We start from the raw sequence: 56,145 nt of genomic DNA, 5'->3' as shown, positions 1-56,145 counted from the left end.
TCTGCAGGCCCACGAAGGTGGAGGGGCCGAAGCCCTTCCATTCGAACAGGGAGAACTGCGCGGCCCGACCCAGCGGGTAGAGCGCGAAGGCGCCGTAGACCAGCAGCGCCGGGAGCAGGAACAGGTACGGGGTGGACTGCGAACGGGCCACCGCGGAGGGCCTGGCCCGGCGCCTGCGCGGCGGACCGTCGGCCCGCGCGCGGTCCGGACCTGCTCGGCGCCCGCCCGTCGGCCCACCGGGTGCTGCGGCGGACGCTGCGCCGGGCGGGGTCGCGGAGCGGGCGGGGGTCATCGGGTCAGGATCCCTCGGAGAACGCGGCGTAGTCCTCCTGCAGGGCTCCGGCAGCACCGGCCGCGTCGGTCTGGCCTCCGATCAGCTCCTGCAGGGTCGCGCCGGCGGTATCCGCGAAGGAGGGGGTCGCGTAGTCGAGATAGGGCAGCAGGGTGCCCTCGGTGGAGACCGCGTCGAACGCCTCGTAGATGTCCTTGTTCACGCCAGATTCCGGGGCCAGCTCCGCGGTGCGGTTCACGGGCATGCCGCCGTTCTCGGCGATCATCGCCATCGCCTCATCGCTCGTGATGTAGTCGATGAAGGCGGCGGCCGCAGCGGCGTTCTTCGCAGCGGCGGGGATCGAGAAGGGGATGCCGGTGCCGCCGGTGGTGGCGACCTTCCCATCGACCCCGGCGGGCGGGGCCATGAAGCGCAGGTCCTCGCCCATCACGGCCTCCATGTCGGGGCCCAGCCAGGAGCCGCCGATCAGCAGCACGCCGGTGCCCTCGGTGAACAGCGGCCAGGCATCGTCGTAGGCGAGCCCGTTCGGGGAGTCGCCGAGCGCGCCGCTGGCGCCCCATTCGGCGAGCTGGGTGAGGGCGGCGAGGTTGTCGTCGGTGGTCCAGTCCGCGCCGGAGTTGCCCATGCCGAGGGTCACGATGGTCTCGGCGGGCACGAAGTTCGCCTGCAGCGGGCCGAAGAGGTGCAGTGACGGCCACTGATCGAGGTTGCCCAGCATGATCGGCTGCTCATCGGCCGCCGCCGCCGCCTCGACCAGGGAGAAGACCTCATCCCAGCTGGTCGGGGCCTGCAGGCCCAGCGCGTCGAGCTTCTTCTGGGAGTAGTAGATCCCGCAGACCTCGCCGGTCTGGGCGAGCCCGTAGAGGGAGCCCTCGCCGAAGGTGACACCGTCGGCCGAGTACTTCATCTTGTCCAGCACGCTGGGGGTGAAGCGGTCTTCCCAGCCGTAGGCCTCCGCGTAGCCGGTCAGGTCCGTGAGCAGGCCGTCCGCCACGAAGGTGCCCATGTCGCCGCGGGCGTTGTTGACCTGCAGAACGTCCGGCACGTCGTTGCCGGACAGCGCCAGACCCGTCTGCTGCTGGAGGTCGTCGAAGGACTGGGACTGCCGCTTGACGGTGACGTTCGGGTACTGCTCCTCGAAGCTTCCGATCAGCGCCTCGATCGCGTCGTTCTGCGCACCGCGCACCTCCTGGTCCCACACCACCAGGGTGATGTCCCCGAGGGCGGCGATGTCCGTCTCGACCTCGTCAGCCTTCGGGGCGGGCGCCGCACCCTCACCCTCCGGGGAGTCCGAGCCGGGAGCGCAGGCGGCCAGCAGGCCGAGGCCGCTCAGTGATGCTCCTGCAGAAAGGAAGTGTCGACGTCGCATGGTCTCCTCCAGAGATGCTCGCGCGGCCCGACACCCGTGCGGGCTGCGATCGAACCAGCGATTTCGCCGGTCACGACCTCCATGATCGCACCACGGCGGTGCTAGCGTGCGATGACATGAAGCTCGCCATCCTGGGCGGCGGAGGATTCCGCGTCCCCCTCGTGTACGAGGCGGTCGCCACCGCCGCCACCGGCCTGACCGTCGACGAGGTCGCGCTGTACGACGTGGACTCCGCACGCCTGCGGACCATCACCGCCGTAATCGAGGGCGTGGGCGCGCAGCTGACCGCCGACGGGCGCGCGACGACCCTGCCCCGCCTCACCGCCACCACCGACCTGCGCGAGGCCGTGACCGGCGCGGACTTCGTGTTCAGCGCGATCCGGGTGGGCGGCGCGGAGGCCCGCACCGTCGACGAGCGGGTCGCCCTGGGGCTCGGCCTGCTGGGCCAGGAGACCATCGGCCCCGGCGGCCTCGCCTACGCCCTGCGCACGATCCCCGTCGCCCTCGAGGCAGCCCGCGTGATCGCCGACGTCGCACCGGGCGCCTGGGTCATCAACTTCACCAACCCTGCGGGGATCGTCACCGAGGCGATGCGCACTGTGCTCGGGGACAAGGTGGTGGGCATCTGCGATACCCCCATCGGTCTGGTGCGCCGCGTGGGCCGCCTGCTCGGTGTGGACCTGGTGGCCGGCGAGCGCGGCGCGGACGGGCGCGGGGCCGACGGCACCGTGGCGAGCTTCGAGTATGTGGGCCTGAACCACCTGGGCTGGCTGCGCTCGGTGACCATCGACGGCGAGGACCGCCTGCCCGGCCTGCTCGCCGACGACGCCGCCCTCGAGGAGATCGAGGAGGCGCGCCTGATCGGCAAGGACTGGGTGCGGGCCGACGGCGCTCTGCCCAACGAGTACCTCTTCTACTACCTGCACACCGCCGCCGCGATCGACCGCATCACCGGCGCCGCGACCACCCGCGGGGAGTTCCTCGCGAAGCAGCAGGGCGACTTCTACCTCGCCGCGGCCGAGAGCTCCGAGCCGGCCTCCTGCTGCACCTCGCCCCTGGACCTCTGGCGCGAGACCCTCCGTGAGCGCGAAGCGACGTATATGGCGGAGTCCCGGGACGAGGAGCGCCGCGAGGAGGACATCGCCGGCGGTGGCTACCAGGAGGTGGCGCTGCGGCTGATGACCGCGCTCGCCACCGGACGCAGCGAGCGGATGATCCTGGACGTCGGCAATGCCCCCACCGGCAGCGAAGCTCCCCCGGAGCAGCGGATCGTTCCGGAGCTGCCGGCCGATGCCGTGCTCGAGGTGCTGTGCGTGGTCGACGGCGAGGGCGTGCACCCGCAGCCCGTCGCCCCGGTGGGGCTGGGACGGCTCGGCATGATGAGCACCCTGCGCGCCGCCGAGCGGAAGATCCTCGAGGCCGCGATGACCGGCTCCCGCGAGGCGGCCTGGCAGGGCTTCTCGATGCATCCCCTGGTCAGCTCACCGGAGCTGGGCCGGAGGCTGCTCGAGGGCTACGTGGCCGGGCACCCGGAGATCGCGGCGCTGCTCGGAGAGAGCTGAGCGCAGCTGCTGCGCGCGGGTGCCCCGGTGCCCGGATGCCCTGGCGCCCCTGAGCCCTGGTGACCCGGGCACAGGGGCTCAGGGACTCCGGGACTCAGGAGCGCTCATTGGCTCAGGGGCTCAGTGGCTCAAAAGGGCTCAGAGGCTCAGAACCCCGGGTTCGCGGGGTCCGCGCCGATCCGGCCGTCGGCCCGATCCAGGGCGTTGATCCGCTCGATCTCCTCGGCCGTCAGCTCGATCCCCGCTGCGGCGAGGTTCGAGATGATGCGCTCAGGGGTCACGGTCTTGGGGATCACCACGTTGCCGATGGCGAGGTGCCAGGCGATGATCACCTGGCCAGCGTCGACGTGGTGAGCGGCGGCGATCTCGGTGATCACCGGGTTCTGCAGGATGTCGCCGCCCTGGCCCAGCGGGGACCAGGCTTCGGTGAGGATCCCCTTCTCGGCATGGTGGGCGCGCAGCTCGGCCTGCTGGAACTCGGGATGCAGCTCGATCTGATGCATCACGGGCACCACGCCGGTCTCGGCGATGATCTCCTCGAGCTGCTCGATCGGGAAGTTGGAGACGCCGATGGACTTCGCCTTCCCCTCCTTCTGCAGCTCGATCAGCGCCTTCCAGGACTCCACGTACTTCCCGCGCTGCGGGCTCGCCCAGTGGATGAGGTAGAGATCCACGTAGTCCATCTCGAGCGCATCGAGGGAGGTCTGCAGCGCCTGCTTCGCGGAGTCGAAGCCCTGATCGCCGTTGGCGAGCTTGGTGGTGATGAACAGCTCCTCGCGCGGCACACCCGAGGCCTTCACGGCACGGCCCACACCGCCCTCGTTCCGGTACCCGGCGGCGGTGTCGATGTGGCGGTATCCCGCCTCGATCGCCTGACGGACCACGTCCGCCGCGACCTCGTCCTCGACCTGCCAGACGCCATAGCCGAGCTGGGGGACGGATGAGCCGTCATGGAAGGGCAGAGCGGGAATCGTGGTCATGCGAAGCCTCCTGGGGATGCGGTTGCCGGATGATCCTATAGCTTCGCTTCCCGGCGCCGCGGCGTCTTCGCTTGCTGCCGCCTCAGCCTCGCTTCCGGCGCCGCGGCGCTTTCCCGTGCCGTCGCTGCCGTGCTTTCCCGCGCGGTCCCGCGCGGTCCGGAGCGGCCGGCAGCGCACCCGCTACCGTGGCCTCCGTGCCCCTCACCCTGGCGTTGACCCTGATCAGCCTGGTGCTCCTCTGCGCGATGATCCAGCGCGTGGCCGGGATGGGGCTGGGCATCGTGTTCGCCCCGTACGCCGTGGTGCTGATCGGTGCGCACGAGGGCATCATGCTGGCGAACTTCCTGGGCGGGCTCATGCCGATCGTGATGCTGCCGCGGATCTGGTCCCAGATCAAGTGGCGCAAGGTGCTCTGGCTGGGACTGCCCGCGATCGCGGTGATGCCGGGCGCGGCGTGGCTCTCCTCGATCTCCCCGCCCGCTCCGCTGTACCTGGTGGTGGCGCTGCTGGTGCTGCTGAGCCTGGTGATCTCGGTGCTGCTGGCCCGCGTGGACACCACGGTGGACGGACACACCGCCCAGGTCGTCACCGGGGTGGGGATCGGGCTGGGCACCGTGCTCGGCGGCGTCGGCGGACCGGCCGCGACCGTCTACGCGGTGCTGTCACGGTGGCCTGCCCTGCCCATGGTGGCGACGCTGCAGCCGCTGTGGATCCTCGTCTCCTCGGTATCGTTCGGGACGAAGTGGGCCTGGGACGACGGCCAGCTGCCCGACCTGCCCGGATGGGTGTGGATCGCGATGCTCGCCGCCGTGGTGGTCGCCGTGGGACTCGGCGAGCTGGTCCAGAAGCAGCTGCGCGAGAGCGGCATCCAGCAGCTGGTGGTGGTGCTCGGCTTCGTCGGCGCGCTGCTGTCGCTGTGGACCGGGCTGCGACTGCTGCTGGGGTGAGCTCCCGCACCTGAGCTCCCGCACCGGCGGCGCCTGAGTGGCAGCTGCCCCGAGGCGAGCCCTCCCTCGCCCCCTCGCACCGAGGCGTAGCAAACATGCACCACCCCAGGGTTTCAGGACCGTTTCCTACGACTCGGTGAGGGCCAGGGGCAGCAGCTCGCCACACCGGCCACCCCGGCTCCCAGGGAACTCCGGGCTCGGGCCCGGCGCGCACGGAGGTGGGGCCCTCACCCTCGTACGGTGCCCGGGCCACCGGGTGCGACCCCCACCGGAAGGACCGACGTGAGCACTTTCCGCCGCCTCCTCGGCACTGCACAGAAGGCCCTGGACTCCCGGAGCACAAGCTCCACCGGCTCGGGGCAGGGCTCCGACTGGCGCTCGCTCGTGCGCAGCGCCGCCGACTCGCTGACCGGCGACAGCTCCTCGTCCGCCGAGGCGCACGGCCACGGCCGCTCCGCCACCCGGCAGGACACGGCCACCCCGCGCCGGCCCGCCCCCGCCCGTGGCGCGGCACCCTCCGGTAGTCCCGCCCGCACGGAAGCTTCCTCCCCCGGCGCTGACCTCTCGGCGGAGGACCGTCGCGCGATCGCGCGCTACGACTACCTGGTGCGCACCGCGGAGCCTGACCAGCTCGAACAGGTCCACCGCGAGGCCTTCGAGAAGCTCACCCCGCACCAGCGCGCGCAGCTGACCGCGACCCTGCGCTCGGAGCTGCCGGAGGGTGAGCGGCCCCGCACCGATGCCCCGCAGGACATGGCCCGCTCCGCGACCCGGCTCGCGATGCTCGATCCACGGCGGTTGACCCGCCTGCTGGGCAGCTCCGGCGGCGGAGGACGCCGAGGTGCCGGCGCTGCAGCAATGGGCGCGGGGGCCGTCGGAGCCGGCGCGCTCGGAGCTGGTGCGCTCGGCGTCGGGGGCCTGCTGGCCGTGGTCGCCGGCGGCGCCGTCGTCACTTCCGTCGGCGGCTCGCTGCTGCAGGACGCGGTCGGCGCAGGCATCGACGTCGACTCCCTGGCCCCCGATCTCGCGGGCGATCTCAGCGGGATGTTCGAGGGTGTCGAAGGATTCTCAGGCATCGAGGACCTGCAGGGCATCACGGACTTCCAGGGCTTCGAGGGGATGCAGGGCGTCGACGGCATGGCCGACGGTGTCGGCGGGGCGGTGTCGGGCGCCGGCGAGCAGGTTTCCGGTATCGGAGACCGGATCTCGGACCTCGGGCTCGGCGACCTCTTCGGTCGCTGAGCCTGGTGTCGCGGGTTCCCCACGGCCCGTGTGCGCCAGAGCGGGCCGGGCTGACTACGCGCCCGGCGAATCCTCGGGCGTTGTCCAGTGGCTCGCGATAACCTTTCGGCACGCCCAGGACGAGGCGCTCGCACAGGACCGGGAGCGATCACAGGATCGGTTCCCCGATCGTGCAGCGACGCCTCGTCCCCGCCTCGGGGAGGACAGCCGGAACCAGTGAGCGAAGAACGCGATCCGTCGGCCGACCGGCCGAGCAGTGGGACGAGCAGTGGGAACAACGGTGGGAACAGCCGCTTCCCTGATCCTTTCGCGCCCACTTCCGGCGACCCGGACTGGAACCTCGCCGCCGACGAGTCGCTCTCTTTCGCCCCCGGGGACCAGGACCTGCCCTGGAAGGCCACGGCGGAGCGTCGTGACCTGTGGGGTCCGCTCGAGAAGCCGCTCGAGGGGAAGGTCCACTCCCCCGCCTCGAAGGCCGTCGGCGGGCCGCGCCGCTCCCCGCTGGTGCGATTCGGCGCGCCGCTGCTGCTGGGCGGTCTGGCCGCGATCGCGACGGTGGTGCTGGGGCTCGGCACTGCGGTGGCCGGTCCGCTGCTGGTGCTCGCCGCGGCCGCCGGGATCGGCGTGGTCACCCTCGGCGGCAGCGCCCTGGCGTTGAACGCGCCGCGCCGCAGCGAGGACGAGCGCCCGGTGCTGGACGCCTCGGTCACCGGCAGCACGCGCACCGTTCTCGAGCAGATCCTCCAGGCTGACGCCGAAACCCGTGAGCGCAGCGCCCGGCTGCGACCGCGCGCCACCGTCCCCGGCGCGACCCGGGTGCTGGATGACGTCGACTCCCTGGTCACCCGGATCGATGCGCTGGTCGGCTCCGAGCAGCTGCAGTCGCTGCGCCCGTCGGCCGCGGAGGTGACCATGCTCGAGGGGATCGCCTGCCGCTATGTGCCGGAGCTGGTCGGGGCGGCGGAGGACACCCTCGGCTTCCTGCAGTCCTTCGCAGGGTCCGCCCGACAGGAGGCGCTCGATAACCTCGAGAGCATCGACCAGCAGCTCGGCGTGCTGGCCGAGGGGGTCGAGCAGATCGAGAGCGACATCGTCGGCGGGGTCTCCCGTTCCCTCGAGGTGCACTCCGAGTTCCTGCGCACCCGCTTCGCCGACCAGCACCTGAATCCGATCATCGATGTCTGACCCACCCGTCAGGCCTTCCCCACCCGCTCTGACCCACTCAGGCCGCCCCGCCCCGGCCCGGCCCTACCCGGCCTCAGAACTTCCCGTCCCCGCACCGACTTCCACCCACCGCACCGCCCAGGAGGCACCGATGGACAAGCTGCAGCCGCCCACCCCCGCCGAAGAGATCACGCCCGCCGCGCCGATCGAGCAGATCAGCGATGACGACGCCGTCTCGGTGCTGCCCGATCTTCCCCAGGAGAAGGCGCAGGAGCTCGAACAGCGGGCCGACGACTGGGTGGAGCAGGTCGCGGGGATGAACCCGCACTCGCAGGAGTTCACCGCACAGGTCAACGCGCTCGGCGCGGTGGCTCGTCGGACCTTCGAGCGCACCAGCCAGACCTCCTCCCGCTTCATGCAGCAGTCGCTGCGGGAGTCGAAGGAGAAGGGCAATGCGCAGGAGTCGGTCGCGAAGTCGCTCTCCGAGCTGCGCACCACGATGGAGGACCTGGCCCCGAAGGACGAGACCTTCGCGGAGAAGGCCCTGAGCTTTCTGCCCGGCCGCAACGTCGCCAAGCGCTACTTCCGCAACTTCGAGTCGAACCAGGACCAGCTGGACCAGGTGCTCGGCGCCCTCTCTCGCGGCCAGGAGATGCTGCAGAAGGACAATGCCGAGCTGTCCGTGGAGCGCCGCGCGCTCTGGGAGGACCTCGCTGCGCTGCAGAAGGCCGCCTACCTGCTGAGCCTGCTGGATGACCGGGCGGTGCGCCGGGCCGAGCAGACCCGCACCGAGGGCAAGGCCGCCGAAGCCGCCGCCCTCGAGAAGGACGTGCTGTTCGCCGTGCGCCAGCGCCGCCAGGACGTGGCCACCCAGATCGCCGTCACCGTGCAGGCCTACCTGTCGATGGGCCTGATCGAGGACAACAACACCAAGCTCCAGCAGGGTGTGGAGCGGGCGCGCACCACCACCGTCACGGCGCTGCGCACCGCGGTGATCACAGCCCAGGCGCTCGAGAACCAGAAGATCGTGCTGGACCAGATCGACGCGGTCAACCGCACCACCGACAACCTCATCTCCCGCACCTCGCAGATGCTCGCGGACAACTCCGTGAAGATCCAGGAGCAGGCCGCGACCTCCGGCGTCTCCCCCGAGACTCTGCAGAAGGCCTTCGACAACCTGTTCACCACCATGGATGGGATCGACGCCTTCCGCACCAAGGCCAACGAGAACTTCCTGGCCACGGTGAACAGCCTCGAGCAGCAGGTGCAGCGCTCCCAGCCGTACCTGGAGCGGATGCAGAAGGAGCAGCCCGAGCACGCCGAGATCGAGAGCGCTTCGGCGATGGACCTGCTGGAGATCGAAGACCGGAACTGAGCCGGACGCCCACACGGCCTCCAGACAGGAGAGACAACTATGCTGGCATGCGTGAAGAAGGCTTCCGGTGAGCTCGTCGTCGAGCAGCGCCCGCAGCCGGAGCCCGCCGAGGACGAAGTCGCCATCGACATCGCCTACGGCGGCATCTGCGGATCGGACCTGCACTACTTCCACGATGGGGCGGCCGGTGAGTTCACGATCACCGAACCGCTGGTGCTCGGACACGAAGTCGTCGGCCGGATCGCCGCGCTGGGTACGGGGGTGAGCGGGCTGGAGATCGGGCAGCCCGTCGCGGTGCATCCGGCAGAGGTCTGCGGCGAATGCCCTGTGTGTCTGGAGGGTCAGCCGCACCTCTGCCGTGCCAGCCGATACCTCGGCTCGGCCGCGCACACCCCGCACATCCAGGGCGGCTTCACCGAGCAGCTCGTGGTGGCCGCCGAACGGGCCTTTCCGCTGCCGCCCGGCATGACGCTGCGCCGTGCCGCGTTGGCCGAGCCGTTCAGCGTCGCGTACCACGCTGTTCGCCGCGCGGGCGACCTCGCCGGCACGACGCTGCTGGTCACAGGGGCCGGTCCGATCGGCAGCCTTGCCGTCGCCGCGGCCAAGCACGCCGGCGCCGGCACGGTCATCGCCTCCGACCTCACCGACCACGCCCTGGGCCTGGCCGAGCAGATGGGCGCGGACATCCTGGTCCGCGCCGACCGGTCCGAGCCGCACGAACTGGCCGGGCAGATCGACGTCGCCATCGAAGCCTCCGGAACCGCCGCGGGGCTGAACAGCTGCATCCGCGCCGTCCGTCCCGGCGGGCGGATCGTCCAGGTCGGCATCCTTCCCCCGGGCACCACCGCGATCCTCGGGAACGCACTGGTGAACAAGGAGATCCAGCTCCATGGCTCGTGGCGGTTCCACACCGAGTTCGCCGAAGCCATCGCGCTCCTGGCGAGCGACATCGATCCTGAACCCCTGATCTCCCACGAGTTCGACCTCGTCGACGCGGAGCTCGCCTTCCGCACGGCCAGTGATCGGAGCACCGCGAGCAAGGTCCTGCTGCGGATGAACCCGGAGGTCGCCGACTCATCGGACCTCTGAGCTAGGCTCGGCCGATCACTGCACATCCTCATCCCGGAGGTTCTTGATGTCGGCTCCGTCCATCCCACCTGCCCCGGAGCACCTGAGCTCCGCTGCCCGGGCACAGCGCTGATGGCCTCCACCGTCACCGACCGTGCGATCAGCGCGATCAAACAGATGGTGGTCGACGGGACGCTGAAGCCTGGCGACCGCCTGCCCACCGAGGCCGAGCTGTCCGAGACGATCGGTGTCTCCCGCAACTCGCTGCGCGAGGCGGTCAAGGCGCTGTCCGTGATCCGGGTGCTCGACGTGCGCCAGGGCGACGGCACCTATGTGACCGCACTCGAGCCCGAGCAGCTGCTGGAATCCCTCGCCTTCGTGCTCGACCTCCACCAGGATTCCAGCTACGTCGAGATCCTGGAGATCCGACGTCTGCTCGAACCGGCTGCGGTCGAGCAGGCCTGCCCGCACCTGACCGACGAGGACTTCGTGCAGCTCGAGCAGACGATGGAGGATCTCGACGACAGCTCGAGCATCCAGGAGCTGGTCGCAGCGGATATCACCTTCCACCAGCTGATCAACCAGCGCTGCCCCAACGACTACCTCAGCTCGCTGCTGGACAGCCTGGCCGGTTCCACCGCCCGCGCCCGGGTGTGGCGCGGACTGACCGACGACTCGTCCGTGGAGCGCACCCTCGCCGAGCACCGACGGATCCTGGACGCACTCCGGGCCCGGAGGCCCGACCTCGCCCGCACCTATGCGGCGGCGCATGTGGCCGGGGTCGAGTCCTGGCTGCTCGCGCAGGGGGAACCGCCGACGGAGTGAGCTCTACGAGACGTCCGGCCAGTCCGACGTCAGGTACGCCTCGACGGCGCGGTGGCGGAACGTGTAGGGCTTGCCCCGGCGGCCGTCGGCGCCTCATCGAGCCGCCGGTAGACCCGCTCCGCAGTCTCGTGCGCGACGGCACGGACGTCGGCCTCTGACCAGCTGCGCACGTGCTCGAGCACGCGCGCGAAGCCGCTGCCGAGGTCCAGTGGCCGGGACGCGATCGGCCAGTCCGAGCCGACCATCAGCCGCTCGGCACCGAACAGCTCCAGCGCGAGATCTACCGCGGCCGCGAAGTCACCGTTCCCGCTGGTCGCGAGTCCGGAGACCTTCGCGACGACGTTAGGGCAGGCGGCGATCGCCTCGAGCTGTGCCTGCCAGCGCTCCATCGCCGGGGTGTCCCCGAGCGGGGGCTTGCCCAGGTGGTCGAGCACCACGGTGAGCCCGGGGTGACGCCGAGCGACGCGGACCACCTGCTCCATGTGACGCTCGAAGGCGTCGGGCACATCGAGGGGGAGGCCGGCCGTGGCCAGCAGCTCGAGGGATCGGGTGACCTCGGGAAGATCCAGGAATCCCGGATCGGGCTCGTCGTGCACGAGGTGCCGGATGCCGACGAGATGGTCGGTGCGGCTCGGATCGGCGAGCGCGTCCCGCACCGTCGCGGGATCCTGCAGCGGCAGCCAGCCCACAACGTCCGCACGGGCGATGCCCTGCCCGGTCTGTGCCGCGTGCGCCTCGATCGCGCGGGCGGTCCGTTGGAGGTGGGCGGTGTCCTCGACGGTGTCGTCGGCCTGGACAAGGACGACCCGGGTGACGCCGAGGTCCCGCAGCCCGGGGCGCACCTGGTCGATCTCGACCGTGCGGCGCAGCTCGAGGGCGGCGCCGGCGAGCCAGGCGTAGGGGCTCTCGGCAAGGTCCCACAGGTGCAGGTGGGTGTCGGTGACCGGCTCAACGGGTGCCATCGACGGGCCCTCCGGCAGCGGTACCGGGCTGCGCGGCAGTGCGTGCGACTGTCCCGGCGGCCGCATCGGGATCGGTCCGTTCCACGTCCGCCCAGGCCGCGGTCGGGATCTCGGTGCTCATCCGCTGGGCGTTCGAGCGCACCTGGGCGGCGGTGCGCATCCCCAGCACCACCGAGCGCACGGCAGGGTGGCGCAGCGGGTACTGCACGGCGAGGTCCGGGAGGGTGACGCTGTACTGCTCGGCGATCCTCGCGAGCTGACGGGCGCGGGCGAGCATCGCGGCAGGAGCCTGGGCGTACTCATAGGTGGCGTTCTCGGGGACCTGATGCTGGGCGAGCAGGCCGGAGTTGAACACGGAGACCGCCACGATCCCCACGTCGTGCTGCACGCACGCGGCGAGCAGCTCCTCGGCGCCGGCCTGCTCGAGTAGGGTGTACCGGCCCGAGAGCATCACCAGGTCAATCAGCCCCGTGCGGACGGCGCGGAGCAGCACCGCCACGTCCTTGGAGCCGACGCCGACGGCGCGGACCAGCCCCTCCTCGCGCATCCTCGCCAGCGCCGGCAGGCCCTCGGTGAAGGCCTGCTCCGTCGGCCCCTCCTCCGGGTCGTGCGCGAAGAGGATGTCCACCCGGTGCAGGCCGAGCCGCTGAAGGGATTCCGCGTGGGAGCGCCGCACCCCGACCTCGGAGAAGTCCCACTGCCGCACGTAGTCATCGGGCACGGCAAAGGCGCTGTCCATGTCGTCGCCGGTGCCGGGCCCCGGCAGTAGCAGGCGACCCACCTTGGTGGAGACCAGGTACTCCTCGCGCGGGTAGCCGGCCAGTCGCTGCCCGAGGCGTCGTTCGCTGGTGCCGATCCCGTAGTGGGGTGCGGTGTCGAAGTACCGGATCCCGGCCTCCCAGGCGGCGGCGACCGCGCCGTCGGCCTCCTCGTCGGAGGTGGTCCGGTAGAGGTTGCCGAGCTGGGCGGCGCCGAATCCGAGGCGAGGCAGCTCTAGCTGCGGGGCGGCGCTCATGCGCTCTCCGCCCCGGGCGCTTCCTGGGGCAGGGACCAGACGGGACGGATCCCGGAGCCCTCGCCGCCGTAGTCGTCGGCCACCTCGAGGAACTGGTTGATGTGCTCCTGCCAGCGGAGGTTCACCGGATCCTCGGCGAGCTGCCGGCGCATGGCGCGGTAGTCCTCGACCTCGACCAGGTGGAAGATGTCGCGGCCGTCGCGCCAGATCCGCCAGGCGTGCACTCCCGCCGCGCGCAGGGCGGCATCGAGCTCGTCGGAGATGCGGGCGTGCTCGCGGTCGTAGTCCGCCTCACGCCCTTCGGCGATGCGGGTGTGCAGGGCGATCTGTTCCATGGGAGTGGGGCCTCTCAGTACGCAGTGGTCAGGGCAGGGGCGGTCTGCTCCCCCGCCCAGACGGGACCGTCCGGGAAGACGTGCTCGGCGATGGACTCCGCGTGCATGCGGGCCCCATTGCCGGGCTGCTCCGGCGGCATGTACGAGCCGTTCTCGATCTGCACCGGCACCTCGAAGTGCTCGTGGAGGTGGTCCACGAACTCGATGCGTCGGCGGTCATCGTCCCCCGCGATCGCGACCGCGTCCAGGAAGGCCAGGTGCTGGACCATCTCGCACAGCCCCACTCCCCCGGCATGGGGGCACACGGGAACCCCGAACTTGGCGGCGAGCAGCAGGATCGCGACGTTCTCGTTGACACCGGCAACGCGGGTGGCGTCGGCCTGCAGCACGTCGATGGCACGTGCCTGCAGCAGCTGCTTGAACAGCACCCGGCTGGCGCCCTGTTCACCGGTCGCGATCCGCACGGGGTGGACGGCCTCGCGGATCGCGGCGTGGGCGAGGATGTCATCAGGATTGGTGGGTTCCTCGATCCAGTACGGGTCGTGAGGGGCAAGGGCCTGGATGGCCTCGATCGCCTCGGCGGTGTCCCAGCGCTGGTTCGCGTCCACCGCGATCGGGTAGTCCGGGCCCATCACTTCGCGGGCAATGCGCATCCGGCGCTCGTCGTCCGCGGCGTCGGCGCCCACCTTGAGCTTGACCATCTCGAAGCCTGCCTCACGGGCCTCGCCCAGCAGGCGGGTGAGCTTCTCGTCGCTGTAGCCGAGCCAGCCGGGGGTGGTGGTGTAGGCGGGAACGCCGCGTTCGCGCAGCGCGGCGATCCGCTGCTCCTTGCCCTCGGCGCCGCGGCGCAGGATCTCCAGCGCCTCCTCGCGGGTGAGCGCATCCTCGAGGTACCGCAGGTCCACCAGGTCCAGCAGCTCCTCAGGGCTGAGCGAGGCGAGGGTGAGCCACAGGGGCCGGCCCTCGCGGCGGGCGCGCAGGTCCCACAGAGCATTGACCACGGCGCCGATCGCCATCGTCATCACTCCCTTCTCGGGACCCAGCCAGCGCAGCTGCGAGTCATGGGTGAGCTCGCGGTAGATCCCGCCGAGATCGGCGAGGACCTCCTCGACGTCCCGGCCCACCAGGTGCGGGGCCAGCACGGAGATCGCGGCGCTCTGCACGTCGTTGCCGCGGCCGATGGTGAACACCAGCGCGGTGCCCTCATCGGGCGCGTCGGTGCGCAGGGTGAGGTAGGCGGCGGAGTAGTCCGGGTCCGGGTTCATCGCGTCCGAGCCGTCGAGGCTGCGGCTGGTGGGGAAGCGGACGTCCCGGACATCGAGCGCGGTGAAAGTGCTCATCGGGTCGCTCCCTGCGGGGTGGCGCTGGCCGGGGTGGTGCTGGCCGGGGTGGTGCGGGCGGGGACGAAGCGGGTGCGCTGCGCGCCGAGCCCGTCGATGCCCACCTCGGCCACATCTCCGGCCTGCAGGTACGGGAAGCGTCCGGAGAGGGCGACGCCCTGCGGGGTGCCGGTGTTGATGAGGTCCCCGGGCGAGAGCACCATGTACTGCGAGAGGTGCTGGATGATCTGGGCGACGGAGAAGATCATGTCCGCGGTGGTGGAGTCCTGGCGGGGCTCGCCGTTCACGGCGGACCACAGCCGCAGCGCCTGGGGGTCGACCTCGTCCGCCGGGACCAGGCCAGGACCCAGCGGATTGAAGCCGCGGGAGTTCTTGCCCTTGGACCACTGGCCCCCGGACTCGGCCAGCTGGAAGTCCCGCTCGGAGATGTCGTGGCTGGTCACGTACCCGGCGATGACGTCGAGGGCGGCCTGCTCATCGGGCAGGTAGGCGGCCTCCGTGCCGATCACGACGCCGAGCTCGACCTCCCAGTCGACCTTCTGGGCGCCCGGCGGGATCTCGACGTCGTCGTGGGGGCCGACGACGGTGTTGGGGTGCTTGTGGAACAGGATCGGCACCGTGGGCGGCTCCGCGCCGGACTCGGCGGCGTGCTCGGCGTAGTTCTGGCCGATGCACAGCACTGCCATGGGACGCGCGATCGGGGCGCCGATGCGCTCCTGCTCGGCGCCCTCCCAGACCGGCAGCTCCTCGGCTGCGAGCGCCTCGCGCACCCGGGAGATCCCTCCTCCGGCGAGGAAGTCCCCGTCGATCTCGGCGGTCAGCGGCTCGAGGCGATAGGTCACCCCCTCGGAGACGACAGCCGGCTTCTCCTGACCCACCGGGCCGAGACGTCGCAGTTCCACGGACACTCCATTCCTCATCGGGCGCGGTTTCCTTCGCCGTCGACGAGCGCCCGGACCTCATCGATCCAGCTATCATCCTATGTCTTGGTGGGCAGAAACAAGCCTGGCCGGCAATCATCCCTGAATCCGCCGGATTCGGCCGGGGTCTGGACGCGCAACGGGTGCGCAGAGTTAGGATGACTGGGCAGATTCGACCGTCCACTCCCGAGGAGCTTCCCGTGTCCCAGACCCCCGCCGCACCATCGACCACCCCGGACCCGCACGGTGAGTTCTCCGGCCTGCGCGCCCTGGTCACCGGCGGCGGCTCCGGGATCGGCGCCGCCACCGCGACCGCCCTGCTGGGCCGTGGCGCCCAGGTGGCCGTGCTGGACCTGCATCCGGAGGGCGGCCCCGAGGGCGTTCTCGCGCTGCGCTGTGACGTGGCAGACACCGCCAGCGTCGATGCGGCGGTGGCCGAGGCCGCCACGCAGCTCGGCGGCGTGGACATCGTGATCAACAACGCCGGGATCGGCGCGCAGGGTGATGTCACCGGCAACGACGACGCCGAATGGGCACGGGTCCTCGACGTCAACGTCACCTCGGTGGCCCGGGTGATCCGCGCCGCTCTGCCGCACCTGCGCCGCTCCGAGCACGCCGCGATCGTGAACACCGCCTCGATCGCCTCCGCGGTGGGCCTGCCGCAGCGGGTGCTCTACTCGGCCACCAAGGGCGCCGTGCAGTCGATGACCCTGGCCATGGCCGCGGATCTGGTGGGCGAGGGGATCCGGGTCAACGCCGTGCTCCCCGGCACCGCGGACACCCCCTGGATCGGCCGACTGCTGGAGAAGGCCGACGACCCCGCCGCCGAGCGGGCGGCGCTCGAGGCCCGGCAGCCGCACGGGCGGCTGGTCTCCCCCGAGGAGGTCGCCGAGGCCCACTGCTACCTCGCCTCGCCGCGCAACGGCTCCACCGTGGGCGTGCTGCTGTCGATCGACGGCGGCGTCACCGGGGTGCGCACCCGGTCCTGAGGGGTCTCGGAGGGTGGGCACGGCCGACGTTCGTCGGGGGCAGGGCTCCGGTACCGGTGGGCACGGGTCAGCAGACCGCGACGGCCGCGCTGAGGGTGTCGACGACGTCGGCCAGAGCCTGCGCTCCGCCCACGTTGCCGGGGAAGACGACGTAGGGCATGCCGAGGACCTCCTCGGGAGCTTCCTCGGCGGCGAAAAGGGAGACCTGGCCGGCCCAGAACTGGCCCTCGACGCGGGCTCGGCGGATTCCCAGGCCGCTGGCGGCGACCTCATGGGAGGTGATCCCGCCCTTGGCGACGACCCAGGCGGGGCGGGCAGTACGGACCCTTCGGACGATCTCGACCACAGCGTCGGAGACGCTGCGGGCGATCGCGAGGGACTCCGCGGGATCGTCGGTGCGCACCAGGTCACGGCTGGTGAAGAGCACGCAGTCACTGACCTGGAGGCCCTCGCGAACTGCGTCCCCGAGGTCGGCGAGATGCTGCGCGCGGCGTTCGTCCAGGACCGAGGGCACGTCGATCTCGAACTCGGTGAGGGTGCCGCGCTCCTGCACGCCGCGCAGCTGCGTGGTGGTCAGGCCCACGTGCGAGCCGACCACCACCAACCCGTGCTCCAGGCGTCCCGCCGGGATGGCGATGGCCTCCGCGTCCAGCACGCGGGCACTGCACTGGCCGGTCAACGGCCGCACGAAGGAGGGTGCGCAGCGGGTGACGAAGGTGCGCCCCTCCGCCTCGAGCTGCGCCATCGCCGCCGAGACGACGTCCAGGTCCGAGTACTCGGTGGCATTGACCACCACCCAGGTCCGTTCACGGGCGCCGGAGAGGATCTCCCGCACCCGCTCCCGACCGCCGGAGCGGATGTCCGCGAGGGAGATGCTGAGGACATCCGCGGCAGCGAGCGTTCCGCCCGAGCGCTCGGCGAGGAACTCGCGCAGGTCGGAGTGGGAGTAGCCGAAGGTGGCGTCGCGGGCGAAGTCCGTCTCGGCGACCTCGACCGCCTGCCCGTCGACCGTGGCGTAGTGGATGTCGCCCTCGGTGAAGCGGCCGGCCTCGATCATCGCCGGGCACAGCACGAAGGCATCGACCTCGACCCCGTGGGCGGCGAGCTCGTCTGCGATGGCGACCGGCTCGGCGATCACGTGACCGCGCAGGGTGGAGTCCGACCGCGAGACCACGTGCAGTCCGCCGGCGGGGATTCCGCCGGCGAGCACTCCGGCGACGATGCGGCGATTCATCTCCGTCGCCGCCTTCTCGTCCAACGCCCGGGTGTTGGTCAGCACGAAGCAGGCGGAGCCGGGCTCAGCGAGCACCGCGACCGGGATCGCCGGGTCCTGGTCGAAGGCGACGCCGATGCCGGCCACGCACTGCGATCCGGTGGGGTCGTCGTCCAGGATGAGCAGTCGACGTGCGGAGGGCTCACGCATGGTCGGAGGACCTCAGCTCTCGCGCCGGATGGGCGTGGGGGGCAGGACCGAGCTCGGCGAGGAGCTGGGACATCTTCGCGTAGGCCTTGTTGCGATAGCTGACCAGTTCGGCAGCAGCCTCCGCGTCGTAATCCCCGAGCAGGCCCTTGCCGTTCTTGACACCCTCGCGATCCTCGGCGATGGCGTCCGCGAGGATCTGCGGGATCGCCATACGGCTACCGAAGGCGGTTTCAAGGGTGGCGAATCCACTCGCGTAGACACCCAGGCCGGCCTGGTCGGCGATCGCGAAGGGGCCGAAGAAGCCCAGACGGAAACCGAAGGTGGTGCGGACGATGGTGTCGACGTCCTCGGCGGTGGCGATGCCCTCCTCGACGACGGCGGTGGCCTCCTTCAGCAGGGCGTACTGGAGACGGTTCAGGACCATGCCGGGGGTGTCCGCGACCTGGGCGCCCTGGTTCCCCGATTTCTCCAGCAGCTCCTTCACGGCGGCGACGGCCTCGGGGGTGGTGTCCCGCCCGGCGACGAGCTCGACGCCCGGGATGAACGGCGCCGGGTTGGAGAAGTGGACGGTGAGGAACCGCTCGGGGTTCTTCACTGCGCTCTCGAGCTCCCTGACCGGGATGGTCGACGTGTTGGTGCCGATGATCGCGTCGGGGCGGGCGTGCTCGGAGATCTTCCCGAGCACCTCGCGCTTGACGTCGAGCCGTTCGAACACGGCCTCCTCGATGAAGTCGACGTCCGCGACGGCGTCCTCGAGGGTCTTGCCAGCGGTGATGTTCTTCGCCACGAGATCCGCGGAGCCGGGTCCGTAGAGGCCCTGCTCCTCGAAGTCCCGCGCCTCCTTCTGGAGCCGCTCGAGGGAGGCGTTCGCATTCTCGACGCTGACATCGGCGATGGTCACCTCGAAGCCGGCGCTGGCGAGGACTTGGGCAATGCCGCCCCCCATGTAGCCGGCGCCGACGATCGTCACGGTGGAGATGGTCAAGAGGGAACTCCTTCGTTCGGGGAACGTCGATCCCGCGAGATCCGACGCCTGGTGCCGCACTACGAGAAGGCGGCCTTCCGCAGCGTAAGCAATGCTCTCTAGCATACAGATCCTATTGGATTAGCGCCAGGTGTATTGGGTCAATCTCAGGCCCGACCTCCCAAAACTGCATCCGGAGGTGAGAAGTGGTCCGGTGCGTTCGAAAAATCCACGGTGAGCCACCCTTGACGTGAGGACCGAGACCGTAGATCCTATAGGACCAGACAGGGCGGTCGTGTGTGTAGATGCACAGGCATGCCCGGTCTCCGCCATCGGCGTCGGTACCTGATCCCGGCCCGGGCCCGCTCTCCCGAACGGGCTCACGCGATTCCCCGTGATGGCCCCCTTCTCGTGACGAGGCGAAGAGGACCACCCCATGACCGAAGCATCCAGCAGCGACCTGAAAAAGCTGCGCTCTCCCCTATACGGCGCCATGGACCGGATCCCCGGCGGCACCATGGTGATCCCCCTCATCGCGGGTGCCATCGTGGGCACCACCGCTCCAGACTTCCTTGAGCTCGGCAGCTTCACGACCGCGCTCTTCGCGACGCCTATGCCGCTGATGGCCCTGGTCATCTTCGCCACAGGCATGCAGATCACTCCCCGCAGCATTGGTCCCGTAGCCGGCACCACCGGGGCGATCCTGCTGGGCAAGACTCTGGTCCCAGGATCGATCGTCGTCGCCCTGGGCTTCCTGGTGGGACTCGACGGGTTCCTCGGGATCTCGATCCTTGCGCTGCTCGCGACCTTCGACAACTCGAACGGCGGCATCTGGCTCGCCTTCACCGGGAAGTACGGCACCAAGAACGACCGCGGCGCCTATGTCGCCTCAGCGGTCAATGATGGCCCGTTCTTCACCATGATCTTCATCGGTACCGCCGGGCTCGGCTCGATCCCTCTGGATGCGTTCGCCGCGGCGATCATCCCGCTCATCCTGGGGATCATCGTGGGCAACATCGATCACCGATGGACGGAGATCATGCGCCCGGTTCCGAACATCGTGATCCCCTTCTTCGCCTTCGGCCTGGGCACCGGAATCGACATCAGCGCGGTCCTCACCGGTGGACTGACCGGCATCGTCCTGGGTCTGCTCGTCACTCCGATCACCGGTGGCACCACCTATCTCGCTTACCGGTTCCTGCTGCGCAGGGGCAAACGTTCCGGGCTCGCCTTCGTCGCCGGAACCACCGCCGGCAACTCGATCGTCACTCCGGCGATCATCGCCGCCGCAGATCCACGCTTCGAAAAGTATGTGGATGTGGCCACCGTCCAGGTCGCCACGGCAGTGCTGATCTCCGCGATCACCGCGCCGATGATCGCGGCCTGGGTGATGAAGCGCAACGGCACCCTGAGCAACCCGGACGAGGACGAACCCGACCTCCGCGGGAACCCTCTCCCGCACGCCGCGCGACCGCAGCCCGCCGACGAGGACTTCGTCGGCCCCAGCGGAGAGCAGGTCGAACCCGATCGGAGCCATGAAGAGGACCAGTCCGCGCGTCACTCCGAGGATCCCGACGTCTGACTCGCCACGTGTCCCACGCATTACTCCCGGACCCCCGTGGTGCTCGCGCGCTGCGGGGGTCGGCGCGGTGAGATTCCGGGCTCAATGGTGTCGATGTCACTGACGGTGTGGAGCGGCGCAGAAGGTGCGCGCCACGTGAACCTATGGCAGCGTCGTCAAAGCAGATTGCGGGCCCGCAGCCCCATAGGATCGGGGCGCGGGCCCGCAGCGCAGCCGGAGACTCAGCCGACGCGCAGGCCACCGTTGAGGTTGTAGGTGGCCCCAGTGGTGAATCCACCGTGGGGGCCGACGAGGAAGGCGACCAGCTCGCCGAGCTCCTCGACGGTGCCGAGACGGCCCACGGGAGTCCGAGCGACGAATTGGTCGCGTCGCTCACCCTCGAGCCGCCCACCCATGATGTCGGTGTCGATGTTGGCCGGGGCGATCGCTGCGGTGGTGACGCCGGTGCCGGCGACTTCCTTGGCGAGACCGCGGATCAGGCCCTCGACACCGGCCTTGGAGGCCGCGTAGGCGGAGGTGGAGAAGTTCCCCCCGCCATCCTGCGCGGCAGTGGAGGTCATTGCCACGATGCGGCCCAGTTCCTGGGCGAGCATGCCCGGGAGCACCCGCTGGGCGAGGTGGAAGGTGCCCAGGGTGTTGATGGTGAGGGTTCGCAGAAATTCCGTGCTGGTCATCGTAAGGAATGGGGTCGGATTCGCGATGCCCGCGCAGCTGACCAGGGCGCCGATAGGGGCGAGCAAGCCGTCGGCCTCGACCCTCGCGATCGCGCGGTCCACGCTCGCCTCCTGGGCGATATCGACCTGTGCGGTGAGGACGGCCGGAGCACCTGCTTCGCGCGCCTGTGCAGCGGCGCTCTCAAGCCGATCGGCATCAAGGTCCAGCAAGGCGAGCGGACGGCCCTGCCGGGCGAGCCGCAGCGCGACCCCCCGGCCTATGCCTCGCTCGGAGGCGGCGCCGGTGACGACAGCGGTGAGCTGGGTGATCCGGGCCTCGTCGGCAGCGGAGCGTTCGGTCATCGACGCACCCCCTCGGCGTCATCGGTCGGGCACTCTGTCGGCGAGTTCACAACGTTGCGCGGGGCCTTCCCGGTCGCGACGGCGATCACCTCACCGAGTGCCTCGGAGCCAGTGGCATCCGCGAAGTCGTCTGTCCAGCAGAGAGCGTGTGGGGAGAGGACCACGTTTTCCAGGCCCAGCAGCGGGCTGTCCACCGGTAGCGGCTCGACCTCGAACACGTCCAGCCCGGCTCCTGCGATGGAGCCCTTCTGCAATGCGGCGACCAGGGCTGGTTCGTCCACCACGGCGCCGCGCGCGATGTTGATGAGGAATGCTGTGTCCTTCATCAGCTCAAGCTCACGGGCTCCGATCAGATGGCGGGTGTCAGCGTTCGCGGCGACGGTGACGATCAGGTACTCACTGCGAGCGATCACGTCGTCCAGCTCGAGCTGCGAGATACCCACCTCAGTGCAGAACTCGGGGCGCGGGGAACGATTCCACGCGATGACCTCCAAGTCCAGCGCGCGCAGCTGGCGCACGGTCTCCCGGCCTATTCCCCCCAGCCCGATCACCCCGACAGTCGCTCTGGCGAGTCCGGGTCCTCGGTACTCGGCTTTGCGACCCCAATCCGTATTCCGGACAAGACGGTCCATGGGCAGCAGGTTGTGCGCGAGGGCGAAAAGGAAGGTGAGGGCCGTGTGGGCCATCGGCACCCGCAGCCCGGTGGGGGCATTGGTGACCGCGATCCCTCGTTCGTCACAGGCGGCGAGGTCCACGGAGTCGAAGCCCGCGCCGAAGCGGGCCACGTGCTTGAGGGTGGTCACCCCTTCCAATTGCTCACGGCCGAAGGGCGCGGAACTCAGCAGCAGGACGGCGTCGAAGCCTTCGAGCTCCTTCCCGCGCAGCGTGCCACCCTCTGCCCCGACCAACGACCACTCCACGCCGTACTCGGCGAGGGATCCAAGACCGATGTCGCCGTAGATCGTAGAGCCGTCGGCGTGTGCGGCGTCCGCGGTCACGGCGAGTCTCCAGGAACGCGACGGGGTACTCATCGGCTGGCCCCGGCAGCCGTCGCGGCATTGAAATCGGAGGGGGTGGCGCTGTCGGGCTCGGGCTCCCGGTGCATGCCAGCCCCGTGCCAGGCCTCGGGGTACTCCACGAAGCTGCGTCCCAGCGCCGGGACACTGGTGGCGCCCAGCTGGCCCATGGCGAGCGCGAGCTCCCCATCGAGGATGTCGAGCACGCGAAGCACACCTTTCTCGCCCGCGGCGGCGTTGCCATAACCCCAGGCCCGGCCGACGGAGACCAGGTCCGCGCCCACGGAGAGCGCCTTGGCGATGTCATCGCCCGTGCGGACGCCTGAGTCGAAAACCACGGTCATGCGGTCCCCCACCGCGTCGACGATCGCGGGCAGGGCGCGGATCGAGCTCGGCGTGGAGTCGAGCTGGCGACCACCGTGGTTGGAGACGTAGATGCCGTCAGCCCCGATGCTCAGCGCGCGCAGCGCATCCTCCGGCGTGAGGATGCCCTTGATATACACCGGGCCGTCCCACTGCTTGCGCACCTCGGCAACCTTGTCCCAGGTCAGGGTGAGATTCGAGAGATGCTTGTTGACGAACTCCTGATGAGAGACGGCGTTGTTGCCTTGGATCTCGTCCTTGAGGTTGCGGAAGCCGATCACCGGGGGACGCATGATCGAGCGGGTCCATCCGAAGTGCCGGATCGCGCCCACCGCGTTCTGCGGCGTGATCTTCGGCGGGATCGACATGCCGTTGCGGTGATCGCGGTAGCGCTTGCCGTTCAGCGGCACGTCCACCGTGATCACGAGCGCTTCGGCGCCTATGGCCTTGGCGCGAGAGATCAGTCGGGAGACGATCTCGTCGCTCTTGTACATATACAGCTGGAACCAGAGCGGTCCGGTCGCCTGGTCCGCGAGCTCCTCCATCGCCCAATTCGAGGCGGTGGAGATGGTGAAGGGGATGTTCGCCTTCCCGGCCGCGCGTACCGCGCCCATCTCCCCTTCGCCGCCGATCATGCGCTGCAGCCCCAGCGGGCCCAGCACGTACGGGCGCTGCAGGGACATGTCATCGACCGTGGTGGAGGTGTCGATGTGGGAGATGTCGGTCAGCCAGCGCGGTCGAAACCTCACCTCACGCAGGTCGCGGGTGTTCGCGTCGAGGGTGATCTCATGGTTGGAGGCTCCGTCGATGATGTCGAAGGCCATCGTGGGCAAGCGCCGTTTCGCAAGCAGGCGGATGTCCTCGATGGACGGTGCGGACTCCAGCGGATCCAGTCGGAATCCTCCGGCCGCGAGCATCTTCGCGAATTCAACGGCGCCGGAGATTGTTGAGTCGGCCATGAGATCTCTCCTTCGAGTGGGGTCTGGCGGTGCGACGGGGGGTGGGGCACGCGATGAGCAGCACCCCACCCTGACGGAGAGGCCCGGGACGGGAGTCCCGGGCCCCGGACAGATCAGTGCATGTGCTTGCCGCCGTCGACGTTGATCGAGGTGCCGTTGACGTAGCTGGAGTCCTGGCTGACCAGGAAGTTGATCAGGCCCGCGACCTCCTCGGGCTGGCCCACGCGCTCGAGCGGGATGTTGGCGGACATTCCGGCCTTGCGGTCATCGGTGAGCGTCCCGCCCATGATGTCAGTGTCGATCGGGCCGGGCAGGATCACATTGGCGGTGATCCCGTACTTGCCGAGCTCACGGGCCGCACCGCGGGTCAAGCCCTGCACAGCCGCCTTGGCCGCGGCGTAACCCGTCTTTGAGAACGTGCCGCCGCCGTCAAGGGCGGTGATGGACGCGGTGTTCACGATGCGACCGCCGAAGCCGCCGTCGATCATCCGCTTCGCAGCGGCCTGGATCATCAGCAGAGTGCCCTTGCCGTTGACGTCCATGACCTTGTCCCAGATCGCCGGGGTGATCTCGAAGATGGAGTGGGGGCTGGGGATGCCGGCGAGGTTCACCAGGGCGGCGACTGGGGGCATCTCATCGTCGATGCGTGCGAATGCGGCCTCCACAGCTACCTGGTCGGCGATGTCGACGCCGACGCCGAGGACCTTGAGACCGCTGTCGGCAGGGAGCTCTGTCCTCAGCTCCGCCGCGAACTCCTCGGTGGCGGCTCCATCAATGTCGGCAGCGACGACGCTCCACCCCTCGGCCAGGAGCTTACGGGTGACGTGACGGCCGATACCGCGGGGGGCGCCGGCGCCGGTGACCACCGCGGTGCGCTGGGCGGGGAAGGGCTGGATGGTCTTGGTCTCGATGGTCATAGGAGTCTCCGTTCGATTCGTGAATACAGGGGTGAGGTGCGAGGGCCGAGAGATGGTCGCGGAGGAGCGTGCTATCCGACGACCAGGCTGAGGACGAACAGCATCGGGACGGACGCAGCCCACATGACGGTGGTCATGCCGGTGTGCGCCTTCAGCGCCGCGGTGCCTTCGAGACCCATGAAGCGGGTGACGACCCAGAAGTACGAGTCGTTGTAGTAGCTGCAGACCATGGCACCCGCGACGCAGGACATGACCGCGACCAGCGGGTCCAGTCCGATGAGGGCCGCGACCGGCGCGGTGACCGAAGCGGCGGTGATCATCGAGACCGTGCCCGAACCCTGCGCGATGCGCACGATCGAGGCGATCAGGAAGGGCAGCAGGAACGTCGGCAGCGGAAGACCGCCGATCGCTCCGGCGAGGGCGTCACCGATGCCGGTGTCCCGCAGCACCTGGCCCAGACCACCGCCTGCGCCCGTGATGAGCAGGATCAGCCCGGCGTCGGCCGCGGCGTCACCCAGCCACTTGTGGCTCTTCTTCCTCGGCGTCCACCGCGGCAGGAGCAGGTAGACGGCCAGGACCAGTCCGATCAGCAGCGCGATGACGGGATCGCCGATGAACACGAAGATGCCGGCCCATGTGGTGGGCTCGTACTCGGCAGGCAGGGCGGTGCCCTGGGCGTTCATGTCGATCGCGGTCACGACGGTGTTCATCACGATCAGCAGGATCGGCACGACAAGTGGCAGCAGACCGACCACGGGACCGATCCGGTGGGGCGCACTTCCGGCGGGGGCCTCCCCGAGCTCATCGGAGCCGCTGGACATCGCATCGAGGTCGGCGACCGCGTCGGATCCCCCTCCGCCCGCCGCGACGGCGACAGCGGAGCGGTCATGGCGCACATCGCCATAGACCGACTCCTGGATCCCTGCGTTGATCAGCGGCTCGACCTTCGGGCCGATCCACTTCGCGTACAGGGTGACCACCGGGATCATGAACACCGTGAAGACGAGACCGGCCATGATCACCGATCCCACGTTGACGCCGAGGATCCCGGCGACGCCCAGCGGGCCAGGTGTGGGCGGCACGAAGTGGTGGGTGATGACCATGCCGCCCGCGAGGGCGAGGCCGAGGGTCGCGTAGCCGTACTGCTTGACCTTCGCGATCGCCCTGGCCAGAGGGTTCATGATCACGTAACCCGAGTCGCAGAACACCGGGACCGAGATCAGAGCACCGATGCTGGTCATCGCCCAGGGCTCGCGCCCCTTTCCGAACAGGCGCAGGAAGGCGACGGCGATGGCCTGGGCGGCACCGGAGACCTCAAGGATCTTCCCGATCGCCACCCCGAGGCCGATGACGATGCCGATCGAGGCCAGGGTGTTACCGAACCCTGTCTTGATCGACACGACGATTCCGGGCAGCGACTGTCCCGCGATCACACCGATCACCACCGAAGCGATGAGCAGTCCGGCGAAGGCGTCGAGCCGGGTCTTCAGCACGATCACGACGATCAGCGCGATACCTACGACTAGTGCCACAAGCAATATGGGATCCATCAGAACTCCTTCGTTCTCACTGAGTGCCCCGCGACCGTGCGGGTTGGGCTGTCTCGACCGGTCGGTTCCTCAGGCCAGGGCCGAGGCCAGGACCTGGCGGATGTACTGCACGTTCTCAGCAATGACGCCGAGGGAGTCGGAGCCGTAGTGCTCGCAGCAGAAAGGTCCGGAATAGCCCAGCTCGACCGCGCGGCGGATCACCTTGCGGTAGTTGATATAGCCGTACTTCAGCGGCATGGGATCCGAGGAGTATGCGCCGGTCGCTGCGTCGAAGTCGCGGGTGTAGTTCTTGATGTGCCAGAAGTTCGAGTGGGGCAGGACCTTCTCGAACATGTCCTCCCACGGCTCGATCTCACGGTGCAGGCGCACCAGGTTGCCGATATCGGGGTTCAGACCCACTGCGGTGTGACCGACGTCGGTGACGAAGGAGACTGCATCGTCGGTGGTGCCGACGAAGGTGTCCTCGTACATCTCGAGGCTGAGCTGGATCCCCTGAGCCTGGGCGGCGTCGCCGAGCTCACGTATCCGCTCAATCGCGAGGTCGCGCAGCGCAGGATCATCGACATGGCCGTCCTCGAGCCAGAACCAGACGGCCTTCTGCTGCGCCTCGGTGGTGGCCTGCATGAAGCCGGTATTGACCACGCTCACCCCGAAGGTAGGGGCGATCTCGATGAAGCGGTGTGCATCGCGCAGGTTCTGCTCGCCGTTGTCGACGTCCACGACGGAGTTGCGGGTCATGGAGATCGAGGCCAGGGACATGCCCTCGCCGTCGAGCACACGCCGGAACTCCTCGAGGCGGTCGTCGCTGAGCTTGGCCAGCGGCAGCCAGGCGTCGGTCGGGTCGATCTGATCGACGCCGAGCTCCTTGACCTGCCGAAGCTGGGAGGCCCAGGCGGTGGAGGGGGCCTCCAGGGTGGGGGTGCCGTCGGCGGTGGTACTGCCGAACGTGAGCATGTTGGCGCCGATCGGCCAATTCTCTGCTGTGAACATCGTTGTCCTTCGGGTCGAGGAGCTGTCAGCTGATCCTATAGGATAGATGGCGCCTCTGGGAAGAGTTGGCCACATCACTTTCGATCAGTCCTCCGTAGAGGCTGACGTCGAGCTTCCTTGCCCGCCCGTCACTCTTGGGCCCGCGTGACGTATAGGCGCGCCTCTGTAGATGGGTGCGGAAATGAACCGCCCACTGCTTGCCCGCCGTCCACAAAGTGCACGCCCACCATCCTTCCTGGGCCCGTTACCGCATACCCCTGTCCAACTCGCTATGATTCCTATAGGATTCAAACGACTGCGGTGGTCATCCACCCTGGACGACCCACGACCACCTGCCGCGGGTCCCCGCGGCAACCTTCGGAGGAAAACACGATGACGTACCTCTTCAACGACCCGGCCGATTTCGCGACCGAGGCGGTCGCGGGCCTCGCCGCGGCCCACCCCGATCACGTCGCGGTCGTGCACGGCGGCGTCGTGCGCGCGACCGGGACGCCGGCGGGCCAGCCCGCCCTGGTGATCGGCGGCGGCTCCGGCCACTACCCCGCCTTCGCCGGTTGGGTGGGCCCGGGCATGGGTCACGGCGCCCCCTGCGGGAACATCTTCTCCTCGCCCTCGGCCTCCCAGGTCTACTCCGTGGCCCGCAATGCCGAGAACGGCGGCGGCGTGGTCCTGGGGTACGGCAACTACGCCGGGGACGTGCTGCACTTCGGCGCCGCAGCGGAGAAGCTGCGCGCGGAGGGCGTGGACGTGCGGATCATCAAGGTCAGCGACGACATCGTCTCGAACTCCCCCGAGAACCACCGTGACCGTCGCGGCATCGCCGGCGACCTGCCGGTGTTCAAGATCGCCGGGGCCGCGATCGAGGCCGGCGCCGATCTGGAGACGGCCGAGCGGATCGCCTGGAAGGCCAACGACGCCACCCGCTCCTTCGGTGTCGCCTTCGACGGCCCCACCCTGCCCGGCGCACCCGGGGCGCTGTTCCACGTCGAGGACGGCCAGATGGGCGTGGGGCTGGGCATCCACGGAGAGCCCGGAGTGCGCGATGAGGCCATCGGATCCGCCGACGAGATCGCGACGATGCTGGTCGAGGGTGTCCTCGCCGAGCAACCCGAACGCACCGAGGGGGGCTACCAGGGCCGCGCCGCGGTGCTCGTGAACGGTCTGGGCACCGTGAAGTACGAGGAGCTCTTCGTCGTCTATGCGAAGGTCGCCGCACTGCTCGAGGACGCAGGCATCACTCCGGTGCGCCCCGAGGTCGGCGAGCTGGTGACCAGCCTCGACATGGCCGGGCTGTCCCTGACCCTGGTGTTCCTGGACGAGGAGCTCGAGCAGCACTGGCTCGCCCCCGTCGACACCCCCGCCTTCCACCGCGGTGCGATGCCGCAGACCGAGCGGCCCCGCCGCACCTCCTTCTGGGAGGCCGGCGCCGATGAGACGCCCGCCTCGAACGAGGAGTCCCGCGCCGCGGCCGCGAAGGTCGTGGGCGTCCTGGAGCTGTTCGAGACCGTCTGTGCTCGGGAGGAGGCCGAGCTGGGCCGGATCGACGCGATCGCCGGCGACGGCGACCACGGCCAGGGCATGGCCTACGGCACCAAGGGGGCGGCGGCCACGGCGAAGACGGCCCTCGACGCCGGGGCAGGAGCCCGCACCCTGCTGGTCCGCGCCGGTGAGGCCTGGTCGGAGTCCGCCGGTGGCACCTCCGGTGCGCTCTGGGGAGCGGCCCTGATTGCCGCCGGCGGCGTCTTCGACGATCAGGCCGGCGCCGAGCCCCGCACGATCGTGGACGCGGTCGAGGCCGGGATCGACGCCATCCAGCGACTCGGCGGCGCGACGGTCGGCGACAAGACCATGGTCGACGCCGCCGCGCCCTTCAGGGATGCTCTGGAGACGGCCTTCACCGGGGACAACGCCGCGGAGGCGATCCTGGAGGCGTCGACGGTCGCCCGCGAGGCGGCCGATGCCACCGCGGACATCACCGCGGCCCTGGGCCGGGCCCGCGTGCTCGGCGAGAAGTCGATCGGCACCCCCGACCCCGGCGCGATCTCCTTCTCGATCCTGATGAAGGAGCTCGGACAGCACCTGTCCTGAACGCCACGACCACCGCACCACCTGCGGGTACTGCATCTGCTGCGTGTACCCCGATGACCACTACGAAGGAGGAGCTCATGGCTCTGAAGATCATCCTCGGCGGCGACAACGCCGGCTACGGATACAAGGAAGAGTTCAAGGCCCTGCTCGAGGCGGATGACCGCGTCGAGTCGGTCTTCGACGTCGGCGTCGGCAGCGCCGACGACGGCACGCACTACCCCGATGTCGCGGTCGCCGCGGCGGAGAAGGTCGCCGCCGGCGAAGCGGACCGGGCCCTGCTGATCTGCGGCACCGGCCTGGGCGTCGCGATCGCGGCGAACAAGGTCCCCGGCATCCGCGCCGTGACCGCCCACGACCTCTACTCCGTGCAGCGTTCCGTGCTTTCGAACAACGCACAGGTGCTGTGCATGGGCCAGCGCGTGATCGGCCTGGAATCCGCCAAGGAGCTGCTGAAGGTGTGGCTGGACCTCGAGTTCGACCCGAGCTCGTCCTCCGCGGCGAAGGTCGACGCGATCTGCGCCTACGACGGCTCCCTCGAGCAGGCCTGAGACCCGGGCCCGGCGCACGGGCCGACCACCGCAGCACCGCAGCACCGCAGCACGGGATCGTCAGGTTCCGAACCAATTCCAGGGCTGTCCTGGAACGGAATCTGACGATCCGGCACGGCACAGCCCCGCGACGCGGGACGAAGGAGAGACATGAGCACCCTGTGGGTGGGCACCAGCTGGAAGATGACCAAGACCCTCGCCGAGGCGCGTACCTGGGCCGAGGGCCTGCGCGACCATCTCGCCGGGACAGCATCCACCGGCGTGCAGCCCTTCGTGATCCCGTCGTTCACCGCCACCGCCACCGTGGCCGGCATCCTCGGCGAGGACTCCCCCGCCCTGCTGGGGGTGCAGAACGCCCACTGGGAGGATGCCGGGGCCTGGACCGGGGAGATCTCCGTGCCGCAGGCGAAGGACGCCGGCGCCCGGATCGTCGAGATCGGTCACTCCGAGCGGCGTGAGCACTTCGGCGAGACCGTGGAGACCACCCGTCTGAAGGTCGCCGCCGCCCTGCGCCACGGCCTGACCCCGTTGCTGTGCATCGGGGAGAGCGCGGAGGTGAAGGAGACCGGGGGCTCGGCCGAGTTCATCCTGGACCAGGCGCGCGGCGCCCTCACCGGACTCTCCGATGAGGAGCTCTCCCGCGTGGTGATCGCCTACGAGCCGATATGGGCCATCGGGGAGAAGGGGCGGCCCGCCACCGTCTCCGAGCTCATCGAGCCCTTCGCAGCGCTGGGAGCGGAGTACTCCGGGACGGTCGCCGGGCTGCTCTACGGTGGCTCGGTGAACCTCGACAACGCCGCTGAGCTGCTCGGCATCGAGCACGTGACCGGGCTGTTCGTCGGCCGCACCGCCTGGCAGCTCGAGGGGTGCCTCCAGCTCCTGCAGATCGCGCAGGCGCATGCGGAGTCCGGGCAGATCGGGGGATAGCCCCCAGCCGCTTCTCGGGGCCCCGCGATACGCTGGAAGTCGTCGATGGTGAGGAGCCGAGGCCACCCCTCGCGGAGACCGTCGGAGACGTTCCGGCGTCGGCCTCAGCTCCCTCGGAGAGGTCTGCGGATACCCATGACTGCTGAGAACCGACCGCCGCGGCAGCAGCCGGTGCGACGGACCGGCATGCCTCCGCGCCCCGGCCCCTCCGCCCGCCGTGGCTCTGGCATCCCCCGGGCCCCGCAGGGTCCCGCACCGTGGGCGCCCGGGCAGAGTCCGCTGGTGGGAAAGGTCCACGCCCCGTTCTCGAAGGCGGTCGTGCCGCGCCGGCGTCGCGGTCGCTGGCTCACCCACGGCGTCCCCTCCGTGCTCGCGGGCGTGGTCGGCCTCAGCAGCTTCCTCACCCTCGGCGTGAGCAGCCTGGTGGGCGGCGCCGGACTGCTGGCTCCGCTGCTGGCGGGGCTGGGGATCGCCGCCGTGGTCGGCGGCGGCAGCGCACTCCTGCTCCGTAACCGCGGGCCGGGTCCGGTGCGGCTGGGCCGCAGCGCGGTGGAAATCCCCGCCGCGACCCGCACGATGCTCGAGAAGGTCGTCAAGGACTCCCGCCAGCAGCGACGACGCCTGCAGCGGATGCAGCGACGAGCCCGCGGATCAGCGATCTCCCAGATCCTGCACCACGCGGAGACGCTGCTGATGCGGATCGATGCACTGCTGGGCTCTGCGGCCATCCAATCACGACGCGCCTCGGATCCCGATGTGATGCTGCTCGAGGGGATGGCCGACCGCTACGTCCCGGACCTGGTGGACGCGCTCGAGAACACCGTCGGCTTCCTCGCCCCCACCACCACCGAGGAGGCGCGGGAGCGAGCGATCGAGAACCTGCACAGCATCGACGAACAGCTCTCCGTGCTCGCAGTCAGCATCGACCGGCTCGAGAACGACATCATCGCCGGCGTCACCCGGAGCCTGGACGTGCATTCGGAGTTCCTGCGGGCGCGCTTCCCCGAGCCCTCGAGCGATCCGTTCATCGACCGCTGAGAAGTCGGTCCCGGGGGGTCGTCAGGACGATGCCACCGCCGCTGCGGCGCTCTCCGCCTTCCCCATCTGCTCCGCAACGTGCTCGGGCTTCTTCTCGGCCACGGCGAGTGAGCGCTGCAGCACTGCGTCGAGGTGCTCGATCAGAGCCTGCACGGCGCCATCCTGGTGGTGACGACGAACCTTCTCCAGGATCCGGCCGTGCTCTTCATGCGCTTCATGGACGTCGAGGGCCGGCGAACCGCCGGCCCAGGTCTGACGCATGCGATGCGTGTGCGACCGCAGGGTCTCGACCATCTTCGCGAGGTAGCGGTTGTCTGCGTGGTCGAACAGGAGTTGGTGGAAGCCCCAGTCCGCACGGAAGTGCTCCTGCAGCAGTTCGTAGGTGACCCCATCGGCTGCGTCGATGCGATCGATGACCTCTCCATGCCAGGTGTGGGCCGCTTCGAGCTCCACGAGCAGGAGATCGACGTTCTCGAAGGCACGATTCAAGGCCGCCGTCTCCACCGTCTTGCGGGCATCGAGCAGTTCTGTCATCTGGGCGGCATCGAGCATCGGCGCGACGACGTAGCCGCGCAGCGCCACATATTCGACCAGGCCCGAGCGCTCGAGCGAGACCATCGCCTCGCGCACCGGGGTCGGAGAGACCTCGAGGTCCCGGGCGAGGCCGTCGATGCTGAGGCGGGCTCCGGGCATCCATCGCGCCTCGAGCAGCCTCTCGAGGATCAGCTCCTCGACCTCGGCACGCAGGACCTGTCGTCGCACAGCCATCTGGCCATTCCCCTCTCGGCTTCTCGGCTCGGGACGTCCATCTTCCCTGACGCGGCCCGCAGGTGCTCCCACCTGCGAGCATCCTATAGGAAGTTGCTCCGGGGTTCCCCTCAGCGGCCCGTCAGCGACGCACCCCGTGAGCCGCACCTCACCCGGTCAGCGCGTTCGGGAACCCCAGGTGCTTGGCGATGATCCCGAGCTGCACCTCGGTGGAGCCCTCCCCGACCTCGAGCACCCGGGAGTCGCGGTAGTGGCGGGCCACCACGTTCTCGTTGAGGAAGCCGTTGCCGCCCCAGATCTGGCAGGCGTCGCGGGCGTTGGCGACTGTCGCCTCGCTGCTGACGAGCTTGGCGAGGGAGGCCTCGTGGCTGAAGGACATCCCGGCGTCGAGACGTCGCGCGGCCTCGTGCATGAGTGCGCGGGCGCTCGCGACCCGGGACTGCATGCGGGCGAGGGTGAAGGCGATGTGCTGGTTCTCGCCGAGGGTCTTGCCGAAGACCACCCGCTTCTGCGCGTAGTCGACGGCCTGCTCGAGGCAGCCCTGGGCGGCGCCCACGCACAGCGCCGAGAGCGCCACGCGGCCCTGGTCGAGGATGGACAGGAAGTTCGCGAAGCCGCGGCCGCGCTCCCCCAGCAGGTTCTCCTCGGGCACGCGCACGTCCTCGAGCAGCAGCGGGTGGGTGTCGGAGGTGTGCCAGCCGACCTTGTCGTAGCCGGGCAGGGCCGTGAACCCCGGCGTGTCGGTGGGAACGATGATGCTGGTCAGCTCCGGGGTGGTGCGGCCGTTGCTCCGTCGGCGCTGGCCGGTGACGGCGGTGACGGTGACCAGTGAGGTGATGGGGGTGCCGGAGTTGGTGATGAACTGCTTGGTCCCGTCCAGCACCCACTGCCCGTCCTCGAGGCGGGCGGTGGTGCGGGTGCCGCCGGCGTCGGAGCCGGCGTCCGCTTCGGTCAGTCCGAAGGCGGCGAGCTCCTCCCCGCGGGCCAGGGCCGGCAGGTAGCGCTCCTTCTGGGCGTCGGTGCCGAAGGTGAGGATCGGCATCGCGCCCAGGCCCAGTCCGGCCTCGAGGGTGACGGCGATGGACTGGTCCACCCTGGCCAGCTGCTCCACCGCGACGCACAGGGACATGTAGTCCCTGCCCTGGCCGTCGTATTCGCGCGGGATCGGGAGCCCGAACAGTCCCAGCTGTCCCATCTGGGCGATGATCTCCATCGGCAGGCGCCGCTCGGTGTCGTACTCGTAGCTGGCGGGGGCGACGACCTCGTCGGCGAACTCGCGGACCTGCGCGGCGAGGCGCTGGTGCTCCTCGCTCAGCATGTCGGTGCCGGGCGGGGGTGTGGGGGTGGTGCTCACGGAGGACTCCTTCTCGGGGGCGGCGGTGCTCATGCATCCCGCGCAGTGCGGTACGGATCGGGGATCTGCGGGTCGAGGACTCCCGCGAGGCTGCGGAAGGCCAGCGAACGGGCGTGGCGCAGGATCGGTCCGTCGACCATGCGTCCCTCGTGCTCGAACACCCCGGTGCCGTGGCGCTGGGCGGCCTCGAGCACGCCGCGGGCCCAGGCGGCCTCGGCGGGGCTGGGGGCGTAGGCGGCGCGGATGGCGGCGGCCTGGGCGGGGTGGATGCAGGCGGTGGCGGTGAAGCCGCTGGCTGCGGCGTCCTCGGCCTCGGCGCGCCAGGCGTCCTCGTCGGCGAGGTCGGTGTGGATCGCGTCGATCGCGCTGCGTCCTTGGGCCCGCGCGGCCAGGAGCACGCTGGAGCGCGCGTGGCGGACCACGTCGCGGTAGCTGCCGTCGGCGTGCCGGGAAGAGGTCCCGCCGAGCGAGGCGATGAGGTCCTCCCCGCCCCACATCAGCGCGGCCACGTCGGGGTGGGCGGCGAGCGCGGGCGCGGCGAGGATGCCGCCGGCCGTCTCGCACAGCGCCACCACCCGCACCCCGGGCAGGGCCCCGACGAGCCGGTCCACCGCGGCGAGGCTGCTCGCCTTGGGCAGCATCACCCAGCGGGGGCGGTGCGCGCTCAGGGCGCGGAGGTCGGCCTCGACGTCGGGCCCGCCGGGCGCGTTGACCCGGATGATGGTCCGGGCCGGGTCGAGCTGGTGGGCGGCGACGGCGTCTCGGGCGGCGGCCTTGTCCTCCGGGGCGACGGCGTCCTCGAGATCGAGGATCACCGCATCGGCCCGGTCGGCGGCCTTGGCGAAGCGGTCGGGGCGGTCCCCGGGGCAGAACAGCAGCGAGGGTCCCAGCGGGAGGGACTCATGCTCGTCGGCCGGTTGGGCGTCCGGGGCGCCGTGCCGCTGGCGGCAGGTGGTCCGGCTGCCCGGCGCGGCGTGCTCGTGCGTGCTGGTCATGAGTGCTCCTGATCGGGCGTGGGTCGGTAGTGCATCAGGGTGCTGCGGGCGGCGCGGACGACGACGTCGCCGTGCTGGTCGCGTCCGGTGTGGACGAGGGAGACGACCGCCTGGCCGGGCCGAGAGCCGGAGGCGCGCACGCCTCGCACCGTGGTCTCGCTGTAGAGGGTGTCGCCGTGGTGCAGCGGGTGCGGGAAGGAGATCTCCTCGAAGCCGAGGTTCGCCACCAGGGTTCCCTGGGTGATCTGGGCGACCGAGGCGCCGACGACGGTGGCGAGGGTGAACATCGAGTTCACCAGGCGCTGCCCGAACTCGGTGGTCTCGCTCCAGGCGGCGTCGAGGTGGAGGGCCTGAGGGTTCATCGTCATGGTGGAGAACAGGATGTTGTCCGCCTCGCTGACGGTGCGGCCGGGGCGATGCTCGTAGGTGGCGCCGATCTGCAGCTCGTCGGCAAAGAGCCCGCGCTGGACGATGCGGGGCCCGTCGGGGGTGTCGTCGGTCATGAGCGGACCTCCTGCGAGGGGACGGATTCAGGGGCGGGGTCCGGGGTGGTCCCCGCAGTATCGGGCTCCTCGGGCAGCACCTGGGCGACCTCTTCGCCGCGGGCCACCCGGTGCCCGGCGCCGACGTGCAGGCGCACGATGCCGTCGCCGGGGGCGTTCAGGGTGTGCTCCATCTTCATCGCCTCCACCACCAGCACCGGGTCACCGCCGCTGACCCGGTCCCCGTCGGCGACCAGCACGGTGGTGACGGTGCCGGGCATCGGTGAGTCGAGCGTCGGCGCCGCCTCCTGGCCGGTGGGGCTGTGGGTCCGGCGGTGCAGGGTCAGCTCGCGGTCCTCGCCCGGCAGCCCGATCCACACCGTGTCATCGGCGGCGTGGTGGGTCAGCGGCAGGCGGCAGCCGTCGACGGTGACCGCGCCGGGGTGCAGGGCGAGGTCGAACTCGTCCTCGCCGACCCGTGCGCGGGCCCCTGCCGGGCTGCCGGTCAGCGCGATCTCCAGCGGTGGCTCCTGGTGCCCTTCGAGCCGCACGACGAACGGGGCGGGCTGCCCGAGCCGCCACCCGGAGGGGCGGTGCCAGAGATCATCGGGCCGGGAGCGGGCGACCCGGTCCCGGTGCAGGAGCGCCGCGACGGCGAGCGCGCGCGAGCTGACCGGGGGCGGGGCGAGCTCGGGCAGGCGGCGTTCGATCAGTCCGGTGTCCAGGTCTCCGCGCGCCACCTCGTGAAGGGCGAGCAGGGAGCGCAGGAACGCGGTGTTGGTGACCACGCCGAGCACGTGGGTGGCGCCCAGGGCGCGGTCCAGGGCGGCGAGCGCCTGGGTGCGGGTGGGGGCGTGGGCGATCACCTTCGCGAGCATCGGGTCGTAGCTGCTGGAGACGGTGGTGCCCACGGTCAGGGCGTGGTCGACCCGCACATGGCCCGGCAGGGCGAGGGCCAGCACGGTCCCGCCGGTGGGCAGGAATCCGGCGGAGGCGTCCTCGGCGTAGACGCGGGCCTCGATCGCGTGGCCCTCCAGGCGCACCTCGTCCTGCGTGAGCGAGAGCGGCCGGCCGTCGGCGATCCTGATCTGCTCGGCGACCAGGTCGATCCCGGTGATCGCCTCGGTGACCGCGTGCTCGACCTGCAGGCGGGTGTTCATCTCGAGGAAGAACGGCGCATCGGGGGCGGTGCCGTCGATAATGAACTCGACGGTGCCGGCGCCGACGTAGTCCACGGCGCGGGCGGCGGCGACCGCGGCCTGCCCGAAGCGTTCGCGCTGCGCGGGGGTGAGGGAGGGGCTGGGCGCCTCCTCGATCACCTTCTGGTGGCGGCGCTGGAGGGAGCACTCGCGCTCCCCCAGGTGGATCACGTTCCCGTGGCTGTCGGCGAGGACCTGCACCTCGATATGGCGCGGCGCGGTGATCAGGCGCTCGAGGAAGAGGGTGTCGTCGCCGAAAGCCCCAGCGGCCTCCCGCCGGGCGGCGGCGAGCGCGCCGGGCAGCTCCTCGGCCGCGAAGACCTCGTGCATCCCCTTGCCGCCCCCGCCGGCGGCGGGCTTGACCAGCACCGGGAAGCCGATCTTTGCGGCGCCCGCGATCAGTGCGGCGTCATCGAGCCCGGGCTCGGCCAGCCCCGGCACGACGGGCACGTCGCGGGCGGTGACCGCGGCCCGGGCAGAGATCTTGTCACCCATGGTCTCGATCGCCGCGGCCGACGGGCCGATGAACACCAGCTGGGCCTCGCTGCAGGCGCGGGCGAAGTCGGCGCGCTCGGCGAGGAAGCCATAGCCGGGGTGGACGGCGTGGGAACCGGTGGCGCGGGCGGCGGCGATGATCTCGGCACCGTCGAGGTAGGAGCCGATCCGCACGGCCCGGTCGGCGGCGGCCACGTGCGCGGCGCCGGCGTCCTCGTCGGTGTGCACGGCGATCCCGGTCAGGCCGAGGTCGCGGAGAGTGCGGAGGATCCGCATCGCGATCTCGCCGCGGTTGGCGATCAGGACGCTGTCGATCCTCTGCGGCCCCTCGCCCATCTGCGGCCCCTCGCTCCTGTGCAGCTCATCGTTCATCCGGCTCTCTTCACTCATCGGGGCCTCACATCCGGAAGACGCCGTGGCTGGGCTCGGCCAGCGGGGCGCGGGAGACGACGTCCAGGGCCAGGCCCAGCACGGTGCGGGTCTCGGCGGGGTCGATGACTCCGTCGTCCCAGAGCCGGGCGGTGGAGTAGTAGGGGCTGCCCTGGGTCTCGTACTCCTCGATGATCGGGCGCGTGAACTCGGCCTCCTCGTCCGCGCTCCAGGTGCCGCCGCCCGCCTCGATCCGATCGCGCTTGACGGTGGCGAGCACGGCGGCGGCCTGGGCGCCGCCCATCACGGACACCCGGGCGTTCGGCCACAGCCACAGGAATCGCGGCGAGTAGGCGCGGCCGCACATCGAGTAGGTGCCGGCGCCGAAGGAGCCGCCGATGACGACGGTGAGCTTCGGGACCCGGGCGCAGGCGACGGCGGTGACCATCTTCGCGCCGTCCTTGGCGATGCCGCCGCGCTCGTACTCGGCACCGACCATGAATCCGGCGATGTTCTGCAGGAACACCAGCGGGATCTCGCGCTGGTCGCAGAGCTCGACGAAGTGGGCGCCCTTGAGCGCGGACTCGCTGAACAGCACCCCGTTGTTGGCGACGATGCCGACCGGGTGGCCGTGGATCCGGGCGAAGCCGGTGACCAGGGTGGTGCCGTAGGTGGGCTTGAACTCGGAGAACTCACCGGCGTCGACGACCCGGGCGATCACCTCGTGCACGTCGTAGGGGGTGGAGAGGTCCGCCGGCACGGCGGCGCCCATGGTCGCCGGGTCCACGGCGGGCTCGCGGGGCTCGTGGCGGGGCAGCACGGGCCCGGGTGCCGGGAGGGTGTCGACGATGTCGCGGAGGATCGACAGGGCGTGCTCGTCGTCCTCGGCGAGGTGGTCGGCGACGCCGGAGACCTCGGTGTGCATCTTTCCGCCGCCGAGGTCCTCGGCGCTGACCTCCTCGCCGGTGGCGGCCTTCACCAGTGGTGGTCCGCCCAGGAAGATCGTGCCCTGGTCGCGGACGATGACGGTCTGGTCGCTCATCGCCGGGACGTAGGCGCCGCCCGCGGTGGACGAGCCCATCACGGCGGAGATCTGCGCGATGCCCGCGGCGCTCATCCGGGCCTGGTGGAAGAAGATCCGGCCGAAATGGTCACGGTCGGGGAACACCTCGTCCTGCATCGGCAGGAATGCGCCGCCGGAGTCGACCAGGTACACGCAGGGCAGGCGGTTCTCCTGCGCGATCTCCTGGGCACGCAGGTGCTTCTTCACCGTCATCGGGAAGTAGGTGCCGCCCTTGACGGTGGCATCGTTGGCGAGGACCAGGCAGTGCCGGCCCTGGATCATCCCGACCCCGGCGACCACCCCGGCGCCCGGGGCGGCCCCGTCGTACATCCCCTCCGCCGCCAGCGGTGCGATCTCCAGGAAGGGCGTGCCCGGATCGAGCAGGCGGTCGATGCGTTCGCGGGCGAGCAGCTTGCCGCGCGCGCGGTGCTTCTCCCGGGAGGAGGCGGAGCCGCCTTCGGCCGTGACGGCGAGACGGCTCCGCAGCTCCGTGACCAGGGCCTCCATCGACTCAGCACGGTCGGCGGCGGCGCCATCCGCGGCAATGGCTGTGCGCAGTACATCCATGGGCTACCTCGTCAGCAGGGTCGCGGGGTCGGACAGGACGTCGGCGACGTCCATGAGGAACCGGGAGGCCTCCGCGCCGTCGAGCACCCGGTGGTCGAAGGAGACGGTGAGCGTGACGACGGTGCGCAGCGCGATCTCGCCGCGGTGCTCCCAGGGCTGGGTGCGCAGCGCTCCGATCGCCATGATGGTGCTCTGGCCGGGGTTGAGGATCGGCACCCCGCCCTCGACCCCGAACACGCCGACGTTGGTGACGGTGAGCGTGGAGCCGGTCAGCTCCGCCGGGGTCAGGGACCCCTCCCGTGCCGTGGCGACCAGCGCTGCGATCCGCTCGGTGAGCGTCGCGCCGTCCGCCTCCTCGGTGTCCGGCTCCTCGGTGTCCGGCACGGTGGCGACCACCAGGCCGCGCTCGGTGGCGACGGCGATGCCGAGCGCGACGCGGGAGAAGTGCTCGATCTCCCCAGCCTCGGCGTCGTAGCGCGCATTGGCCGACGGGGTCCGGGCGGCGGCCGGCAGGATCGCCTGGCACACCGCGGCGAGGAACGACGACTTCCTCCCGTCCCGCCCCGGGCGGCGCAGCCGTTCGAGGGTGTCGGTGACGTCGATCGTGGTGTGCACCGAGGCCTGCGGGGCGGTGAAGGCCGAGTCGGTCATCGCCCGCGCGGTCTCGCGGCGCAGGCCGGTCACCGGCACCCGGGTGGACGCGCGGGTGCGGGCGGAGGGCCCCGCGCACGCCGCCGTCGCCCCCTTCGCGCTGGCCTCGACGTCGGCGCGCAGGACCCTGCCGCCCGGGCCCGATCCATGGATCGCCGCGAGGTCCACACCCAGGTCACGGGCGCGTCGACGGACCGGCGGCATCGCCTTCGGGGTCTCATGGGCGGCGGTCCCGCCCACGGCCACCCCCGCGCTGCGGCCGACGTACGGCTCGGTCTCGAAGGAGCGCCGCCGACGGCGAGGCCGTCCGGTGCCGGGCAGCACGGGCCCGTATCCGACCAGCACCTGCTGGCGCTGCGGGGCGTCGGGCTTCGACGGCACGGCCGTGGAGTCGTCGGCCGCTCCGGCCGCAGGGCTCCCGTCGGCCGCGGAGCTCCCGTCGGCCGGAGAACCCCCCGCGGACACTGCCGCACCCACCTCCTCGAATCCGATCAGCGGCGAGCCGACGGCGAGGGTCTCGCCCTCGGCGGCGTGCAGCGCACTGACCCGCCCGGCGCGGGGGCTCGGCAGCTCGACCAGGGCCTTCGCGGTCTCCACCTCGACCAGCGCCTGGTTCAGGGTGACCTCGTCGCCCACAGCGACCTGCCAGGCCACGATCGTGGCCTCGGTGAGTCCTTCCCCGAGATCGGGGAGTCGGAAGTCGCTCATCAGGCAGCGTCCCTCGAGTTGCGTCGGCCCAGCGTGCGGTCCACAGCGTCGAGGATCCGGTCGATGCCGGGCAGGTAGTGGTCCTCCACCGCGGCAGGCGGGTAAGGGGTGTCAAAGCCGGTGACCCGTTCGGGGGCGGCCTCCAGGTGTTCGAAGCAGTCCTCCACGGCCGAGGTGATCACCTCGGAGGAGAGCGAGACGTTGCCCGGTGCCTCGTGGGTGACCACCAGGCGGCCGGTGCGGCGCACACTGGCGGCGACCGTGTCCCGGTCCAGCGGTGAGAGGGAACGCAGGTCGATCACCTCGAGGCTGATGCCGTCGTCCTCCGCCGCGACCGCCGCCTCGAGGGCGGTGACCACGAGCGGTCCGTAGGCGACGAGGGTCGCGTCCGTCCCCGCTCGCAGGACCCGCGCCGAGGAGAGGTCGGCGGTCACGGTGGTGTCCACCTCGCCCTTGGACCAGTAGCGACGCTTCGGCTCGAACACCATGACGGGGTCGGGGCATTCGATCGCGGCACGCATCGTGGAGTAGGCGTCCTGGGGGTCGGCGACGGTGACCACTCGCAGGCCGGGGGTGTGGGCGAAGTAGGCCTCGGGGGATTCGGAGTGGTGCTCGACGGCGCCGATGCCGCCGCCGAAGGGGATCCGGATGGTCAGCGGCATCTGCACGCGCCCGCCGGTGCGGTAATGGAGGCGGGCGACCTGGGCGACGATCTGGTCGAAGGCCGGGTAGACGAAGCCGTCGAACTGGATCTCGCACACCGGGCGCATGCCGCGATAGGCCATGCCGACGGAGGTGCCGATGATCCCCGACTCCGCGAGCGGCGAGTCGATCACCCGGTCGGGGCCGAAGCTGCCCTGGAGCCCGTCGGTGATGCGGAAGACGCCGCCGAGGGCGCCGATGTCCTCACCGATCAGCAGCACATCAGGATCCGCCGCGAGGGCGTCACGCAGGGCGGCGTTCAGCGCTGCGGCCATGGTCATGGTGGTGGTCGTCGTGTTCGTGCTCGTGCTCGTGCTCGTGGTGGTGGTCATGCCGGAGATCCCTCCGTCGGCCGTGCTTCCGGCGCCTCGGGAGCGAGGGAGGCGGTGAAGGCCCGGAACTGCTCCCGCTGCCGGACGAGGCCCGGATGCTCGGTGGACAGCACGTTCTCGAACAGGCTCTCCGGAGCGGGGTCGGGCAGCGTGGTCACCGCCTCCCGCAGCGCGGTGGTGGCCTCCAGGCTGCGGCTCTTCGCGTCGGTGAGGAGCTCCTCGACGTCGATGTCGAGCTGTTCGAGATGACGTTCGAGGCGCCCGAGCGGACAGCGGCGTCGCCAGGTCTCCAGCTCCTCCTCGTCGCGGTAGCGGGTGGGGTCGTCGCTGGTGGTGTGCGGGCCGAGCCGGTAGGTGACCGCCTCGATGAACATCGGCCCCTTCCCGGAGCGGATGTGCCGGGCCGCGAACAGGCTCGCCGCCCGCATCGCGAGCACGTCATTGCCATCCACGCGCAGGGAGGGGATCCCGAAGCCGGTGGGGCGCAGTGCGATCGGGACCGTGGCCTGGAGGGCGACCGGCTCGGAGATCGCGTACTGGTTGTTCTGGCAGAAGAAGAGCACAGGTGCGCGGAACGAGGCGGCGAAGACCATCGCCTCGTTGAGGTCGCCCTGGCTGACGGCGCCGTCCCCGAAGCAGGCGACGGCGATGTCGTCCTTGCCCTGCGCCTTCGTGGCCATGGCGTAGCCGACGGCGTGATGGGCCTGCGCCCCGATGATCACCTGGGGGGTGGCCATGTGGTGGGCGAAGGGGTCCCAGCCGGACAGCGTGGTGCCGCGCCAGACAGAGAGCATCTCGCCCGGGCTCACGCCCCTGCACCAGGCCAGGCCGTTCTCCCGGTACGAGGTGAAGAAGAAGTCCGTGCTCGGCAAGGCGCGGGCCAGGCCGATCTGGGCGGCTTCCTGGCCGCGCAGCGGCGGCCAGAGCCCCAGCTCGCCCTGCCGCTGCAGGGCGACGGCCTCGTCGTCGAGGGCACGGATCACCGCTATGTCGAGATACAGACGGGTCAGCAGTGCCTCGTCCACGTCGCGCAGAAGAGGATCAAGAGTGGGGTCGGGGTGTCGGGTGCCGTCCTCAGCGAGGACGTACAGGGGCTGTACGAGTCCAGCGACCAGGTCTTGGTCGGGAGCTGACGTGGTCGTCAACATTCGGACCTCCAGAATCCGCCGCGCCGGATAGGCGCATGGGACGTCCGCACCGGGTGGGTGCGCGTGACGTCATCGTCACCGTGCACGCTACGCCGGGAGTGCAGGACGTACAACGGATTCCGCTGAACTTCAGCACAATGCTCAACACCTGAGGCTACGGGGGCGTAGGATCACGCACTATGCGCACCGTGGATGACACCGACCGACGTCTCCTGCTGGCCATGACGGAGAACCCCCGCTCGACGATCGTCTCCCTCGCCGAGCGGCTGGGCCTGTCGCGCAACACCGTCCAGTCCCGGCTGGCGGCGCTCGAGGCGGGGCAGACGCTGCAGGGCTACGACCGTCGGCTGCACGCGGCGTCGCTCGGCTATCCGCTGACGGCGTTCATGGAGACGCAGGTGGACCAGCCGCGGCTCGAGCAGGTCATCGCACAGCTGCGCGAGATCCCCGAGGTGGTGCAGGTGCACGGGCTCAGCGGCCTGCACGACATCCTGGTGCGCTGCGTGTGCCGCGACACCGACGACCTCTACCGGGTCAACAAGCTGATCCTCGGCTGCGAGGGCGTGATCCGCACCGACACCTCCCTCGCGATGGGCGAGCTGATCCCCTTCCGCCTCGCCCCCGTCCTCGAGCGCGACATCGGGCGCGACATCGGGCGGTGAGCCTGCGGGGGATCGGGCGCTGAGCGGGCGTGGGATCCCCACGACCCCGTCGATCCCCTCTGAACTGTCGCCTAAGAACACACCAAGCGACAGCTCAGAGGAGATCGACGTGCACGGAGGGCTCAGAGGGGATCGACGTGCACGGAGGGCTCAGTACCCGAAGGCCAGCGGGGCCTCAGCATCGGTCTCGACCCAGACCGCCTTCGGCTCGGAGTACTCCAGCAGGCCGTCGTAGCCGCTCGAGCGGCCGAAGCCGGAGTGCCCGAACCCGCCGAAGGGCGCCATGACATTGATGGTCTTGTAGCTGTTGACCCATACGGTCCCGGCCCGCAGCGCGGCGGCGACGCGATGCCCGCGGTCCGCGGCTCCGGTCCACACCGCGCCGGCGAGGCCGAAGTCGGTGGCATTGGCGAGCGCGATCGCCTCCTCCTCGTCGTCGAAGGGGATCGCGGCGACGACCGGGCCGAACACCTCGCGCTGGGCGATGTCGTCAGTATTGGCGACCCCCGCCAGCAGGGTGGGCGGGTAGAAGAAGCCCGGTCGCTCCAGCCGCATACCGCCGGTGACGACCTCTGCCCCGGCACGCGCATCCTGCACCATCGCGGTGATCCGCTCGAGCTGGGCCCGGTTCTGCACCGGTCCCACCTGGGTGTCGGGGTCCATCGGATCGCCTTGACGGATCGCGGCCCCGAGCTTCCCGAGGCGTTCGACGACCTGATCGTGCACGGAGCGCTGGACGAGCAGGCGCGAGCCTGCCACGCAGCTCTGCCCGGAGCCGGAGAAGATCGCGGCGGCCGCTCCGCCGACGGCGCGGTCCAGGATCGCATCGTCGAAGACGATGTTCGCGCTCTTGCCACCGAGCTCGAGCACGCAGGGGGTCAGCTGCTCGGCCGCGGCGGCCGCGATCCGTCGGCCGGTGGCTGGAGAGCCCACGAACACCACCTTGGCGATGCCCGGGTGGGTGACCAGGCGATTGCCTGCCGTCGGCCCCAGCCCCGCGATCACGTTCACCAGCCCGACGGGCGCGCCCGCCCGTTCGACGAGCCGCGCGAGCAGCAGCGAGGTCAACGGGCTCAGCTCGGAGGGCTTGAGCACCACGCCGTTCCCGGCGGCGAGCGCAGGGGCGAGCTGCCAGCCCGCGGTGAACACCGGCGCGTTCCACGGGGTCATCTGCGCGATCACCCCGTACGGCTCGCGCACCGTGTAAGTGAGATGGCTGGTGGGTACCGGGATCACCTCGCCGTGCTGCTTGTCGGCCCAGCCCGCGTAGTACTCGAACATCTCGGCGACCTTGGTGGTCTCCCCGGTCGCGTCCTGCAGCGGTTTGCCGGCGCTGCGGGCCTCGAGACGGGCGATCTGCTCGAGGTGCTCGCGCACCTGCGCACCGATCCCCCACAGGATGCGGCCCCGCTCGGACGCGGTCAGCCCCCACCAGATGCGCTGGGCGGAGGCGGCCGCGTCGACAGCTGCATCGACCGCGGCCTCGGCGCCGTCCCGGTAGCCGGCCAGCACCGTCTCCGCGGCAGGATCCACGAGCTCCACCTCGTCCCCTGTGCCCGGGAGGACCTGCCCGGCGACATGACTGCCGATCTCGGTGGTTCCCATCAGCCGCTGCCAGATGTCGAGCTCGGGCGGCGCGGAGGTGAGAGCAGGGATGGAGCCGGAGGGCGTCGGAGCAGGGCTCATCGGGTGGTCACCATCTTGTTGAAGTCTGCTGTCGCTCCGATCTGCTCGAGCAGTCCATCCCACATCGCACGGGCCGCTTCGACCAGCGGGGAGGAGACGCCGAGCTCTTCGGTCATCTCCGCGGCCAGGCCCACGTCGCGAGCCATCAGGCCCACTGGGAAGCCGGAGTCGAAGCTGCCGGAGAGCACCCAGCGGGGCAGGTTCACCTCGGTCACGCCGCTGCGGCCCGAGGCGGTGTTGACCGCCGCCAGCAGCCGTTCGACCTCCACCCCGGAGGCCTCGGCCGCGCCGTGCAGGGCCTGCGCGGCGGAGAGGTGGACGCCGCACAGCAGATTGTTCATCAGCTTGGCGGTATTGCCCGCGCCCACCTCACCGACATGGTTGACGTGGGCGGCCAGCGGATCGAGCGCGTCCAGCACCCTCTCGAGGTGCTCCTCGGAGCAGCCGAGGAACACGGTCAGCGCTCCGTCGGCCGCACCGGAGGGGCCGCCCGAGACGGGGGCGTCGACCAGCACGTGCCCGTGGCCCGCGAGCCGTTCGGCGCGGCGGCGGGTATCGGCCGGCGGGCAGGTGCTGGCATCGATGACCAGCACCGGGGCCGGGGCCTGCTCGAGGTCGGGCAGCAGCTGATCGACCTGTTCGGTGCCCGGCAGGGAGAGCACCAGCACCGGTGCCTGCGCCTCGGCGAGGGCCTCGGGCAGGGTGGTGCGTACGACTCCCGCGGGAGTGGGCACCGGGCCGGGATCCACGCCCAGCACCCGGTGGCCGGCCCGCACCAGGCTCGCGGCCATGCCGGCGCCCATATGTCCCAGCCCCACCACGATGCGGTCCGGGAGGACGAAGCTCGAGATGCGCTCGGTGTTCACCGCCGGGGCCATCACGCACCTCCCGTGATCTTCAGGGTGATCTCTGCGATCAGAGCGGAGCCGACATAGGTGCCGAGGAAGACCATGATCGCGACCAGCAGGATCTTCCAGCCGGAGCGCTTCAGGACATCGATCTCGAGCTTGCTGATCGCAAAGCCCGCGTAGGCCAGCGGCGGCACTGCGAGGGCGAGGAAGTTGATCCCCTCCACCAGCGGGAAGATCACGCCTGCCCAGGGCAGCATCGGCAGCGTGAGCACCACGGCGACCAGGGAGATCCAGGCGACCGACGGCAGCCGCAGCGGCACGTACTTGGTCAGCAGCAGGCCCAGCACGCACATGCCGTAGAGGACCACCAGGCCGATCACTATGTCGAGCACGGTCAGCTCGGTGGCGATCAGCTGAATCGGCACCGAGATCAGGGAGATCACGGCGAGGTCGCGCAGAGTGGGCACGAGGGCGACCTTGCGTTCGTCGGTCTCGGCGAAGTCGCGGTCGGTGAGGTCGTCGGCGGAGTTCTTGCCGGCGAGATTCTGGCCGAGGGGATTCTGGCCGGCGGGGTTCTGGCTGGTGGCGTCGGTCATCAGGCTGCCTCTCCCTTCGAGGTGACGGCGGATCGGCGGGTGTTGCCGGGGTCGTCGGGGTGAGCCCTGCGGTACATCCACTCGACCATCGGCAGCGCCACGAACAAGGACACGTACATGCCGGTGGCGTAGGTGAGCAGGTTCGAGGAACCGGCGAGCGCGGTGATGGTCTCGGCGGATCCGGGGTTCGCGGCGGCGAGCGCTCCGGCACAGGCGGCCATCATCGAGCCGGAACCGACGCCGCACGCCATCGCGAGGGCTTCGATGCTGAACACGTTCGCGGTGGAGAGCACGGAGGCGATGATGGCGAAGATGAAGGTGCCGAACAGCGTGCCCATCACGTACACGCCGAGCACGCCGGTGCCCTCGGGGCTGCGCAGGCCGTAGCGGTCCGCGATGATCGCGATGTTCGGCTCCCGGGCGATGGAGTGGACCGCGCCGATCGACTCGCGGCCCATCTTCAGGATCCACACCGCGACCGGGAAGGCCAGCACGATGGTGCCGAGGTTGCCGATCTCCTGCAGCAGGAGAGCCGGGCCGGAGCGGATCACGAGCTCGATCCCGGGGCCGATGTCGGCGCCGAAGCGGGCGATGAACGGCATGATCGCGATGACGATCAGGGGGCTCGCGGCGGCGGCGCGGCGGGCAGGCATGAGCTTCTTGACCGCGCCGATGATGTTGGGGTTCAGCAGCAGAGCCATCGCGAAGGCGAACAGCATCGGCAGCAGCAGGATGGTGCCGATGCCGATCGGGATGCTGCGGATCCCGATCAACTGGCTGATCACGCCGATGACCAGGACGGCGAGATGCAAGGGCCACAGCTGGAGCAGACCACGTGCGGTCTCCATGGGTCCTCCTCGGGGGAAGGGCCGGGACTGCGCTTCCTCGGCAGTGAGGAGAACCTCCCGGCGGGGATCCCTCGGAGACTAGGGCCCTGGATGCTGTCCCGTATAGCCCCTCCAGGGAGGACAGGGTGTTGCGCCAGTGAGAACACCGCGTCCGGTTCAGCGGGCGGGTTCAGCGCGCAGAGTCAGCGGGCGGGTTCAGCGCGCAGAGTCAGCGGGCGGCCTGCGAGTCCATCCACTGCGCACAGGTGTCCAGCAGTGCACGGGCCGCGGCCGGCAGCCGGCGACCGCGGCGCACCATCAGCTCGGCGCGCACGGCCTGGAGGTGCTCGTCGGCGACCTCGAGCAGCACCACGTCGCTGGCGGGCGGGGCGGGAGTGAGGAACACCGGAGGCAGCAGCGACACCGCCTGCCCCTGGGCGACCGCGCCGATCAGCACCGCCTGGGAGTCGGTCTCCAGCACCACGTCGCCTTCGACGCCGTGGACTCTGGTGAACTCGTCATGCAGGGCGCGCAGGCCGAAGCCCGGCAGCATCACCGCGAACCTCTGCCCCGCGAGGTCCGCAGGGTGCAGCATCCCGCCTCCCGCGCACCGGCGGGCGAGCGGGTGGTCGGCGGCGCAGGCCAGGCCGAGCGGCTGGGGCAGGGCGCGCACAGTGGTGACTTCGGCGGATGGCGCGGGGTGCAGGGCGATCGCGACGTCGGCGGCGTCCGCGGTGAGCGCCTCGACCATCGAGTCCGTGCCTCCGGTCAGTACCTGCAGCGTGACCTCGGGGTGCGCGGCATGGAAGGGGCCGAGCACGCGGGTTCCGATGTCCTCGAGGAAACCGAGGCCGACGGCCAGGGACACCTCGCCGACCTCGGCGGTGCGGGCCCGGGCCATCTCCTCGGCGAAGCCCGCCTCGAGATCCTGGCGCTCCTGGGCATGGCGCACCACCACCTGGCCGAGCGTGGTGATCCGTGCCCCGGCGACGTCCCGCTCGAAGAGCACCCCGTCCAAGCGTCGCTCGACTGCCACGATCGTGCGCTGCACGGCCGACGGGGCCAGGCCCAGCCGGCGGGCGGCGCCGCGCAGCGATCCCGAGCGGGCCACCGCCAGGACGCAGCGCAGCTCGCGGTCATCGAGCACCGTGCCGGGCTCTGTCATCTCAGGCCGTCGTCATCTCAGGCCGTCGTGAGCGTCACCGGCTGGCCGGTGCGCACCGACTCCTGGGCGGCGGCGACCACCGCGACGGTGCGCAGCCCCACCTCACCGGTGGGATCCGCCGCCCGGCCCTCGCGCACCGCGCCCAGGAAGGCGTCGACCAGGAGGGCGTCGGTGTCCGTCCCGTAGGGAAGCCACTGCCCCGGGCCGCCCACGTGCTGGGCGAAGGCGTCGATCTGGAGCTGCCCGCCGGTGCCGAGGGCCTGCAGCCGCAGACCGCCCCAGGTGGGGGCGTCGGCCGGCTGGGACCAGGAGCAGTCGATGGTCGCGACCACACCCGAGTCGTAGGTGAGGGTGACCAGGCCGCCGGTCTCGGCGCCCTCCCCCGCCCGCTCGGCGTGCAGGATGCGATTGGTGACCGCGTGAACGGTCGCAGGCGGTCCGAAGATCGAGTCGAGGATCTCGGCCAGATGCACCGTGTGGTCCACCATCGCGCCGCCGCCGGCGAGCTCCACATCGGTGAACCAGTCGCGTGCCGAGGGCAGCTTGCCGTTATTGGTGCCGGTGAGTCCGATGACCTCGCCGAGGGTGCCGTCCGCCACCGCGGTGCGCAGCGCCTGGACCGCAGGGGCGAAGTGCACGGGGAAGGCGGTCATCAGCACCACCCCGGCGTCGCGGCATGCCGCGACCATTGCCTCGGCGTCGGGCACGTTCGTGGCCAGCGGCTTCTCGCACAGCACGTGCACTCCGCGGCGGGCGGCCTCGAGCACCAGGTCCTTGTGGTGGGCATTCGCACTCGTGACCACGATGGCATCGGGGCCCTGGGGCCAGGCGGCCCAGGCGTCCTCGAAGGACGGGACCACGCGCACCCCGCGCACATCGCCGTAGCCGTCGGGATCGGCGACCACCAGGTCCACCTCGGCGCGGGCCCTGAGCAGCGCTGCGTAGCTCACGGCGTGGGTGTGCGCGCAGCTCATCAGCGCGATCTTCAGCGGTGCGGGGGTGGTGGGCTCCGTGGGAGCGGCGGGGTCGGTGCGGCCAGCAGGATCAGTGGGGCGTGCGGTCAGCATGTGATGCTCCGTCCGGTGTGCAGGGATTCGAGGGCGGCGCGGGAGACCTCCACGGCGAGGGCTCCGTCGGCCGCATCCACCCGGGTGGGGGCGCCGGTGCTCAGCGCCGTCACGAACTCGACGATCTCGGCGGCGTAGGGGTCGGCCAGGACCGAGACGTCCGGGAGGAAGCCGTCACCGCTGGACTGACGGGCGGAGGCGACGGCATCGAAGGCGATCCCGGAGTCTCCGGCGCTGTCGTACTGCAGGCGGCCCGCGTCCCCGGCGAGATCGAAGGTGTAGCGGAAGGCGGTGCCGGCCGGACCCCAGAAGCCGCGGCAGTGGCTGAGCACGCCGGAGCGGTGGGTGAGGACCACATGGGCGGTGCGGACCGCGGCGTCGGAGGCGGCGATCGCCTGCTGGGCGTAGACCCGGTCGACGGGCCCGGCGATCCAGAGCGCCTGGTCGATGTCGTGGATCATCTGATCCATGACGATGCCGCCGGAGAGCTCCTCATCCGCGTACCAGGAGCGGTCCGGCAGGGAGCCGGTGCGCTCGAAGCGGAGCACGGCGAGGTTCCCCACGGCGCCGGTGTCGATCGCCCGCTTCGCCGCGGCGTACTGCGGGAAGAACCGCACCACATGCGCCGGGAAGAGGCGACGACCGGCCCTCTGCGCATGTACGACGAGGTCGTGCGCCTCGGCGGGGTCCAGGGCGAGCGGCTTCTCGCAGATCACGTCCTTGCCACCGTCCAGCGCCGCGCGCACGATCTCGGGGTGCGCCGGGGTGGGGGCGCAGACGTCCACGACGTCCACCGCGGCCAGCAGCTCCTCGAGGGTGCCGTGCACGGTGGCGCCGGACTCGGTGGCGAACTCCTGCGCTCCCGCGTCGCTGTAGCAGTGCAGGTCCACGCCGAGCGCGACCCAGCCCGGCAGGTGGGCGCGGGAGATCCCACCGGTGCCGACGACGCCGACGCGCAAGGGGCGCGGGGCTTCGGGCGGCACAGCGACTCCGGAATCAGCCTCGGGGTGCGGGGTGGTGGTCATGCGCGGGCGGTCCTTCCTCAGGGAGGGGTGTCGGCGCTGGGGTGAAGAGCACCGGACGGTGCGACCGCCGAGCGGTCGTCATGGCGTGCATCACCGCACGCTATCAGCGCAGACACATTATGTAACCCCTTTATGGAATATGGCCGGAGCTGGTCGAGCATCCCGGAGAAGGTCGATGCGGTTCAGACCCCGCGCGGGGCGGGAGGGGCGGCTCAGCCCAGCCGCACCTCCAGCACCGCACCGGCGCGCACCTGCTCCACGGGGACCGAGATCCCGGCTTCCCGGTAGCGGGCCGTGAGCGGCGTGCCGGTGATGGCTTGCCCCTCCACGGTCAGCTCTCGCACTCCGCAGCCGGTCTTCCCGCGGCGGAAGCGCACGGTGAGGAAGCCGCCGGCGTAGGGAATCTCCGCTTCGATGCCGTCCAGTGCGGAGGGCAGCACGGGGTCGATCTCCAGCCGCTCCCCGCGCCGGCGCACCCCCAACAGGTCCTCGACGATGATGCGCAGCAGCAGGCCCGGCCCAGAGGAGTAGACCCGCCAGCCGCCCTCGAAGCCCGTGGACTGCGCGAACAGGGCACCAGGATTCTCGGAAGCGGTGTATCGATCGGGGAAGACGGCGTCGGAGCTGGAGTAATAGCAGTTGGCCTGGCGCACCCTCGCGCCGCGCACCCGCTGGCCGAGTCCGATCGGGATCGCTTTCAGCAGCTCGGACCAGGCGAGATCCGGCTCGCCGAGGTGGGTGAGCGCCTCGATCCAGCGCAGGTGGGCGTGCATATACATCAGCCCCACCTCCCGGCCCCAGAAGGTCGCCGCCTCCGCGCGCTGGAAGATGTGCATCTCCCCACCGTGATAGCTGAGGGGCCGGTCGAAGAGGTACAGGCCGGTGGGCCCGGCGAGGTGATCGCGCAGCAGTGCGAGGTGATGACGGGCCTCGGCGGGGGTGAGCAGCTCGTCGGCCAGGGCGTGGATCATCTGCAGGGAGCCGTGGCGCACCCCGGTGGTGGTGTCGCTGGGGTGGACCAGGTGCTCAACCTGACCGCCGTCGAGGATCGCGTAGCCAGCCAGCTCGCCGTCGACCAGCAGGTGCTCCCGCAAGCCCTGCTCGGCGCCGGCGGCCAGAGCACGGCAGCGCCGCTCGAGCTCGGCGCCGCGGGCGTCGGCGTCCTCCACGAGGGCGTCCGCGAGCACGGTGAGGGCCTTGATCTCGAGCTCGGTGGTCCAGGTCGAGCACATGTGTTCGGCGAGCTCGGGGCGGGCCGGCTGCAGGGAGTCGTTCCAGTCGCCGTGCCCGTAGGCGGGCAGGCGCGGATCCTCGGTGCGGTGCCCTGCGATGTGGTCGAGGGCGCGGGAGAGGTGGTCCAGGACCGTGGTCGGCTCTCCCATCGCCTGCTCGCCCACCCAGGGGGCGGTCTCCTCGAGCATCCCGTGATCACCCGTCACGGCGAGGTACTGCCCGAGGGCCAGGAGCGGCCAATAGACGACGTCCCCGTGGGCGTCCCGCATCCCGGGCCCGGTGTATCCGGGCAGGTAGTCGAACCATTGAGGCCAGGTGCCGTCCTCCTGCTGGGCCGCCATCACGCTCAGCAGGGTGCGGCGCAGCACGGCCGGCTCATCGGTGGCCAGCAACAGGCCCACGGGACCCTGGCACACGTCGCGAGTGCCCCAGGCGCCACCGGAGTACTGCTCGAGCCCGCGCGGGGAGCGGAAGTGGATCGAGGCGTTCTGCGCGAGCCAGCCCAGCGTCTCGCCGACCGCCTCGGCCTCCTCCCCGCCACCGCGCAGGACAGGCAGGCGGGGTCGATAGGCGGCCGACGGGAGTGCGGCGGACGGTTCCGCTGCGGCGGCCGCGGTGCCAGGAGCACCCGCGCCGACAGGAGCATCGGAGACGACCGCACTGTGCAGCAGCCGCACCCGCGCGGCCTGAGAGACGTCGAGGCGGGCGGTGAGCAGTCCGGTGCCGTGCGCGCTGCCGTCCGAGAACAGGGCGGCATCGTCCCCGATCTCCACCGGACAGCCGTCTGCGGTGACCTGGAGCGCGAGCTCGGCGGACTCTGTGCCCACCACCAATAGCAGCTCCGCGGCCTGCCCGGGCTCGCCGCTGACCTCGATGTCCACCATGGCGCCCTGCCCGAGAAGCACCTCGGAGCTGATGCGCAGGGTGAGCGTCTCGGTGAGGTACAGCCACTGGGAGGAGGCGCCGTCGGTGAGCCAGAGGGAGGGCGTGGACAGCAGCGACCAGCCGCCGTCGGCCGTGCGCAGCAGCAAGCGCACGCCACCGCTGCGATCCAGGCCCAGATAGGAGCGGCGCACCGTGGTCAGGGCGCCCGTGGAGGCGTGGCCGAGGGTGAGCTGGGAGCAGAACACGCCGCGCATCCAGACCGTCGAGGCGACGGTATCCAGGTCTGCAGTGCCGCTGCCATGGACCTGCTGGATGTGGCCGTGCGGGCGCAGGACCAGGCGCTCCTTGGCAGCGGTGACGAGATGGCCACGGTCGGAGAAGGCGCTCAGCAGCCGTCCGTCCTCCTCGAGCAGCCGCAGCGGCCCGTCGGCGAACTCCTCGCACTGCGCATGATCAGCCTCCTGCACCGCGAGCGGCGGTGCGGCGGCGAGCAGGGACGTCGCGAGCGGAGAGGTGGCGGACTCGGAGGTGGCGGGCTGCGCAGCCGCAGCGGGCTCTGCGGCCGGTGCGGGCAGCGCAGCAGGCGCTGCCAGGGATGCCTCGATCCGCTCCTGCAGCTGCCGGATGAGCTTCGCGTCCTGGGGCCCGGTGGCCGCGGGATGATCGGCGAGCGCGAAGCCCCAGAAGCTGCCGCTCCACTCCTGGCCGGGGGCGAGCACCAGCGGGGCGGTGCGCAGCGCAACGAGGGTGTGCTCGTGCTGCAGGCGCTCCGAGGGCAGGTCGCGGGCGGGATCCAGGCCCTCCCCGGTGCGACGGTCCAGCAGCTGGAGGGCGTCGGTCCCCCATTCGGCGAGGGGGGTGCTGGCTCCCACGGCCGCCCAGGGTGCGGCGGGCCCGGGCATGTTCTGGCGCACGGCGAGGGCGAGCGAGGCCTCCCGGCCGCCGCCCTGCGGCAGCTGCACGGGGGTGAGGTCGAGGTACTGGGCGACGTACTGCTCGTTGCGGCGGATCGCCTCCCGCTCGGTGAGGGCGATGTCGAGGGTGTGCAGCAGGTCGAGCTCGAGGGGCGCGTCACCACCGTGACGCAGATGGACGCTCCAGGCCCAGGCCTCGCCGTCGGCCGCGACCTGGAGCCGGGTGCGGGCCTCGAGGTCGTCGTGGACGGTGAGGATGGTTCCGTCGGCCAGGCGGCTCCCGCCGCTGGTGGGACCGGTCAGCGGCCGCGAGCGGTACCCGTCCGCTCCCCGGAGGCGCAGGTGCACCGCGGCCGGTCCGGAGCCGGCCTCCGTGGCGGGATACTGCAGCAGGCTGAGCGGGCCGGCGTCGAGCCGGCGGGCGTCGCCAGAGCTGGTGGTCTCGGCGGCCACGGAGAGCAGCACCGGGTGGGTCTCTGCCGTCGTCTCAGTCGTCCTCACGGGAGCATCTCTCCTTCTCCGGGGGTGCCGCATCCGCAGGTCGCGCGATGCACGATCCGGGAGGGCAGGACGACGGGCTCCTCGAGCGGGGCCTCGCCATCGATCAGGGCGGCCAGCCGACGTGCGGCGAGCGCGCCGAGCTCCTGGACCGGCTGGGCGACGGTGGTCAGCCCCGGGCGCACGTAGCGGGCGGCGAGGACGTCGTCCCAGCCGGTCACCGCGATCAGCCCGGGGACGTCGACCCCGAGGTCCTGCAGCTCATGCATCAGGGCGAGCGCGAGCTCGTCATTGCCGCAGATCACGGCGTCGAGCTCGATCTCCTCCGCCACGATGCGGCGGGCGACGGCGAGCCCCTCGGCCTCCACCGAGTCGACCTCGAACACGGCGGCGGGCTCGAGCCCCGCCTCCTCGAGGGCCGCCTTGACACCGCGCAGGCGCGCGCCGACGTCGGAATGGGGTTCGGGACGGCCGACGAAGGCGATCCGGCGGTGCCCGGCCTCGAGCAGGTGGCGGGTCAGCTGCGCCGCGGTCTCGCGGTTCTCCGCGAACAGGGCGTCGCGGCCGGGGAGGCGGGAGCGGGCTGCGGTGAGCACGGGCCTGCGCCGGGCGATCTCGGCGATCAGCTCGTCGTCGGCGGCGCTGCGGGCCATGAAGGCGATGCCGTCGACGTTCCCGGCCAGGGTGCGCACGGCCTGATCGGGGGTGCTGCCGGCCCCGGCGAGAGAGATCACCACCGAGAGTCCGCGTTCGCTCGCGGCCATCTCGAAGGCCACCAGCAGCGCGGCGTAGTAGGGGCCCACGATGTCCGGGAGCACCAGGCCGAGGGCGTGGGTGCGGCGGCCGGCCAGAGCGCGGGCCGCGCCGTCGGGCAGGTAGTTCAGCGCACGCACCGCCTCGAGCACCGCCTCCCGGGTGAGGGGGGCGACCTTCGCACTGCCTGCGAGGGTGCGCGATACCGTGGCGGTCGAGACCCCGGCCCTCTGGGCGACGGCATAGATGGTGGCAGCCGGTGCGCTGTCCTGGCTCATGTCTGCTCTCCGTGGGGTCTCGAGGCCGGTGAGGCGGTCGGGGGAAGTCGTCGCATCCTCGCGACACCCCGAATGAAACCGCTTACACGCCGGGTCCCCCGAACTTACGGCACCGCTGCCATGCGTGCAAGGTCCCGGAGCCCAGCACCCGACGTTCGCCCCGCCGATCCTCGCCGGACCCTTGCCATCCCGGTGTGGAACCGCTTACATGGATGCTCTTGAACCGTCGGGCAGGGCTGCCCGCCCGGCTGATCCATCGGGCGGCGCTGCCCCGCTCGGCACGTCACCGCCCGGGCTCCCCCCGCCCGGCTGCCCCCTCCGAGAGCGGACCCCATGATCGACATCGCCCAGCGCCGGATCCTCATCGACGGCGAGCCCCGCCTGGTCATCGCCGGGGAGATCCACTACTTCCGCACCCCGCGCGAGCAGTGGGAGCATCGCCTCGACCAGCTCGCCGACGTCGGCTGCAACACCGTGGCCAGCTACATCCCCTGGCTCTGGCATGAGCTGCCGGACGGCACGATCGACCTCGTCGGCCGCTCCCGCCCCGAACGCGACCTGGCCGCCTTCCTCGACCTCTGCGCGGCCCGCGGACTCTGGTTCATCGCCCGTCCCGGCCCGTTCCAGATGGCGGAACTGAAGAACGAGGGCCTGCCCCACCGCCTCTACCGCGAGCATCCCGAGATCGTGCCGGTGGGCTGGGACGGATCCCCGGCCCCCACCTCGACCGTCGACTACCTCGCCCCCGCCTTCCTCGAGGAGGTCGAGGGCTGGTACGCGGCGGTGATGCCGCTGCTGGCGCAGCATCTCCCCTCCCGCGGCGGCCCCCTGATCGCGGTCCAGCTCGACAACGAGATCGGGATGCTGGCCTGGGTCACCAACTCCCCCGACCTCACCGTGCATCTGCTGGCCGAACTGCGCGGATGGATCCGGGAGCACCGCGCCGACGCCGCCGCGACCTACCCCGCCCTCGAGCACGACGAGGAGTGGGCCCGCGCCATCCGCTCCCCCGGCGAGGCCTGGGCCGGGCCCCTGCGGCACGATCTCACGCAGTTCATGCGGGACCGCTTCGCGCGCTACGTCGACGTGCTCGCGGCGAGCGCCGC

General features: G+C 70.8%; 49 protein-coding genes (2 of these 49 only partly in view). 15 read left to right on the top strand and 34 right to left on the bottom strand.

Annotated elements, in window-relative coordinates; all coding sequences use genetic code 11:
- Together ACT3UF_RS06835 and ACT3UF_RS06830 are read right to left on the bottom strand one after the other, a co-directional pair.
- Positions 1-292, bottom strand: the start of a protein-coding gene (locus ACT3UF_RS06835; RefSeq protein WP_444608199.1) for a carbohydrate ABC transporter permease. 713 nt of this gene lie to the left of the window's left edge; only the first 292 of its 1,005 coding nucleotides appear in the window; it begins with the start codon at positions 290-292; the stop codon falls past the left edge of the window.
- A gap of 4 nt (positions 293-296) precedes the next feature.
- Positions 297-1,661: an ABC transporter substrate-binding protein gene (locus tag ACT3UF_RS06830; protein WP_444608198.1), complete on the bottom strand. Its 1,365-nt coding sequence runs from the start codon at positions 1,659-1,661 to the stop codon at positions 297-299.
- 116 nt (positions 1,662-1,777) lie between these two features.
- Between ACT3UF_RS06830 and ACT3UF_RS06825 the strand changes: the two genes are divergently transcribed.
- On the top strand, positions 1,778-3,223 hold the full coding sequence (locus tag ACT3UF_RS06825; RefSeq protein WP_444608197.1) for a family 4 glycosyl hydrolase: 1,446 nt from the start codon (positions 1,778-1,780) through the stop codon (positions 3,221-3,223).
- Positions 3,224-3,369: 146 nt separating this feature from the next.
- Here the strand turns inward: ACT3UF_RS06825 and ACT3UF_RS06820 are convergent, their stop codons facing one another.
- On the bottom strand, positions 3,370-4,203 hold the full coding sequence (locus ACT3UF_RS06820; protein ID WP_444608196.1) for an aldo/keto reductase: 834 nt from the start codon (positions 4,201-4,203) through the stop codon (positions 3,370-3,372).
- Between the two features lie 194 nt (positions 4,204-4,397).
- On the opposite strand from ACT3UF_RS06820, the gene ACT3UF_RS06815 reads away from it, so the two are divergent.
- From ACT3UF_RS06815 to ACT3UF_RS06790, 6 genes are all read left to right on the top strand, one after another.
- Positions 4,398-5,150, top strand: a complete 753-nt coding sequence (locus tag ACT3UF_RS06815; RefSeq protein ID WP_444608195.1) for a TSUP family transporter — start codon at positions 4,398-4,400, stop codon at positions 5,148-5,150.
- Positions 5,151-5,432: 282 nt separating this feature from the next.
- Entirely contained in the window at positions 5,433-6,392 is a 960-nt protein-coding gene (locus ACT3UF_RS06810) for a cation-transporting ATPase (RefSeq protein WP_444608194.1), read from the top strand.
- Positions 6,393-6,608: 216 nt separating this feature from the next.
- A complete protein-coding gene (locus ACT3UF_RS06805) occupies positions 6,609-7,577 on the top strand; it encodes a hypothetical protein (protein ID WP_444608193.1) in 969 nt (322 codons plus the stop codon).
- A 130-nt stretch (positions 7,578-7,707) separates the two neighbouring features.
- Positions 7,708-8,931, top strand: a complete 1,224-nt coding sequence (locus tag ACT3UF_RS06800) for a toxic anion resistance protein (protein ID WP_444608192.1) — start codon at positions 7,708-7,710, stop codon at positions 8,929-8,931.
- A 51-nt stretch (positions 8,932-8,982) separates the two neighbouring features.
- On the top strand, positions 8,983-10,020 hold the full coding sequence (locus ACT3UF_RS06795; protein WP_444608191.1) for an L-idonate 5-dehydrogenase: 1,038 nt from the start codon (positions 8,983-8,985) through the stop codon (positions 10,018-10,020).
- Between the two features lie 111 nt (positions 10,021-10,131).
- Positions 10,132-10,824 carry a FadR/GntR family transcriptional regulator gene (locus ACT3UF_RS06790; protein ID WP_444608190.1) on the top strand — a complete coding sequence of 231 codons (693 nt, stop codon included), beginning with the start codon at positions 10,132-10,134 and terminating at the stop codon, positions 10,822-10,824.
- Positions 10,825-10,853: 29 nt separating this feature from the next.
- On the opposite strand, the gene ACT3UF_RS06785 is transcribed toward ACT3UF_RS06790, so the two are convergent.
- Genes ACT3UF_RS06785 through ACT3UF_RS06765 form a run of 5 tightly spaced genes read right to left on the bottom strand, consistent with a single transcriptional unit; the run spans position 10,854 to position 15,378 of the window.
- A complete protein-coding gene (locus tag ACT3UF_RS06785) occupies positions 10,854-11,786 on the bottom strand; it encodes an amidohydrolase family protein (RefSeq protein ID WP_444608189.1) in 933 nt (310 codons plus the stop codon).
- The gene (locus ACT3UF_RS06780; protein ID WP_444608188.1) at positions 11,773-12,801 is read right to left on the bottom strand and encodes an aldo/keto reductase; all 1,029 of its coding nucleotides are present in this window, start codon (positions 12,799-12,801) and stop codon (positions 11,773-11,775) included. Before ACT3UF_RS06780 ends, ACT3UF_RS06785 begins: the two co-directional genes overlap by 14 nt.
- A complete protein-coding gene (locus tag ACT3UF_RS06775) occupies positions 12,798-13,136 on the bottom strand; it encodes an L-rhamnose mutarotase (RefSeq protein WP_444608187.1) in 339 nt (112 codons plus the stop codon). The genes ACT3UF_RS06780 and ACT3UF_RS06775 overlap by 4 nt, the downstream gene beginning before the upstream one ends.
- A 14-nt stretch (positions 13,137-13,150) precedes the next feature.
- Entirely contained in the window at positions 13,151-14,476 is a 1,326-nt protein-coding gene (locus ACT3UF_RS06770) for an enolase C-terminal domain-like protein (RefSeq protein ID WP_444598894.1), read from the bottom strand.
- Positions 14,473-15,378: a fumarylacetoacetate hydrolase family protein gene (locus tag ACT3UF_RS06765; RefSeq protein WP_444598893.1), complete on the bottom strand. Its 906-nt coding sequence runs from the start codon at positions 15,376-15,378 to the stop codon at positions 14,473-14,475. The genes ACT3UF_RS06770 and ACT3UF_RS06765 overlap by 4 nt, the downstream gene beginning before the upstream one ends.
- 218 nt (positions 15,379-15,596) lie before the next feature.
- Between ACT3UF_RS06765 and ACT3UF_RS06760 the strand changes: the two genes are divergently transcribed.
- Positions 15,597-16,385, top strand: coding sequence for an SDR family NAD(P)-dependent oxidoreductase (locus ACT3UF_RS06760; protein WP_444598892.1), 789 nt, complete (start codon positions 15,597-15,599; stop codon positions 16,383-16,385).
- A 67-nt stretch (positions 16,386-16,452) separates the two neighbouring features.
- On the opposite strand, the gene ACT3UF_RS06755 is transcribed toward ACT3UF_RS06760, so the two are convergent.
- Both ACT3UF_RS06755 and ACT3UF_RS06750 read right to left on the bottom strand, forming a co-directional pair.
- Complete coding sequence (locus ACT3UF_RS06755; protein WP_444598891.1) at positions 16,453-17,808, bottom strand: four-carbon acid sugar kinase family protein; 1,356 nt, start codon at positions 17,806-17,808, stop codon at positions 16,453-16,455.
- Complete coding sequence (locus tag ACT3UF_RS06750; protein ID WP_444598890.1) at positions 17,801-18,793, bottom strand: 3-hydroxyacyl-CoA dehydrogenase family protein; 993 nt, start codon at positions 18,791-18,793, stop codon at positions 17,801-17,803. The genes ACT3UF_RS06755 and ACT3UF_RS06750 overlap by 8 nt, the downstream gene beginning before the upstream one ends.
- Before the next feature lie 415 nt (positions 18,794-19,208).
- Here ACT3UF_RS06750 and ACT3UF_RS06745 point away from each other — a divergent pair, with 415 nt between their 5' ends.
- On the top strand, positions 19,209-20,354 hold the full coding sequence (locus ACT3UF_RS06745; RefSeq protein WP_444598889.1) for a 2-keto-3-deoxygluconate permease: 1,146 nt from the start codon (positions 19,209-19,211) through the stop codon (positions 20,352-20,354).
- Between the two features lie 221 nt (positions 20,355-20,575).
- Here the strand turns inward: ACT3UF_RS06745 and ACT3UF_RS06740 are convergent, their stop codons facing one another.
- The 6 genes from ACT3UF_RS06740 to ACT3UF_RS06715 form a co-directional block, all read right to left on the bottom strand.
- A complete protein-coding gene (locus ACT3UF_RS06740; RefSeq protein ID WP_444598888.1) occupies positions 20,576-21,370 on the bottom strand; it encodes an SDR family NAD(P)-dependent oxidoreductase in 795 nt (264 codons plus the stop codon).
- A complete protein-coding gene (locus tag ACT3UF_RS06735; protein WP_444598887.1) occupies positions 21,367-22,368 on the bottom strand; it encodes an NAD(P)-dependent oxidoreductase in 1,002 nt (333 codons plus the stop codon). Before ACT3UF_RS06735 ends, ACT3UF_RS06740 begins: the two co-directional genes overlap by 4 nt.
- 29 nt (positions 22,369-22,397) lie before the next feature.
- Positions 22,398-23,708, bottom strand: coding sequence for an alpha-hydroxy acid oxidase (locus ACT3UF_RS06730; protein WP_444598886.1), 1,311 nt, complete (start codon positions 23,706-23,708; stop codon positions 22,398-22,400).
- A 113-nt stretch (positions 23,709-23,821) separates the two neighbouring features.
- Positions 23,822-24,625, bottom strand: a complete 804-nt coding sequence (locus ACT3UF_RS06725; RefSeq protein WP_444598885.1) for an SDR family NAD(P)-dependent oxidoreductase — start codon at positions 24,623-24,625, stop codon at positions 23,822-23,824.
- Positions 24,626-24,696: 71 nt separating this feature from the next.
- Positions 24,697-26,175: a GntP family permease gene (locus ACT3UF_RS06720; RefSeq protein ID WP_444598884.1), complete on the bottom strand. Its 1,479-nt coding sequence runs from the start codon at positions 26,173-26,175 to the stop codon at positions 24,697-24,699.
- Between the two features lie 69 nt (positions 26,176-26,244).
- Entirely contained in the window at positions 26,245-27,165 is a 921-nt protein-coding gene (locus tag ACT3UF_RS06715) for a sugar phosphate isomerase/epimerase family protein (protein WP_444598883.1), read from the bottom strand.
- A 372-nt stretch (positions 27,166-27,537) separates the two neighbouring features.
- On the opposite strand from ACT3UF_RS06715, the gene ACT3UF_RS06710 reads away from it, so the two are divergent.
- The 4 genes from ACT3UF_RS06710 to ACT3UF_RS06695 all read left to right on the top strand — a co-directional run bounded on the left by ACT3UF_RS06710 (position 27,538) and on the right by ACT3UF_RS06695 (position 31,766).
- On the top strand, positions 27,538-29,253 hold the full coding sequence (locus ACT3UF_RS06710; RefSeq protein ID WP_444598882.1) for a dihydroxyacetone kinase family protein: 1,716 nt from the start codon (positions 27,538-27,540) through the stop codon (positions 29,251-29,253).
- A gap of 77 nt (positions 29,254-29,330) precedes the next feature.
- Complete coding sequence (locus ACT3UF_RS06705) at positions 29,331-29,801, top strand: ribose-5-phosphate isomerase (protein WP_444598881.1); 471 nt, start codon at positions 29,331-29,333, stop codon at positions 29,799-29,801.
- A gap of 150 nt (positions 29,802-29,951) precedes the next feature.
- Positions 29,952-30,728: a triose-phosphate isomerase gene (locus tag ACT3UF_RS06700; protein ID WP_444598880.1), complete on the top strand. Its 777-nt coding sequence runs from the start codon at positions 29,952-29,954 to the stop codon at positions 30,726-30,728.
- A gap of 282 nt (positions 30,729-31,010) precedes the next feature.
- Positions 31,011-31,766 carry a hypothetical protein gene (locus tag ACT3UF_RS06695; RefSeq protein ID WP_444608186.1) on the top strand — a complete coding sequence of 252 codons (756 nt, stop codon included), beginning with the start codon at positions 31,011-31,013 and terminating at the stop codon, positions 31,764-31,766.
- A 21-nt stretch (positions 31,767-31,787) separates the two neighbouring features.
- Here the strand turns inward: ACT3UF_RS06695 and ACT3UF_RS06690 are convergent, their stop codons facing one another.
- The 9 genes from ACT3UF_RS06690 to ACT3UF_RS06650 all read right to left on the bottom strand — a co-directional run bounded on the left by ACT3UF_RS06690 (position 31,788) and on the right by ACT3UF_RS06650 (position 42,599).
- The gene (locus ACT3UF_RS06690) at positions 31,788-32,534 is read right to left on the bottom strand and encodes a GntR family transcriptional regulator (protein WP_444598878.1); all 747 of its coding nucleotides are present in this window, start codon (positions 32,532-32,534) and stop codon (positions 31,788-31,790) included.
- Between the two features lie 148 nt (positions 32,535-32,682).
- Positions 32,683-33,852, bottom strand: coding sequence for an acyl-CoA dehydrogenase family protein (locus tag ACT3UF_RS06685; protein ID WP_444598933.1), 1,170 nt, complete (start codon positions 33,850-33,852; stop codon positions 32,683-32,685).
- Between the two features lie 65 nt (positions 33,853-33,917).
- Entirely contained in the window at positions 33,918-34,883 is a 966-nt protein-coding gene (locus ACT3UF_RS06680; protein ID WP_444598877.1) for an HpcH/HpaI aldolase/citrate lyase family protein, read from the bottom strand.
- Positions 34,880-35,386: a MaoC family dehydratase gene (locus tag ACT3UF_RS06675; RefSeq protein ID WP_444598876.1), complete on the bottom strand. Its 507-nt coding sequence runs from the start codon at positions 35,384-35,386 to the stop codon at positions 34,880-34,882. The genes ACT3UF_RS06680 and ACT3UF_RS06675 overlap by 4 nt, the downstream gene beginning before the upstream one ends.
- The gene (locus tag ACT3UF_RS06670) at positions 35,383-37,431 is read right to left on the bottom strand and encodes an ATP-binding protein (protein WP_444598875.1); all 2,049 of its coding nucleotides are present in this window, start codon (positions 37,429-37,431) and stop codon (positions 35,383-35,385) included. Before ACT3UF_RS06670 ends, ACT3UF_RS06675 begins: the two co-directional genes overlap by 4 nt.
- A gap of 25 nt (positions 37,432-37,456) precedes the next feature.
- Entirely contained in the window at positions 37,457-39,058 is a 1,602-nt protein-coding gene (locus tag ACT3UF_RS06665; protein ID WP_444598874.1) for a carboxyl transferase domain-containing protein, read from the bottom strand.
- 3 nt (positions 39,059-39,061) lie between these two features.
- Complete coding sequence (locus ACT3UF_RS06660) at positions 39,062-40,417, bottom strand: dihydrolipoamide acetyltransferase family protein (RefSeq protein ID WP_444598873.1); 1,356 nt, start codon at positions 40,415-40,417, stop codon at positions 39,062-39,064.
- Positions 40,417-41,451: an alpha-ketoacid dehydrogenase subunit beta gene (locus ACT3UF_RS06655; RefSeq protein ID WP_444598872.1), complete on the bottom strand. Its 1,035-nt coding sequence runs from the start codon at positions 41,449-41,451 to the stop codon at positions 40,417-40,419. The genes ACT3UF_RS06660 and ACT3UF_RS06655 overlap by 1 nt, the downstream gene beginning before the upstream one ends.
- Positions 41,448-42,599: a thiamine pyrophosphate-dependent enzyme gene (locus ACT3UF_RS06650; protein WP_444598871.1), complete on the bottom strand. Its 1,152-nt coding sequence runs from the start codon at positions 42,597-42,599 to the stop codon at positions 41,448-41,450. Before ACT3UF_RS06650 ends, ACT3UF_RS06655 begins: the two co-directional genes overlap by 4 nt.
- 179 nt (positions 42,600-42,778) lie before the next feature.
- On the opposite strand from ACT3UF_RS06650, the gene ACT3UF_RS06645 reads away from it, so the two are divergent.
- Positions 42,779-43,261: an Lrp/AsnC family transcriptional regulator gene (locus ACT3UF_RS06645; protein WP_444598870.1), complete on the top strand. Its 483-nt coding sequence runs from the start codon at positions 42,779-42,781 to the stop codon at positions 43,259-43,261.
- Positions 43,262-43,411: 150 nt separating this feature from the next.
- On the opposite strand, the gene ACT3UF_RS06640 is transcribed toward ACT3UF_RS06645, so the two are convergent.
- From ACT3UF_RS06640 to ACT3UF_RS06600, 9 genes are all read right to left on the bottom strand, one after another.
- Positions 43,412-44,947, bottom strand: a complete 1,536-nt coding sequence (locus ACT3UF_RS06640; protein WP_444608185.1) for an aldehyde dehydrogenase family protein — start codon at positions 44,945-44,947, stop codon at positions 43,412-43,414.
- Complete coding sequence (locus ACT3UF_RS06635; RefSeq protein WP_444608184.1) at positions 44,944-45,825, bottom strand: NAD(P)-dependent oxidoreductase; 882 nt, start codon at positions 45,823-45,825, stop codon at positions 44,944-44,946. The genes ACT3UF_RS06640 and ACT3UF_RS06635 overlap by 4 nt, the downstream gene beginning before the upstream one ends.
- Positions 45,825-46,394 (bottom strand): hypothetical protein, encoded by a 570-nt coding sequence (locus ACT3UF_RS06630; RefSeq protein ID WP_444608183.1) that lies wholly within the window; start codon positions 46,392-46,394, stop codon positions 45,825-45,827. The genes ACT3UF_RS06635 and ACT3UF_RS06630 overlap by 1 nt, the downstream gene beginning before the upstream one ends.
- Entirely contained in the window at positions 46,394-47,242 is an 849-nt protein-coding gene (locus tag ACT3UF_RS06625; RefSeq protein WP_444502034.1) for a DUF3100 domain-containing protein, read from the bottom strand. Before ACT3UF_RS06625 ends, ACT3UF_RS06630 begins: the two co-directional genes overlap by 1 nt.
- Before the next feature lie 208 nt (positions 47,243-47,450).
- The gene (locus ACT3UF_RS06620) at positions 47,451-48,386 is read right to left on the bottom strand and encodes a LysR family transcriptional regulator (RefSeq protein ID WP_444502035.1); all 936 of its coding nucleotides are present in this window, start codon (positions 48,384-48,386) and stop codon (positions 47,451-47,453) included.
- A gap of 17 nt (positions 48,387-48,403) precedes the next feature.
- Positions 48,404-49,453, bottom strand: a complete 1,050-nt coding sequence (locus tag ACT3UF_RS06615) for a Gfo/Idh/MocA family protein (RefSeq protein WP_444608182.1) — start codon at positions 49,451-49,453, stop codon at positions 48,404-48,406.
- The gene (locus ACT3UF_RS06610; RefSeq protein WP_444608181.1) at positions 49,447-50,478 is read right to left on the bottom strand and encodes a Gfo/Idh/MocA family protein; all 1,032 of its coding nucleotides are present in this window, start codon (positions 50,476-50,478) and stop codon (positions 49,447-49,449) included. The genes ACT3UF_RS06615 and ACT3UF_RS06610 overlap by 7 nt, the downstream gene beginning before the upstream one ends.
- Before the next feature lie 212 nt (positions 50,479-50,690).
- Positions 50,691-54,011 (bottom strand): GH36-type glycosyl hydrolase domain-containing protein, encoded by a 3,321-nt coding sequence (locus ACT3UF_RS06605; RefSeq protein ID WP_444608180.1) that lies wholly within the window; start codon positions 54,009-54,011, stop codon positions 50,691-50,693.
- Positions 54,008-55,039: a LacI family DNA-binding transcriptional regulator gene (locus ACT3UF_RS06600; protein WP_444608179.1), complete on the bottom strand. Its 1,032-nt coding sequence runs from the start codon at positions 55,037-55,039 to the stop codon at positions 54,008-54,010. Before ACT3UF_RS06600 ends, ACT3UF_RS06605 begins: the two co-directional genes overlap by 4 nt.
- 333 nt (positions 55,040-55,372) lie before the next feature.
- Between ACT3UF_RS06600 and ACT3UF_RS06595 the strand changes: the two genes are divergently transcribed.
- On the top strand, positions 55,373-56,145 hold the 5' end (the start) of the coding sequence (locus ACT3UF_RS06595) for a beta-galactosidase (RefSeq protein ID WP_444608178.1). It continues 1,612 nt past the right edge of the window; the window shows 773 of its 2,385 coding nt (coding positions 1-773); the start codon lies at positions 55,373-55,375; its stop codon lies off the right edge, out of view.

It is taken from the genome of Brachybacterium sp. AOP24-D1-21, assembly GCF_052378665.1.
Lineage (GTDB): Bacteria > Actinomycetota > Actinomycetes > Actinomycetales > Dermabacteraceae > Brachybacterium.
The sequence above is the reverse complement of the archived record's forward strand: the minus strand, read 5'-3'. Positions and strand labels throughout refer to the sequence as shown.

Bases quoted from the DNA above. Each gene is read 5' to 3' on its own strand.
- ACT3UF_RS06830 (WP_444608198.1), bottom strand. From the start codon at position 1,661: ATGCGACGTCGACACTTCCTTTCTGCAGGAGCATCACTGAGCGGCCTC.
- ACT3UF_RS06825 (WP_444608197.1), top strand. From the start codon at position 1,778: ATGAAGCTCGCCATCCTGGGCGGCGGAGGATTCCGCGTCCCCCTCGTG.
- ACT3UF_RS06820 (WP_444608196.1), bottom strand. From the start codon at position 4,203: ATGACCACGATTCCCGCTCTGCCCTTCCATGACGGCTCATCCGTCCCC.
- ACT3UF_RS06800 (WP_444608192.1), top strand. From the start codon at position 7,708: ATGGACAAGCTGCAGCCGCCCACCCCCGCCGAAGAGATCACGCCCGCC.
- ACT3UF_RS06790 (WP_444608190.1), top strand. From the start codon at position 10,132: ATGGCCTCCACCGTCACCGACCGTGCGATCAGCGCGATCAAACAGATG.
- ACT3UF_RS06785 (WP_444608189.1), bottom strand. From the start codon at position 11,786: ATGGCACCCGTTGAGCCGGTCACCGACACCCACCTGCACCTGTGGGAC.
- ACT3UF_RS06780 (WP_444608188.1), bottom strand. From the start codon at position 12,801: ATGAGCGCCGCCCCGCAGCTAGAGCTGCCTCGCCTCGGATTCGGCGCC.
- ACT3UF_RS06775 (WP_444608187.1), bottom strand. From the start codon at position 13,136: ATGGAACAGATCGCCCTGCACACCCGCATCGCCGAAGGGCGTGAGGCG.
- ACT3UF_RS06770 (WP_444598894.1), bottom strand. From the start codon at position 14,476: ATGAGCACTTTCACCGCGCTCGATGTCCGGGACGTCCGCTTCCCCACC.
- ACT3UF_RS06755 (WP_444598891.1), bottom strand. From the start codon at position 17,808: ATGCGTGAGCCCTCCGCACGTCGACTGCTCATCCTGGACGACGACCCC.
- ACT3UF_RS06745 (WP_444598889.1), top strand. From the start codon at position 19,209: ATGACCGAAGCATCCAGCAGCGACCTGAAAAAGCTGCGCTCTCCCCTA.
- ACT3UF_RS06740 (WP_444598888.1), bottom strand. From the start codon at position 21,370: ATGACCGAACGCTCCGCTGCCGACGAGGCCCGGATCACCCAGCTCACC.
- ACT3UF_RS06730 (WP_444598886.1), bottom strand. From the start codon at position 23,708: ATGGCCGACTCAACAATCTCCGGCGCCGTTGAATTCGCGAAGATGCTC.
- ACT3UF_RS06725 (WP_444598885.1), bottom strand. From the start codon at position 24,625: ATGACCATCGAGACCAAGACCATCCAGCCCTTCCCCGCCCAGCGCACC.
- ACT3UF_RS06720 (WP_444598884.1), bottom strand. From the start codon at position 26,175: ATGGATCCCATATTGCTTGTGGCACTAGTCGTAGGTATCGCGCTGATC.
- ACT3UF_RS06715 (WP_444598883.1), bottom strand. From the start codon at position 27,165: ATGTTCACAGCAGAGAATTGGCCGATCGGCGCCAACATGCTCACGTTC.
- ACT3UF_RS06710 (WP_444598882.1), top strand. From the start codon at position 27,538: ATGACGTACCTCTTCAACGACCCGGCCGATTTCGCGACCGAGGCGGTC.
- ACT3UF_RS06705 (WP_444598881.1), top strand. From the start codon at position 29,331: ATGGCTCTGAAGATCATCCTCGGCGGCGACAACGCCGGCTACGGATAC.
- ACT3UF_RS06700 (WP_444598880.1), top strand. From the start codon at position 29,952: ATGAGCACCCTGTGGGTGGGCACCAGCTGGAAGATGACCAAGACCCTC.
- ACT3UF_RS06690 (WP_444598878.1), bottom strand. From the start codon at position 32,534: ATGGCTGTGCGACGACAGGTCCTGCGTGCCGAGGTCGAGGAGCTGATC.
- ACT3UF_RS06685 (WP_444598933.1), bottom strand. From the start codon at position 33,852: ATGCTGAGCGAGGAGCACCAGCGCCTCGCCGCGCAGGTCCGCGAGTTC.
- ACT3UF_RS06680 (WP_444598877.1), bottom strand. From the start codon at position 34,883: ATGACCAGCACGCACGAGCACGCCGCGCCGGGCAGCCGGACCACCTGC.
- ACT3UF_RS06675 (WP_444598876.1), bottom strand. From the start codon at position 35,386: ATGACCGACGACACCCCCGACGGGCCCCGCATCGTCCAGCGCGGGCTC.
- ACT3UF_RS06670 (WP_444598875.1), bottom strand. From the start codon at position 37,431: ATGAACGATGAGCTGCACAGGAGCGAGGGGCCGCAGATGGGCGAGGGG.
- ACT3UF_RS06665 (WP_444598874.1), bottom strand. From the start codon at position 39,058: ATGGATGTACTGCGCACAGCCATTGCCGCGGATGGCGCCGCCGCCGAC.
- ACT3UF_RS06660 (WP_444598873.1), bottom strand. From the start codon at position 40,417: ATGAGCGACTTCCGACTCCCCGATCTCGGGGAAGGACTCACCGAGGCC.
- ACT3UF_RS06655 (WP_444598872.1), bottom strand. From the start codon at position 41,451: ATGACCACCACCACGAGCACGAGCACGAGCACGAACACGACGACCACC.
- ACT3UF_RS06650 (WP_444598871.1), bottom strand. From the start codon at position 42,599: ATGTTGACGACCACGTCAGCTCCCGACCAAGACCTGGTCGCTGGACTC.
- ACT3UF_RS06645 (WP_444598870.1), top strand. From the start codon at position 42,779: ATGCGCACCGTGGATGACACCGACCGACGTCTCCTGCTGGCCATGACG.
- ACT3UF_RS06640 (WP_444608185.1), bottom strand. From the start codon at position 44,947: ATGAGCCCTGCTCCGACGCCCTCCGGCTCCATCCCTGCTCTCACCTCC.
- ACT3UF_RS06635 (WP_444608184.1), bottom strand. From the start codon at position 45,825: ATGGCCCCGGCGGTGAACACCGAGCGCATCTCGAGCTTCGTCCTCCCG.
- ACT3UF_RS06630 (WP_444608183.1), bottom strand. From the start codon at position 46,394: ATGACCGACGCCACCAGCCAGAACCCCGCCGGCCAGAATCCCCTCGGC.
- ACT3UF_RS06625 (WP_444502034.1), bottom strand. From the start codon at position 47,242: ATGGAGACCGCACGTGGTCTGCTCCAGCTGTGGCCCTTGCATCTCGCC.
- ACT3UF_RS06620 (WP_444502035.1), bottom strand. From the start codon at position 48,386: ATGACAGAGCCCGGCACGGTGCTCGATGACCGCGAGCTGCGCTGCGTC.
- ACT3UF_RS06615 (WP_444608182.1), bottom strand. From the start codon at position 49,453: ATGCTGACCGCACGCCCCACTGATCCTGCTGGCCGCACCGACCCCGCC.
- ACT3UF_RS06610 (WP_444608181.1), bottom strand. From the start codon at position 50,478: ATGACCACCACCCCGCACCCCGAGGCTGATTCCGGAGTCGCTGTGCCG.
- ACT3UF_RS06600 (WP_444608179.1), bottom strand. From the start codon at position 55,039: ATGAGCCAGGACAGCGCACCGGCTGCCACCATCTATGCCGTCGCCCAG.